This is a genomic window from Sphingomonas sp. PAMC 26621 (genome assembly GCF_000251145.1).
GTDB lineage: Bacteria > Pseudomonadota > Alphaproteobacteria > Sphingomonadales > Sphingomonadaceae > Sphingomonas.
In genome coordinates this window covers 1-56,358 of sequence record NZ_AIDW01000012.1, presented here as the reverse complement: position 1 = coordinate 56,358, position 56,358 = coordinate 1, and the positions used below count along the sequence as shown (strand labels likewise).

The window sequence follows — 56,358 nt, the reverse complement described above, 5'->3', positions numbered from 1 at the left end:
GAACGCCGGCCAGCGGATGTCGCGCTCGACGTCCATCGCCATCCCGTCGATCACCGCGAGGAAATCGTCCTTGCGCAAACCGAAACGCTCGACCGCCTCGGCCAGCAGCGCCGCCTGCCCGGGGTCACGACGGGCATAGAGCGATTCGATATCGGCGCGCCACGCATCGAGCGCGACCGCGCGGTCCTCGCGATTGCCGCCCTCGTCGTCGGCAATGTCGTCGACCTGCCGGCAGAAGGCGTAAACCGCGTACATCGCCTCGCGTTCGGCCTTGGGAAGCACGCGCATCCCGGCGTAGAAGGAGCTGCCCGAAACTTGCGCCTGAAGCTGCGCGGGGGTGGCCTTTGGATTCATGCCCGACCCTTAACCATTTGCGTCACCGCCGCCAACGCTGCGATCCCCAAGGCCTCGGGCGCACGGTGGTGGACGCGCTGCGACAAGGGATCGCGGCGTTTCAGCCGTGCGTTGAGGCTGACCGCGAGTCGGTGGATGATCGCCACCTCTGCCGCAAGCCGCCGGTCGCGGATCTGCCGCGCGAACCCCGCCGACTGCGCGAGCAACGTGTCGGTGCGAGTCGCCATGTCGACGATCACCGCGCGGAGCGCCGGGGTCGCCGCGGTGCCGCCCAGGTCCTCCACGCGGGCGCCGTGCTGCGCGAGGATGTCGCGCGGGAGATAGACGCGCTGGATCGCGCGCCAGTCCTTGCCGCAATCCTGGACGTGATTGATCACCTGCAGCGCCGCGCACAGCGCATCCGACGCTGCCCAGGTCGCGTGATCCTCGCCGTGGACGTCGAGCACGTAGCGCCCGACCGGCATCGCAGAATAGCGGCAATATTCCATCAGCGACGGCCAGTCGTCATAATGGTCGACCGTGCAATCGCGTGCAAAGGCGACGAGCAGGTCGGTCGCGTGCTGTGACGACAAATGGTGCGCGGTCATCGTCTCGCGCAGTGCCAGCGCGGTCGCCTCGGCGTCGCCGTGCCCGAGGATCGTCGCGCGCATCTGCCCGAGCAGCGCGAGCTTTTCGTTCGCCGATGCCGCCGGATTGTCCGCCACATCGTCTGCGGCGCGCGCGAAATGGTAGAACGCCATGACGGGCGCGCGGTGCGCCTTTTTGAGCAGTACCGAGGCGACGGGGAAGTTCTCGTCCTTATGCCCCTTGCCCGAAGCGAGTGCGGTGGCGGTCATGACGTCGAGCTTTCTTCGTGGCGCGCGGCCTGAACCCGGCCCTTCCACATGCCCCCGCGCCCGCGGACATGCTGCCATGCCGACAGCAACGTACAACCGGCGTAAAAGGTCGCGATCAGCGGCAAGGCCGGTCCCCAGAATGGCGAACGCCGGTAGAAGCGCAGCATGGGCTGAAATGCCAGCGCCATCACCGCCCAGGCGGCCAGCGCGGTCATCCGTACCGGCCCCTCCCCGACGATCGCAAGCAACGGGGGCGCGAGATAGGTAATTGCGAGGCCGAGCGTGGTGCCCGCGAGCAGGATCGGCGAATAGTTGAGCTGCGCGTAGGCCGAGCGCGAGATCATCGCCGCGACCGAGTCCCACGTGTCGTAGCGCCGGATGCTGACGGCTCGGTCCGTGAGCCCGAGCCAGATCGCCCCCTGCGTCTTCATCAGCGCGCCGAACGCGCAATCGTCGATCAACGCGGCGCGGACCGCCGCGATTCCGCCCGCCGCCTGCAACGCGCTGCGCTCGACCAGCATCACCCCGCCCGCCGCTGCGCCCCGCCCGCTGCCGCGCCGGTTCACCGCCGCGAACGGATACAACATCTGGAAGAACCACACGAACGCCGGGATCAACGCGCGTTCGGCGAGGCTCTCGCAGCGCAGCCGCGCCATCAGCGTAACGAGAACGCGATCCTCCTCCACCGCCCGCGCGACCAGCGTGCGGAGCGTATCGGGGGCATGCGCGATGTCGGCGTCGGTCAGCAGGAGATAATCGGGCGTGATGCCTGCGGCGGCGATGCCTTGCGAGACGGCCCACAGCTTCCCGGTCCAGCCGCTCGCCAGGGCCGCGCCGGTGATGATGTCCACCCGTTCACCCCCCGCAGCGCGCGCAATTTCGGCGGTGCCGTCGCTGCTGGAATCGTCGACGAGCAGGATGCGGAAGTCGCCCGGATAGTCCTGTGCCGCGAGGCCGCCGATCGACTGCGCGATCACCTCGGCCTCGTCGCGCGCGGGAACGATCGCGACGACCGACGGCCAGCGAGACTCGCCCGTCAGCGCGGGCATCCACCGGGAGACGTCATCGACCTCCTTCGTTTTGTCATGCTCCTGCGCAGCACCCTCGAGCGGCATCGAGTCGCGCTCGGCGGTCTGCCAGAACCCGTCGCGCGCGACGAACAGCACCAGCCAGATCAGCAGCGACGCGAGCGCAATGCCGAACGCGATCACGCCAGCATCCCCGCCTGCCGGAACCACGCGACCGCATCCTCGAGCGCTTGCCTGTAAGGCCGCGCGCGATACCCCAGTTCCGCCTCGGCGCGCGCGCTCGAATAATACATGTCGTGCGCCGCCATCCGCAGCGCATCGAGCGTCAGGAACGGCTCCTTCCCCGTGACCCGCGCAAGCTGTTCGTTTGCCCAGGCCAGCGGAAACAGCGGCGCGCGGGGGATCTGTACCGTCGGCGGCTTGCGCCCGACGATCTGTGCCACGCACGCGAGCATCTCGCGCAGCGACACGTCCTGCCCGCCCAGCACATAGCGCTCCCCGATCACGCCGTGCGCCATCGCGGCGATATGCCCGTCCGCGACGTCGTCGACATGCACCAGATTGAGCCCGCTCTCGACGAACGCGGGCATCCGCCCGGATGCCGCCTCGACGATGATCCGCCCGGTCGGCGTGGGGCGCGCATCGCGCGGGCCGATCGGGGTCGAGGGGTTGACGATCAACGCGGGCAGTCCGCGCTCGCGCACCATCGTCTCGACCAGCCGCTCGGCGACGACCTTGCTCCGCTTGTACGCGCCGACCGCCTGTTCCGGGGTCGCGGGGCGGCTCTCGTCGGATGGCTTGCCATGATCGGGCCGCAACGTCGCCACGCTGCTGGTATAGACGATCCGTGCCACCCCCGCGTCGAGCGCGGCGTCCATCACCGTCTGTGTGCTCAGCCGATTGTTGCGGACGATCTCCTCGGTATCGGGCGCCCAGATTCGATAGTCGGCGGCGACGTGATAGAGTTGCGATACCCCCGCCATCGCGCGGCGCATGGCTTGCGCGTCGCGCGCGTCGCCCTCGACGATCTCACCCGGGAAGTCGGTCAGGTTGGTCCGCGCGCTGCTCGCCCGCGCCAGCCCGCGCACGCGCACGCCCGCCGCCGCCAGCCGCCGCGCGACCGCCGAACCGACGAAACCGGATACCCCGGTCACAAGCGTAATAGGTTGATCGCTCACGCAGCCTCCATGCGGCGACGCTGTAGAACGCCACGCCGCAAGCGCAAACACTCTCGCGCAACCGAACAGCAACAAAGTCCGCATCGGCCCCGACATGACAGCTTTTTCACGCAGGCGCGCCTATACCCGTCATTCGGGCAACGCTACGGGGGTGGCATCGTGATCCATTTTCTCCACCTAATCGGGGCTGCGCTGGGCTGGCTGGCGATCGTGGTGGCGGCGTGCGGCGTCGTCTATTCGACCGCGGCGGCGCTTGTCTTCCGACGCTATTTCGCGGCGGCGACCCCGGCCCCGATCCGCCACCAGGCGGTCACCCTGGTGAAGCCGCTGTACGGCGCCGAACCACGGCTTTACGAAAACCTCGCGAGCTTCCTTGTGCTGGAGCACGCCGGTCCCGTCCAACTGCTGTGCGGCATCCAGCGCCGGGACGATCCCGCGATCGCGGTGGTCGAAGCGCTGCGGGCCGACTATCCCGACGCCCAGATCGACCTCGTGATCGACGGCACGGTCCATGGGGCAAGCGGCAAGCTCTCCAACCTCATCAACATGGAACCGCTGATCCGCCACGACGTGGTCGTGCTGAGCGACAGCGATATCGCGGTTGCGCCCGACTATCTCTCGCAGATCCTCCGCGCACTCGACCAGCCGAAAACCGGGATCGTCACCTGCGTCTATGCCGGGCGCGGCGACACCGGATTCTGGTCGCGCTTCGGTGCGGCGGGGGTGAGCTACCAGTTCATGCTCGGCCTCGTCTTCGGTGTCGCCAACAAGCTCGCGGCGCCGTGCATGGGCTCGACCATCGCGATGACGCGCGACACGCTGCACCGGATCGGCGGGTTCGCGCGCTTCGCGGACAAGCTTGCGGACGATTATGCGATGGGCGAGGCGGTCCGCGCGCTCGGCCTCGAGATCGCGCTGCCGCCGATGCTGGTCGACCATGCATTCGACGAACGGAGCCTGCCCGCACTGTGGCGGCATGAATTGCGCTGGGGGGCGACCGTCCGCGACGTCGCCTTCTGGCCCTATGTCGGGATCATCATCGGCCTGCCGCTGCCCGTCGCGATCCTATCGGCGCTGTACTGGCCGACGGTCGGGCTGATCCTGTGCGCGCTTGCGGTCGTTGCGCGGTTGGTGGTTGTGCGGAACGTGGATGCGACTGTAGGGAGGCGCATCGCTCCGTTGTGGATGGCGCTGGCGCACGATGGCATGAGTTTTGCCATCTATATCGCGAGCTTCTTCGTCCGATCGGTTGATTGGCGCGGCGCGACCCTTACAATGAAGACTGAAGGCCGCATTGTTGCGGCGCACAAGATTCAGAATGCGGAGCAACGGGCATGATGCGGGCGCTTTTCCTCCAGGCGCCGTCTTTTGACGGTTATGACGGCGGCGCGGGTGCGCGCTACCAGATGAAGCGGGAGGTCAAATCCTTCTGGTATCCGACCTGGCTCGCGCAGCCGGCGGCGATGGTCGAGGGCTCCAAGCTGATCGATGCGCCCGCGCACGACCAGTCGTGGGACGACATCAAGCATGAGTTCGACGATCGCGACCTGGTGATCCTCCACACCTCGACGCCGTCGTTCAACCAGGACATCCGCACCGCCGCACTGATCAAGCAGCGCAACCCGCGGATCATGATCGGCTTCGTCGGTGCGAAGGTCGCGGTCGAGCCCGACAAGAGCCTTGCCGCCACCCCCGACGTCGATTTCGTCGCGCGCGAGGAATATGACTTCACGATCCTCGAGATCGCGCAGGGCAAGCCCTTGCGCGAAGTCGACGGCATCACCTGGCGCGATTCGGACGGTGCGTTCATCCGCAACCGCGACCGCGCGATGATCGAGGACATGGACTCGCTGCCGATGGTCTCGCCGGTCTACAAGCGCGACCTGCAGATCGACAAATATTTCGGCGGCTATCTGCTGCACCCGTATGTCAGCTTCTATACCGGACGCGGCTGCAAGAGCCGTTGCACCTTCTGCCTTTGGCCGCAGACGATCGGCGGGCACACCTACCGCTTCCGCTCCGTCGCCAAGGTGATCGAGGAAGTCGAGTACATCATCCGCGAGATCCCCGAGACCAAGGAGATCTTCTTCGACGACGACACGCTGACCGACAACCATGCGCGCGTCGAGGAACTGGCGATCGCGCTCGGCAAGCTCGGCTTCGGCAAGCCCGGCTTCAAGATGTCGTGGAGCTGCAACGCCAAGGCGAACGTGCCGCGCAAGACGCTCGAAGTGCTGAAAGCCAACGGCCTGCGCCTGCTGCTCGTCGGCTATGAGAGCGGCAACCAGCAGATCCTGCACAACATCAAGAAGGGCCTGCGCACCGACGTCGCACGGCAGTTCACCAAGGACTGCCACGAGCTTGGCGTCGTGATCCACGGCACCTTCATCCTGGGTCTCCCGGGTGAGACGCTCGAGACGATCGAGGAGACGATCAACTACGCCAAGGAGATCGATCCGCACACGATCCAGGTGTCTCTCGCAGCCCCCTATCCGGGCACGTTCCTGTACAAGCAGGCGACCGAGAACGGCTGGTTCGACAATTCGCACGAATTGCTGACCGACGGCGGCAACCAGATCGCGCAGCTCAGCTACCCGCATCTGCATTCGACGGTGATCTTCGACAAGGTCGAGGAGTTCTACAAGCGCTTCTACTTCCGCCCGTCGAAGATCTGGGAAATCGTCCGCGAGATGCTGACCGACTGGAACATGATGAAGCGCCGCCTGCGCGAAGGCGTCGAGTTCTTCGACTTCCTGCGGCGTCGCAAAGAGGCCGTGTAAAGCAGCGCGTGTAAGGCTGGGGCAATGACGACGCTCGCGCGGATGACGGTCAATGAGCGGCTGGAAGCGATGGGCCGGCTCGAGGAATGGAACAGGGCGGTCGAGGCGCGCGACCTCGACGCCATGGTCCTGCTGTTGCGCCGCGTCGCCGCGCCCGACCCGCGCCGGGTCGCGCAGGGCGTCCTTGCCGACCCCGCGTTTTACGGATTTGCACCGAAATGAAGACCGCGATCATCACTGCCGACGATTTCGGCGTCTCGCTCGAGGTCAACGCGGCGGTCGAGCAGGCGCACCGCGAGGGGATCCTGACCGTCACCAGCCTGATGGTTACGGGTGCCGCCGCAGAGGACGCCGTAATGCGCGCACGGCGGACCCCGACGCTGGGCGTTGGCCTGCACATCGCGCTGGCGGAAACGCCACCGGTCCTGCCACCCGAGACGATCCCCGATCTGGTTGACGACGCCGGCCAGTTCCGTATCGAATCGTTGCCGATCGCGCTCGCACTAGTCGCCAAGGCCTCGGTCCGTCGTCAGCTCGAAGCGGAGATCTTCGCGCAGTTCGCGTTTTTCGAGGCGACCGGCCTGCCGCTCGATCACGTCAATTCGCACAAGCACATGCACCTCCACCCCGTGATCGCCGCGACGCTGCTCAAGGTCGGCAAGCGTTTCGGGATGACGACCGTCCGCGCGCCGGTCGAGCCGCGCGCGGTTCTGGCGCAATTCGAGCCGGCGACCGGGCTGCACATCGCCAAGCCCTTCGCCCGCAGCGTCCAGCGTCGGATGCGCAACGCCGGCATGAAGGTGCCCGACCATACGTTCGGCCTTGCCTGGTCGGGCGCGATGCATACCGAGCGGCTGCGCGGCGTGCTGCAGCATCTTCCCGATGGCGTCAGCGAAGTGTATCTTCACCCGGCGACCGGCCCCTACCCGCTGTCCGCGCCGAGCTATCAATATGAGGCAGAGTTGGCGGCGTTACTGGACCCCGTCGCCCGCAGCATCGTTACCGACAATCACATCAGACTGGCGCGTTTCGCCGACTTGTAAACCGGGAGAGCCCCGATGAACTTCACTCCCAAATCGATCGCCCCCGCAGGCCCCGGCCCGGGCGTCCGCATCAAGCTCGGCAGCCCCGAACACAAGACGCTGTTCTGCCGCACGATGCTCGACACGCACGATCCCTACCGCCCCGCACTGATCGACTGGCCGGTGCTTGAACCCGAGACGCGCAACAGGATCGTCTCGCTGCCGATCTGGGACATTGCCGTGGCGACCGAAGGTCGCGCGGGGATGAACGTCAAGACATATGGCGAGCAGATCCACGACCCGCTGCTGCGCGACGCGATCGACATGAACGCGTATGAGGAAAGCCGCCACAAGATCGTGCTCGCGGACATGGTGACCTTCTACGGCATCGTCCTCCAGCCGGAGGAGGAATACAAACGGCCGCGCGACCCCGAATTCGCCTTCATGCGGACGGGCTTTTCGGAATGCATCGACAGCTTCTTCGGCTTCGGCCTGTTCAAGGTCGCGGCCGACACCGGCTTCTTCCCCGAGGAACTGATCGACACGTTCGAGCCGGTCATGCGCGAGGAAGGCCGCCACATCCTGTTCTTCGTCAACTGGGTCGCCTGGCACAGGCGCACTATGCCGCTGTGGCGTCGCCCGTGGTTCGAAATGAAGGTCTGGGCGGTGTGGATCGCGCTGATCTGGGAGCGGATCGACATGGCCAAGGGCATGGGCGAGGACAACACCAAGGCCCAGGAGAACAATTTCACGCTCAATGGCTCGAAGGAGTTGGGCGTAGAAATCGAGTTTCCCGAGCTGGCGGCGATCTGCCTGGCGGAGAACGACCGGCGGCTGGCGGTGTACGACCCCAGGTTGATACGGCCGAAGTTCGTCCCGGGGATGATCCGTCTGGTGCTGCGCTTCATGCGGAAGACGCCGGCAACCGCGTAATTTGGTTCAGCGGAAGGGTCCGGCGCGACGGCGATCTTGGGCGCGCGGCGACATTCTGGCCCCAAACAGAAAAGCCGCCGACCTTTCGGTCGGCGGCTTCCTGCGCTCGTAAACGAAGCGAGTTAGGCGAACGTTACGTTCGCGCTCCGACGGCGGTAGCGGAAAGAAGCGCCCATCAGGCCGAAGCCCAGGATCATCATGCTCCACGTTGCGATCTCCGGCACCGACGTGACGGGAGCAGGCGGGCTGGCAAACGTAAAGCTGCCCGAAACCGGCTTACCGCTCCCGGTCTGGGTAAAGCTGAACGTCGCCGAGGCCGCGCCTGCTTCGTAGCCACCAAGGCTGCCAAGCGGGCTGAAGAGACCGAGAACGTAAGCGCTGACGGTGCGGTTATCCGTGGTGCCGGTCACAGTGACTTTTGAAACGCTGCCCAAAAAGTCGCCAAACAACGACGTGAAGGAGAACGCCGTGCCGGATGTCGCCGTCAGATCCGACATCTTGACCAAGTTGCCTTCCGTACCGACCAGATCGCCGCTGGCGCTACCGACGGCCGAGAAGAAGGTGTTGCTGAAAACGGTGCCAACGTCGATCGACGTCGTGCTGCTGGAAACGCCGGTGATCGCAACCGCGATACCACCGCTGATCGTCACTGCTGCAGTTGCCGGTACGGCAGTCAGCGCTGTTGCAGCAATCGCCACCAAAAGCCCAAAAACCTTCATTCTATATCTCCAAAACTTTGTAAAACGGGGCACAGGTAAGCTTCGGAGCAATCGATGCATGATTGATGCCATTTACAAATTTGTCTTGTTTTCAGCGGAATACCCAATCTGACAAATCAAGGTCGTAACAACTTCTTACGATCCCCAGAATTTGTGCCCGAACCGCAAATAATGTTGACAGGATAAACGGGCCGGCGATCCCGGTTTCAATAACATATGTTGATTCGTCTAAGCTGGATTGCTCCTTTGCCACCGCTACTGACAATTTTGACTACGGCTCCACGCACCGGACGACCGTGCAGAAGCAGACAGCGGGTTTCGCCTCCAACCTCGGTACCACGGCCTGTTCTGGCGTCGGGTGAGCGACGATATCCAGGTCTGTCAGGCTGTTAGGCGCTGCGAGCGCTCGAGGCTCTAGTGCCATCCCGAGGCAATTCGGCTGCTTGATGACACCCGGTCTTGCATCGCGCCATCGCCCTGCCCGCCGATCCACGGTTGATTGATTCCCTCAAAGCTCCAAAGACGCGACGATGATGCGTGATTTGCAAATGTTCCCCCATCGGCCGAACACCGTCCGGTCCGTCTTCCGCGAGGCAGGCGGCTGCTCGAGACGGTGCCAGCACGCATGAACCGTTCGGCACGGATTGGCCTCCTCCTCGCCACGATCGTCGGCCTGGCGGTCGCGCTCGGAACGGTCGGCGCGGTCGGGCTGCATCAGGTCCTGGCCGCAATGGCGTCGATCGGGTGGATCGGGATGGCGAGCTTCACGCTGTGGTCGGTCGGTGTGCTTGCCCTGCTCGGCATGGCGTGGCTCGCGGTCGCCCCCGGACAGGCTACGGAACGGCTCGGCTGGTTCGTCTGGGCCCGCACCACGCGCGAGGCGGCGACCGACATCCTGCCGTTCTCGCAACTGGGCGGGCTTGTGGTCGGCGCGCGAACCCTGGCGGCGTTCGGCGTACCGCAACCCGTGATCTACGCATCGATGATCGCGGACATGACGACCGAGATGGCGGCACAGCTGATCTTTACGCTGTGCGGCGTCGGCATGCTATTGCTGGTGCTGTCGGACGCGCCGGTGCAGCAGGGGATCGTCCCGCTTGCGCTCGGCGGGCTTGGCGCGATGGTTGCGCTGATGCTGCTCTTCGTGTTCGCGCAGAAGCCGATGCTCAGGCTCGCGGGGTCGCTCGGCGCGCGGATGCTGCCGGGCTCGGTCGCGGCGATGGCGGCGGTGCGCGTGGAACTCGACGCGATCTACCGCGCCCCGCGCCGGGTGATCGCGGCGTTCCTGTTCAACCTCGCCGCCTGGCTGGCGAGTGCCGCCGGCGCGTGGATCGCGCTGCGCTTCATGGGGTCGGCGATGCCGCTCTGGGCGGTGCTGACGATCGAGGCCCTGATCTTCACGCTGCGCAGCGTCGCCTTCGCGATCCCCGGCGCGGTCGGGGTGCAGGAGGCAGCTTATGTGCTGATCGGCCCGCTGTTCGGCCTGCCGCCCGCGCATGCGCTCGCGCTGTCGCTGCTCAAGCGGGCGCGCGACGTGATCATCGCGGTGCCCGCACTGCTGGCGTGGCAGGTCGGCGAGGCGCGTCGAGTGGTTTCCTGAGAGCGTCGCCGGATAGACGACACACTGGAGGCCAGTACGCCCGAAACGAACGCGCGAGACGGTGTTACCCGTCCTCGCGCACCGGCGGCAGCGGCTGGTCCCGTAGCACCGCCTCCAGCGCCGCCACCAGCCCTTGCTGCGATGCCTCCGCCAGCCCGGCCTCCAGCGCACGATACGCCGCCAGCACGTCGCGTCCCAGCGCGGTCAGCGACGCACCGCGCCCCTGCCCGCCGCCCGCGACCGTCTCGACCAGTTTGCCCGTCCAGCAGCGGTTCATGCTGTCGACCAGCAGCCAGCTGCGCCGGTAGCTCATCCCCATCGCGCGGCCCGCGCCCGAGATCGATCCCGCGCGCGCAATCGCTTCCAGCAGGTCGGCCTTGCCCGGTCCCATGGCAAGCTCGTCGCCGCAGTAGAGCTGGGCTTTGATCTTGAGCGCGCCGACGCGCATTACTTCCCGATCAGGACGTCGCTCGCCTTGACGATGACCGTCACGCTGTCGCCGACCGCGAGTTCGAGATCCGCGATCGCTTCGTTGGTGATGTTGGAGGTGACGATCGTGCCGTTGCCGATATCGACATGGACCGACCCGTTGACCGCACCGGCATGGACCGCGGTGACGGTGCCCGAGATCTGGTTGCGCGCGCTGATCTTCATCAAAACATCTCCCTGGCGCGCGCTCTACCACCGCGCAGGTGGCGGGGGCAACGCGGTCCCGGTGGCATCGGCCCACAAACCCCGCTAAGCGCCGGATATGGCGAAGACGAAGGCGCATCCGTTCCATTCGATCCACACGCATGGCCTGATCCGGGTCGGGGCCTGCACCCCGCACGCCAGCGTCGGTGATGCCGCGGCAAATGCCGCCGAGACGATCGCGCTCGCGCGGCAGGGCGACGCGCAGCACGCCGACCTGCTCGTCTTTCCCGAACTCAACATCACCTCCTACGCGATCGACGACCTTCACCTGCAGACCGCGCAACAGCTGGCGACCGAGGCGGCGCTTGCCGAGGTCGCGGCGGCGAGCGCGACGCTGCGCCCGGTGCTCGTCGTCGGTGCGGCGCTGCCGCGCAACGGGCGGCTCTACAATTGCGCGGTGGTAATCGCGCGCGGGCTGATCCTCGGCGTGGTGCCCAAGATCTTCCTCCCCAATTACCGCGAATATTACGAGAAGCGCTGGTTCGCGAGCGGTGCCGGGCTGACCGGGCTCGACATCACGCTCGCCGGGCAGACCGTCCCGTTCGGCACCGATTTGATCTTCGCCGCGAACGATCTCGCGCCGTTCGTCTTCCATGCGGAGATCTGCGAGGACTACTGGGCCCCTACCCCCCCTTCCACGATGGGCGCGCTCGCGGGCGCCCTCATCTGCTGCAATCTGTCGGCGTCGAACATCGTTGTCGGCAAGGCCCGCGAGCGCGCGTTGCTGTGCGCGTCGCAAAGCGCGCGCGCGATCTGCGGCTATGTGTTCGCCGCCTCGGGTCCGGGCGAGAGCACGACCGATCTCGCCTGGGACGGCCAGGCGATGATCCACGAGCTGGGCGAGTTGCTCGCCGAGTCGACCCGCTTCGGACGGACGCGCGAACTGGTGCTGGCGGATGTCGATGCGGGTCGAATCGCGCAGGAACGGATGCGGGTGGGCACGTTCAATGATTCGGCGCGGCTGGCGGGCGACCCCGAACGGCGCTTCCGCCGGATCGGCTTCGACCACCAGCCCGATTTCGCCGACGCCGGCCTGCTGCGCGAGATACGCCGCTTCCCGTTCGTCCCCAACACCCCCGAACTACTCGACGAGGATTGCTACGAGGCGTTCAACATCCAGGTCGAGGGGCTGCTCAAGCGGTTCGTCGCGTCGCGGTCCGAACGGCTCGTCATCGGCGTCTCGGGCGGGCTCGATTCGACGCATGCGCTGATCGTCGCGGCGAAGGTGATGGATCGCCTCGAGCGACCGCGCAGCCACATCCTCGGGTTCACGATGCCCGGCTTCGCGACCAGCGACTGCACCAAGAGCAACGCCTGGGCGCTGATGCGCGCGCTGGGGGTCGACGGTGCCGAAATCGACATCCGCCCCGCTGCGCGGCAGATGCTCTCCGACATGGGCCATCCGTTCGCGGACGGCGAACCCGCCTATGACGTGACGTTCGAAAACGTCCAGGCGGGCCTGCGTACCGATTATCTGTTCCGTCTCGCCAACCAGCGTGGCGGGATCGTCGTCGGCACGGGCGACCTGTCGGAACTGGCGCTGGGGTGGTGTACCTATGGCGTCGGCGACCAGATGAGCCATTATGGCGTCAATGCCGGTGTCCCCAAGACGCTGATCCAGTTCCTGATTCGCTGGTGCATCCGGACCAGCCAATATGATGGCGAGACCGATTCGATCCTCGAATCGATCCTTGCGACCGAGATTTCGCCCGAACTGGTGCCAGCAGGCGCGGATGGCGCGATCCAGAGCACCGAGGCGCGAATCGGGCCGTATGCGCTCAACGACTTCTTCCTGCATTATGTGGTGCGGCACGGGATGGCGCCGTCGAAGATCGCCTTCCTCGCGCTGCAGGCGTGGCGCGATGCGGACGCGGGGCGCTGGCCGCGCGATTTTCCGTCGGCTGGTCGCGTGGCGTATGACCTGCCAGTGATTCGCGAATGGCTGGAGAAGTTTCTGGTGCGGTTCTTCGCGACCAGCCAGTTCAAGCGGTCTGCGCTGCCGAACGGGCCAAAGGTTTCCGGCGGGGGGGCACTATCGCCGCGGGGCGACTGGCGCGCGCCGTCGGACGGGACGGCGCGGGTGTGGCTGGAGGAACTGGAGAAGGGGCTGCCGCTCTCCTAACACCTCCCCGGCGAAGGCCGGGGCCCAGTTGAGAGACAGGAGAAGGGGCGGGCTGCGCCATATTGCCACGGCCATTTCGACTGTGCCCCGGCCTACGCCGGGGAAGCCAGAAGGAAGCAGACCGCCCTTACTTGCGGCTCTTGCGCGCCGCGTAGCGGGCGTCGCGCGCCGCTTTCTTGTCGATCTCGGCCTGGATCGCGGCCTGCTTGGCCTCCTCGATCGCGCGTTCGGCGGCTTCGGCCTTGGCGATCTTCTCGAGCCGGGCTTCCTCGATCGCTGCCTTCTTCTCTTCGCGCTTCTTGGCTTCGGCAGCTTCCTTCGCCTCGCGCGCAGCGGCACGGGCGGCGACAACCGCGGGATCGACCGGCGGCTTGGACTTCAGCTTTTCCAGCGCGCGCTGTTTGGCGTCGGCGGACAGGGCTGCCCGGTCTTTGAAGGAAGGTTCTTTGTAGGATGCCATGTGGCGGGCTTTAGCCTCATCGAGGATCAAAGGAAATGGCGGAGAGGGTGGGATTCGAACCCACGGTACCCGCGAGGGCACGCCGCATTTCGAGTGCGGTACATTCGACCACTCTGCCACCTCTCCGCGAGGTCGTGTGATGCTGGTATGAAGTCCAGCACCGGTCGGTGAGCGGGGGCCTCTAACGCAGTGATCCCTACTAGGCAAGCGGTTCGATGCGGGTTTGTCACCAAGCATTCGCCAACCATTCGCTTGTGTGCCGCCCGAGAGCGCCTAAATTGTCCTCATGCACCGTACCCCGATCCAGTCTCCCCCGTTCGACACCACGATTGCCCTGCCCCCGATCAGCCATGCGCGATTCGCCATCGGCGCTGTCGTGCGGCATCGCATGTTCGATTTTCGCGGCGTGGTGTTCGATATCGACCCGATCTTCGCGAACAGCGACGAATGGTATGACGCGATCCCGGAGAACATCCGCCCGCGCAAGGACCAGCCGTTTTACCATCTGCTCGCCGAGAACACCGAATCGACCTATGTCGCCTATGTCAGCCAGCAGAACCTGATCCCCGACGATACCGACGAACCGGTCGACCATCCCGCGATTGCCGGGCTGTTCGGGAACTATGAGGACGGGAAATACCCGTTGCGGCGCGAGCACCGGCACTAGCGCTGGGTTACTTCACCCTACACCGCCTCCCTGGCGAAGGCCGGGGCCCAGGAGAGGGACAGAGGAAAGCGCGCGCTGCGCCAGCTGACCTCGGCCACTTCGACTTGGCCCCGGCCTTCACCGGGGGAGAGGACATATGGCCGCGCTCGCGCGGGCAAATGCCACCGCCCAGCAAAGCCCCCGGGACGCCGCAACACCCCGGGGACTCAACCTCAATATTTTACGCGAAGCCGGGTGTAGTAGAACCCGCCGTTGAACCCGAACGGCCCGCCGTTGCGCGCATAGACCTGCCCGTCCGACGTCCCCCCGGTCAGCGGATACAATTGCACCGTCGACGTGGCGTTCAATCGGTCCGGCTTCTCGTCGAGGAAGTTCTGCGCGCCGACCGCCAGCGTGAAGTGCTTGGCGAAGGTGTAGTTCAGCTCGATATCGGTGGTGAACTTGTCGCCAAAGGTCTGATTCGCGACACCGTTGGTTTGCCCGTAATCCTGCGCGCTGGTCCAGGAGCTGTAATAGTTCTCGCGCACCGTAAAGCCGAGGTTGCCGAGCGTTAGGCCGGTGTTGAACACCATCCGATGTTTAGGTGCCAGGTTCTCGGCGTCGATCAACTGCGCGACGCTGACCACGCGCGCATCATAGCCGGTCACCTTGGTCTTGTTGTAGTTATACGCCAGCGAGAAGTTGAGCTGCGCCTCGCTCACCCGGGTACGATAGGTCGCGACGACGTCGACCCCGCGCGTCCGTGTGCGGAAGCCGTTGGTGAAATATTGCACCTGCCCGTCGACCCCGACCGGAAGCAGCGCAGGCTGCGCCGCAAGATCCGCCGCAGTGACGATGAACGGCGAGGTCAGGCCGATGCGGTCGCGCAGGTTGATTTGATAGCCATCGACCGTGATCGTCATCGCGCGCAATGGCTCGAGGATGAACCCCAGCCCGTAATTGGTCGACTTTTCCGGGCTCAGCGTCGACGCGCCGTAATATTGCGCGACGGCGGTGTTGGTCGGATAGGTCCCGCTCTGGAAGGCGACGCCATTGTTGAACGAGGTCGTGACGATCGAGACGTTCGACTGCCCCGGGGACGGCGCATGGAAGCCCGTGCCGAAGCTGCCGCGGACCGAGAAGCCCTCTACCAGCTTGTAGAGCGCGTTGACCTTGCCGACCCATGCGTTGCCGAACGTGTTGTAATGCTCGTACCGCCCCGCCGCGCCGACCGTGAGCGCGTCGGTGATGTCGGTCTCGAGACCGATATAGGCCCCGAAGTTTTCCTGGCTGAACTTGCCCGCCGTGCCCGGACTGGTCCCGGCATAGCCGCTCGCGCCGACTCCCTGCGCGGCGGTCGTGCCGGAGAAGGCGTACACCCCCGGCGCGGTCTGGGTGTAGAGCTGTTGCGCGACCGAGTAGGGCCCGGCCCCATAGGACTGCGGGTCGCCCGCGGTCTGTTCGTAGGTTTCCTTGCGATATTCGCCACCCGCCGAAATCGTCAGCGGGCTCGCGAGGCCGAGATCGGCGGCATAGGTGAAGTCGGCGTTGACGTTCACCTCGCTCTGGATGAGATCGCCGAACTCGAAGCTCGTCTGCGTCTGCGGGCCGTAGGAGAAGTTCGCCGAATTATACATCGACAGCGACAGCGTGTTGCGCGCGAGCGTGCCCGACACGTCGTAGCTGAACTTGCCCGCCGTCCCCTTGTAGCCAAGCACGCCGTACAGCTCCTCGGTCTTGCCGACGAAGCGCGGGGTGAAGCCCGCCGGATACAGCTGGCCGAAGCGGAAGGTGTTCCCGTCGCGAACGAACCCGCCCGCCGGGCAGGTGGCATTGCCGGTCGGGCATGCCGTCAGGAAGAAGGTGTTGTTGAATGCGCCGTTCGCCCCCTGATTGCGCACCACCCCGGTCGAGTCGACCGCGGTGCTGGACACGGGTGCGCGGTAGTTGAAGCTCTGGTTGCCTTCGCTGTGCGCATAATTGCCGAAGAAGTAGATCTTGCTCGAGTCGGTGACGTTGAGCGCGGCGTTCACCACCGCCTTGTAGCCATGCGACGGCGAGTTGCCCCAGATCTGCACGGGCAACGGATAGTTGGGCAACTGATTGGCGAGCGCGGGAAAATTGTTCGCGAAATTGGCGGCCGAAGGGCGGGTCACACCGCGGCTCGTCTGCCCTTCGTCGGTATATTCGCCGGTCACGTTGATGAAGCCGAAGGCGCGCTTGAACCCGACGTTGCCCGCGATCTGGTAACTTTCGCCATCCCCCGCATAATATTGGCCGGTGCGGCCGACGAGTTCGATTCCCTGGTCCTCGCGCAGCCCATAATTGAGCACGCCGGCAATCGCGTCCGAGCCATATTGCGCGGTCGCGCCTTCGCGCAGCACCTGCAGGCTGCCGATCGCGAGCGCCGGGATCGCGGAGATATCCGGCCCCTGCGCGCCGCGCCCGAGACCGGTATCGCTGCCGCCATAGACCTGCACCAACGCCGAGCGGTTGTAGCGCTTGCCGTTGAGCATCACGAGCACCTGATCGCCCGACAGACCCCGCAGCGAGGGCGAGCGGACGAAGGTCGAGGCGTCGGAGATCGAGTTCTGGCCGACATAGAAGGACGGCACAATGTTCTTGAGCGCATCGATCATGTTCGCCGACGGCTGCGACGTCAGTTCGGCCGAGCTGATGACATCGACCGGCGATGGAGAGTTGGTGAGCGTACGGTCGGTCCGCCTGGTGCCGATGACGACGATGTCGTTCGGCGGCGCATCGCCGGGAGCGGCCTGTTCGGCGGGTTCGGCCTGCGTGGACGCGAGCGTCGCCGCCGCCGGGACTGCGGCGTTCGCCTGAGCCTCCGTCACGGCCAGCGCGGGCGACGCCGCCAGACCGGCGGAGAGCGCGAACATCGAAATGGAATGTCTGTAGAGCAAGGCAAATCCCCCAAAGGTTCGATAGCTGTCAGGTCTTCATTCACTAAAGCCACGCTGCACAGATGGCTGGCAGACGCAGTTCCTCCTGCCGCGGGACACGGCATTTCAGTAATCCTGTCGAACACTTGACGCGCACACCTTTACCGGACGCGTTACACCGCGCCTCGCAACCTGCCGCCTGGAAACCCTGCGTCGCTTAACACTATCTAGCGCAACTTTGTTGCGCCGTATGTGCTTGCCACATCTGTTCCAACCCGATGACGCCACAGCTTCTTTCGCATTGCAACAAAAAGTTCACCATTTGCCGTAGTTATGCCTCGAAAGGTGCAGATTGCCGGGCCGCTATTGCGTTTCGGCAACGTTTTGACGGGTGTCGGGAGTGCTCTACGGTTGACAGCGCGCCGCGCTTGGCATAGCTGGCGCTTCTTTCCCGCGCTCGGCTTGCCGTGTCGTGGGGCACAGGTATTTTGAAGGTGATAAGGGCCATGTTCGCAATCGTGCGCACAGGCGGCAAGCAGTATCGCGTTGCCGCCGGAGACAAGATCGTCGTTGAGAAGCTCGACGGCGAAGCCGGCGCGTCGATCACGCTCGGCGACATTCTGCTCGCGGGCGAAGGCTCGGAGCTGCATTCGGTCGAGGGCCTGACGGTCTCGGCGGAAATCATCGCGCAGGCGAAGGCGGACAAGGTCATCGTCTTCAAGAAGCGTCGCCGTCACAACTATCGCCGCAAGAACGGTCATCGCCAGCGTCACACGATCTGCGCATCACCGCGATCGGCAACAATGATAAGCAGGCAGCACCGGCCAAGGCCGATGCCCCGGCCGCTCAGGCGTAAGGAGTAGTTCGAGATGGCACATAAGAAAGCAGGCGGCTCTTCGCGCAACGGTCGCGATTCGGCAGGCCGTCGCCTTGGCGTCAAGAAGTTCGGTGGCGAGATCGCCATTCCGGGCAACATTCTCGTCCGTCAGCGCGGCACGAAGTTCTACCCGGGCACCAACGTCGGCATCGGCAAGGACCACACCTTGTTCGCGCTCGTCGAAGGCCGCGTGACCTTCCACCAGGGCAAGCTCGGCCGCAAATTCTGCTCGGTCGAGACGCTGGCACTGGCCGCAGAATAACGGGCAACCGGACGGGTTGCCCACCAGGGCGACCCGCGTATCCGCAAGGATACCGAAACAAGGGAGACGGGTCCGCCCCGGCTCCCTTTTTTCATGGCTCCCTCCCCACTGTCGTGTCCATGTCATCCCGGCATGCGAACGACGGCGTACGAGGAGAGTTTGTGATGTTCGCTCGGACTCCGAGATTGACGCTGCGCCCGGGCTGGCCCGAAGATGCGCCTGCACTTGCCGCCGCCATTGCGCATGAGCCGGTTGTCGCGATGCTCGCACGCGCGCCCTGGCCCTATACGGTGGACGACGCAACGGCGTTCCTGACCCTGCCCCCCGACCACCACAGCCCGCGTTTGCTGATCCTCGCACGCGAGGAGGCACGTTCGCGGATCATCGGCGGAATCGGGCTGACGCGCGACGACTCGGGGTATGAACTCGGCTATTGGCTGACCCCGGACGCGTGGGGCCGGGGCTATGCCACCGAGGCGGGGCGAGCACTGCTCGACACAGCACGCCACGCGCTGGGGCTGCGGCACCTTCACGCTCTGCATTTCGAGGACAATCCGGCGTCGGGCCGCGTGCTGCGCAAGCTCGGATTTTTCGAGACAGGGGCCGAGACGCGGGCATGCCGGGCGCGCGGCAAGGACGTTGCAGGGCTGCGCTACAGCCTGGATCTCGCGCCGGCGCAGGCTTTGCCGCTGGCGGCGTGAGGCTCGCATCCCCACACCCCGCGTCATGCTGACCTTGTTTCGACATCCACCGCGCAACGGGCCCGGACAGTCAACGTACCGCGGTCGACCCTGTAACGCGTTCAGGGTGACGGCGGCAAGAGCGGTGGCAGCCCCTATTCCTCGGTCCGGATCAGCACGGCCTCGCCGATCATCAGGAACAGCAGGAACGGCGCCCACGCCGCGAGGATCGGCGGATAAGCACCGATATTCCCCATCGCGAGCGCGAAATTGTCCGCGACGAAGTACAGGAAGCCGAGCATCATCCCGATCACCGCACGGACGAAAAGCTTGCCCGACCGCGCAAGCCCGAACGCCGCCACGGCGCCGAGCAGCGGCATCAGCACCGAGGACAGCGGCGCGGAAAGCTTGTGCCACATAGCGCCTTCCAGCGCCTTGGTCGGACGCCCGCCCGCGCCAAGATCGCCGATCGCCGAACGCAGCGCGCCGAACGACAGACCACCCGCATCGATCGTCGACAGCGTGAACTGATCAGGCCGGACGCCCTGCCCGATCACGATGCTCGGGAGCTTGGTGAGATTGCCACGCGCCACGTCGAACCGTGTTGCAGGCGAAATTCTCCAGCCCGCCCCGTCGCGAACGCCGGTCTGGCCGGTAATGATCTGGACCAACGACCCGTTGGTCCGGTCGAACAACGTGACCCCGGTCAGCTTGGCCCGGTCGCCGGTTCCGCTCACCCGCTCGACCTGGATCAGGTCGTCGCCGTCGCGAACCCAGATGTTGGTGCGGTCCCCGCGATCGACCGGGATGGGGCCATAATCGACCTTCTGCCACGCATCGAGCGTCGCCGTCGCGCGGCTTACGACCCGGTCATTGAAGGTGAAGGAGATGACCGCGACGCCGAGGCTCGCGATCAGCAACGGCGCGAGTACCTGGTGCGCGGACAGCCCCGACGCCTTGAGCGCGATGATCTCGCTATTCTGGTTGAGCGTCGACAGCGTGATGATCGTGCCGAGCAACACCGAGAACGGCAGGAATTGTGCGATGATTTCGGGGATTCGCAGCGTGAGGTAATGCCATACCTGCGGCTCGCCATTGCCGGGATGCGCCAGGATGTGCCCCGATTCGCTGAGCAGATCGAGCGCCTGCAGGATCAGCACGAGCATCGCCAGCACGGCGAACGTCCGTACCAGGAACATCCGCCCCATATAGAGCGCGACGGTGCGCGACGGGAACAGGTCGAGGGTCATGCGGCTTTCTCGCGCCGGCCGGGAAGGAGCTTGACGATCGCCTTGCCAAGCTTGGCGAACACGCGTTCGAGCGCGCCGATCGGTTGCCCGCCGGGCACGAACGCGATCGTGTAGAACATCCAGAGCGTCAGGCTCGCGAACACCGCGAACGGCACCCAGATCGCCACCAGCGGATCGATCTTGCCCAGTCCGCCAACCGCTTGGGCGTATTCGTTCACCTTGTGGTAGGCGACGATCATGATGATCGAGAGGAACACGCCAAGCGCCGAGGTCGAGCGCTTGGGCGGCACGCCAAGCGAGATCGCGAGCAACGGCAGCAACAGGATCGTCAGCACCTCGGCAGTGCGGAAGTGGAAGGCGGCACGGCTGGTGTCGCGCAGCTCGCGGGGCGCGCCCCGGTCGCTGCCAATCCGCGCCAGCTCGGGGAGCGTCCGCTCGAGGTTCTCCGCACCGCGCACCCGGAAGTTCTCGGTCTTGGGCAGCGGGATCGGCAAGTCGAACACGGTGAAACGCAGCACGCGCGGCGTCGGCACCTTCGCCTCGGTGCGGACCAAGGTGCCCTGATCGAGCCGGAAGATGATCTCGTCGGGATTGTCGGTCGCGAAAAATTGGCCGTTAGCGGCAGTGATCGCGATCGAGCCGCCCTTCTTGTCGTCACGCCGCAGGAAGATCCCCGAAAGCCGTCGACCCGATTCGTGGCTCTGTTCGATCCGCAGTGTCATGTCGTTGCCGAAGTGCGTAAACTCGCCGACCTTGATCGACGCGCCGAGCGCACCGGTGCGCAGTTCGTAGCGGAGCTTTTCATAAGCATAGCGCGCATCGGGCTGGACGAAGCCGACGATCGCAAGATTGATCGCGCCGAGCGCGATCGCGTACATGTACGGCACGCGCAGTAACCGCGGATAGCTCATCCCGACCGCGCGCATCACGTCGAGCTCGGACGAGGTCGCAAGCTTGCGGAACGCAAGCAAGATACCGAGCATCAGCCCGATCGGAATCCCGAGGCCGAGATATTCCGGCAGCAGGTTGGCAAGCATTCGCCACACCACGCTGACGGGCCCGCCCTCGGTTGCGACGAAGTCGAACAGCCGCAGCATCCGGTCGAGCACAAGCAGCATCGCCGAGATGATGAGCGTCGAGAACAGCGGCACCGCGATAAGCCGGGCCATGTAGCGATCGATGGACTTCATGATGGCAGGAAAAGCGCCTCTTGCCCGAGGGAATGGCGGGCGTGTCCCCGGCTATATCGCGGGCTTGGCGGCTGAGCTACCCAATCCTTTGCGCCAGCCCGTTCGATCGGCGCGAATACGGACTTACTCGGCGGCGATGCTGTCGACCGGGTGCGGCGGGCGATCCTGCACCGCTGCGTCGATCGCGCGCGCGAGCCCGGCAAGGGTGAAGGGCTTGCGCAGGACATGCCGCCCGCCAAACTCCGCCTCGCCGCCCGCTTCCCCGGCGTAACCGGTGACGAACAACACCGCCATGTCGGGGCGCAGCGGCGTGACGGTGTCGATCAGCTCCGGGCCGGTACGCCCCGGCATCAGCACGTCCGAAATGATCAGATCGACATGGCCAAGCCGGTCGAGCATCCCGGGCGCCACAATCGGGTCGTCGCAGGCGACCGCGCGATGGCCCAGTTCCTCGAGCGCCCCCATCGTCGCGTTCAGGACGCGGGGATCGTCTTCGACCACGAAAATGTCGAGCCCGCTCTGCTGCGCCGCCGCCGTGGCGAGCGTCGGCTTGACCGACGCGGAAGCGGTTTCCGCCCGGTGGCGAGGGAGATAGAGGGTTATCGTCGTCCCCACCCCGACGGTCGACTCGAGCTGAACCTGCCCCTCCGCGTGGCGCGCGAACGCGAAGACCTGGCTGAGCCCCAGCCCCGTGCCCTTGCCCGAAGGCTTGGTCGTGAAGAAGGGTTCGAACACGCGCTCCAAAAGTTCGGGCGGCATCCCGCAGCCGGTGTCGGACACCGTCAGCGCAACATACTCCCCGGCCCGACACGTCCCGACCGCGCCTTCCGACAAGGAAACCTGCGCGACGCCGATCGTCAACCGCCCGCGGCCGTCCATTGCGTCGCGCGCGTTGACCGCGAGGTTGAGCAACGCATTCTCGAGCTGGATTCGGTCCGACCGTACCATCCAGCCGGGCTCCGACGGCGGCGCGACGTCGACAGTGATCCCATCCCCCAGCGTCCGGTCGAATAGATCGGACATGCCGCTGATCAGGCCCGCCGGATCGAGCGTTTCGGAGCGCAGCGATTCCTCACGCGAGAAGGCGAGCAACCGCCGGGTGAGCGCGGCCGCGCGCTCGGCGCCTTCGGAGGCGTTGGCGATATGGCGCTGCGCTGCGACCGGATCGTCCCCGACATGGCGTCGCGCGAGTTCGAGCCCTCCGATGACCACCGCCAGCATGTTGTTGAAATCGTGGGCGATGCCTCCGGTCAACTGCCCGACCGCCTCGAGCTTCTGGACCTGCCGGAGCTTCGCCTCCTGCGCGAGCAATTCGGCGGATGCCTTTGCGACCGCCGCTTCGAGCTCGATCGAGCGATCGCGTTCGGTCTCCGCCTCGGCGCGCGCGGCGGCGCGTTCACCGAGCGCGGTAACGGTCAGCCAGCCCATTCCCACCGCCCCCAGCAGAATCAGGATGCCGAACACCCCGAGCGCGCTGGCGATCGCACTCGACCGCGCGACCGAAGCCAGCGCCACCCCGGTGCGCTGGTCGAGCACCTGGCGTTCCTGCACGCCGATTCGGTCGAGCAGCACGTCGATGGCCGCGCGCGACGGGGCACGGCCCGCCTTGTAATATAAGGCAAGCGCCTGGTTGTTGCGTTTGTAAAAGGTGCTCAGCGCGACATCGCCGAGTTCGTCGGTCCTGCCGCGGAATGCCTCGCGCAAGGCCGCGATCGCGCGCTGTTGCTCGGGATTGTCGTGGGTGATTCGTTTGAGCCGCGTGATCTGCTGCGACGCAAGCAGCCAGTCCGCGGAATAGGCCTGCCCGAGTCGATCGTCGACGCTGATGACGTACCGACCAAGCGAGGCCTCGGCACGCGCGATCGTGCCGGACAGGTTGGCCGTCAGGATCATTACTTCGTAACTGTGCTTCTGCAGCGCAAGCGCTCGGTCGCGCTGACGATTGACTTCCCGCAAGGTCAGTCCGAGCGCGACGAGCACCAGCACGCCGAGCACGGCCATCGCCACCAGCGTAAAGGAACGCCACGTCGTGCCCGACGCCGCGCCCCCCGCCGTCTCGCCCAATTCCCCGGTCATGCCTCCAGCTTAGCGGATGGCGCGACCCGTTGATAGGGTCGGCCGTATCCGTAACGACGTCAGGCGATCGCACCGGTCGCGCGGCCCGCCGCCTCGAACATCTCGAGCACGGTGGCGATCTGCGCGGGCGTATGCTCGGCGCAGAGCGAGCAGCGCAGCAGATACGTGCCCGCCGGAGTCGCGGGCGGGCGCGCCATGTTGACGTACAGTCCGCCCTCGAGCAGCAACTGCCACATCGCGACGGCCTGCGTCTGGTCCTCAAGGATGATCGCGAGGATCGCCGACTGCGGCGTCTCGGTCCCGAGTCGGAACCCCATCGCCTTTAGCCCGCCATGCAGCGCGCGCGCATTCTCCCAGAGCTGGCGGCGCTTGTCGTGCGCATGCATCAGCTTGCGAATCGACGTCGCGGCGGTCGCAACGACCGACGGCGGGAGCGATGCGGTGAAGATGTACGGGCGACACGCCATGCGGATCGCCTCGAACTTCGGGTGATTCGACACGCAGAAGCCGCCGACCGTGCCGACCGACTTGGAGAAGGTGCCGATGATGAAATCGACGTCCGCCGCGCAACCCTGGTCCTCGTACACGCCGCGCCCGTTCGGCCCGAAGAAGCCCATCGAATGCGCTTCGTCCGACAGCACCATCGCGCCGTGCTTCTTGGCGATCGCGACCATTTCCTTGAGCGGTGCGATGTCGCCGAGCATCGAATAGACGCCCTCGAGGATGACGAGCTTGCCCGCTTCCTTGGGCAGCCGACCGAGCCGCTTGTCGAGGTCGGTCACGTCATTGTGGCGGAACCGGACGATCTCCGCATTGCCCTGCTTGCAACCGTCGTAGATCGACGCATGGCTGTCCGCGTCGAGGATGATGTATTCGCCCTTGCCGACCAGCGTCGAGATCATGCCCAGATTAGCCATGTACCCGGTCGAAAAGACGATCGCCCCGCTGACGTCATAGAAATCGCGCAGTGCCTGCTCGACTTCCATATGGTCGTGGAAGGTGCCGTTGAGCATCCGGCTGCCGTTGGTGCCCGAGCCGAACTTGTCGAGCGCTTCCTTGCCCGCCGCGAGCACGTCGGGGTCGAACGTCATCCCCATGTAATTGTACGTGCCGAGCAGGATCGTGTCGCGGCCCTTGATGACCGCTTCGGTCGGCGACTTGACCTCGTCCATCACGATCGCGAACGGATCGCGCACGCCCGTGTCCATCAGCGCCTGGCGTTCGGCGATCAGGCCGTCGAACTTGCTCATCAGGTCGCGCCCCAGAGCAGGGGTGGCTGGCGCGACGGTCTCGGGCTCGGCGAGGGCGTGGGCGGTGGCAGCGGCTTCGGTCATCGTAGGTTTAGCCCTTAAGCTTGGCGACGGCATCGACCAGCTGGCCGACGGTTTCGATTTCGGCCTGCATGTTCATCGTGATGATGATGTCGAACTCGTCTTCGATCGCGGCGACGAAATCCATCACGGTCAGGCTGTCCCATTCGAGATCGCCCTGGAAGGTGGTCGCGTCGCTCAGCGTCACGCCCTTCTTGTTGAACGGCTCGATATGCGCGGTGACGGTGTCGTAGATGGATTGGCGGTCGCTCATGCTCGGTCCTTGAAACTAGGTACGCTGTGCCGCCAAAATGCGGCGGCTTTATGCACAGCCTATAGCAAGCCGTTCGCGCGATACCATGCCGCGGTGTGGGCTAGGCCTTGCGGGGTCGGCACCTGCGGGGTCCACAGGCTGGCGGGCGGACGCTTTTCGGGCGCTGCGGTCCAGTCGGGGTGGCAGAGATAGCCGACGCGGTCGCGGGTAAGCTTGGCTTTGCTACCTCGCATCAGCATGTCGCCGCGCGCGACCAGGTCGAGCACTGCGCGTGGGAGCGCGATGACCGACACGCGCTTCGCCCCCACCGCGACGCCCATCGCGCGCAACATCTCGGCATGGCTCCAGCCGCCGTCGCGCCCGTCGTCCGGCTCGAGGATCAGCTTGCCGGGATCGCTCACCGCCAGCTTCAGCAGCAGCGCAGCGACATCGCCCACCTCGATCAGCGACACACGCCCGCCGGGCGGCACCAGCGCGACCCCCATCTTTGCCATCCGGAACAGGTCGCGCATCTCCATGTCGCCCGGGCCGTAGATCGCGGGCGGGCGCACCATCGTCCAGTCGAGCGACGACGCGGCGACGACCAGCTCGGCCTCATGCTTCGACCAGCCATAGGTCGACACCCCCGGCTCGCGCGCGGCAAGTGATGAGACGTGGACGAACCGCCGCACCCCAGTGCGGGTCGTCGCATCGACCATCGCCTGTGTGCCGGTAACATTGCCCGCAACGAACCCGGCGCGGTCGGGCGCATTCACGACGCCCGCGACGTGCAACACCGCGTCCGCGCCCGCGACCAGCGTGTCGAGCGCCTCCGTCTTATCGAGCGCACCTGCGATCCACGTCACGCCGGGCCGCGGCGGTTGCGGGCGGCGGGTGAGCGCACGCACGCCGTGCCCGGCGGCGAGCGCGAGTTCGATCACCCGCCCCCCGACGAAGCCGGTGCCGCCGGTGATGGCGAGAATCGTCTGGGTCATAACAGCGCCATATGATTGCGGTGGATCAACGCGGCGCGCGGCGCATAGCCGAGCACCTGCGCCTGCGCCTCGCTGCGCAGGCCCGCAATCGCGGTCGCTTCGGACACAGGATATTCGCTCAATCCGCGCGCAAGGGTTCGCCCGTCTGGCCCGACCACGGTCACCAGATCACCCCGCGCGAAACTACCCGAGACGCGCGTCGCGCCTGCCGCGAGCAGGCTCTTGCCGCCCAACAGCGCCGCGACCGCGCCTGCGTCGATTGCAATCTCTCCCATGGCGGTCAGCCCGCCTGCGAGCCACGCCTTGCGCGCGGTTGCGCTCTTTTCGGGCAGGAACAGCGTGTGCCGCGCCGCGGTGGAGAGTGGTCGCGCGATCCCGCCGCTGACGATGGCGAGCGTCGCTCCGGCAGCATTGGCGATTCGCGCGGCGGCGATCTTCGAGACCATCCCGCCGCTGCCCATCCCGGAAGCCGACCCGCGATCCGCCATCGCCTCGACGCCTGCGTCGATCCGCTCGACCCGCGCGATATGCGTCGCGCCGGGCAGCGCCGGATTGCGATCGTACAGGCCATCGATGTCGCTGAGCAGCACGACGCCCTGCGCCCCAGCCGCCTGTGCGACCCGCGCCGCGAGCCGGTCATTGTCGCCGAACCGAATTTCCTCTGTGGCGACGCTGTCATTCTCATTGATGATTGGCACTACGCCCAGCGACAGCAACCGCCCGAGCGTGGCGGCTGCATTGAGATAGCGGCGGCGGTCTTCCAGATCCGCGAGCGTTACCAGCATCTGAGCAGCGGTCAGGCTCTCCGCGGCGAGCATTTCGGCCCACACCTGGCTCAAAGCGATCTGGCCGGTCGCGGCAGCGGCCTGCGCATCCTCGAGACTTGCGCGCCCACCCTTGGCGAGGCCCAGCCGCCGCGCACCCAAGGCAATCGCCCCGGAGGAGACGACCGCCACCTGTTGCCCGGCACGCACCCGCTCCGCGATATCGGCGACCAGCCCCTCGAGCCACGCGCGCCGCACCGTCCCCTCGGGCGCGACGAGCAGCGCGGAGCCGACCTTGACGATCAGGCGCGGGCAGGCGGAAGGCGGGAAGACGGGCATGTGCGTGTCGGCGTTAGCGTGGCCCGCCCGCCACGCCAATGCCCTTGGGCGGGATCAGTCGCGCGCGAAGATCTCGTCGTGCGGGATGGTGATGCCGAGCGTGGGGATCACGATCCCCGTTTGCGCGGAGAACATCTGGTCGTACCACCCCGTCGCGGTTCGCTCGCGCGTGCGAAGCATCTCGTTGATCGGATCCACGAACACGATAGTCCGAATGCTCTTCAGCGTTTCGTAAAGATCGAGCTTGGTCCCCTGATCGAGCGTCGTCGTGCTAGGCGACAGGACTTCGATCACCACCGTCGGGTCCGACAAAGCCCGCACCTCGGTCAACTCATCGCGCGGGCGCTGGTCGCAAAAGATACTGACGTCGGGGTAGCGCACGTCGGTCTCGGTGATCCGGACCGCCATGTCGGGCCCATAGGGGCGGCAGCGCGTGCCCTTCAGCTTCGTCCGCAGCCAGACGAAGATATTGCCTTGGACCCAAGCGTGCGGCTCGGTGCCGCCCGCCATCATCACGATCACGCCATCGGCAAGCTCGAACTTGCGGTCCGTGCCGAATTCCATCGCGAGGAATTCGTCTGCCGTGATCTTGCGATAGGCGGGGTCGGGTCGCATGCCCTTACCATAACATGTGAGGCACCCGATCGCCTAGCCAACCGTCACCCCGGCGCAAGCCCGGGCCGTCACGTTGAACGCGCAACCAAGGCCCCGAGCCACAACCGCGCGGCCTTTGCGAAAGACTCGGATGCGGCGATACGCACCCGCACGTAACTCAACCGGCGTCATGCTGAACTCGTTTCAGCATCCACCGTGCAGCAGGCACGGACCGGGCTTGTTCCGCGGTGGACCCTGAAACAAGTTCAGGGTGACGCTAAATAAGGGTTTCGCAGCGGCCTCCGCCGGGGTGACGGCCGCAGCTCGAACCCCCAGCCCCCCTCAAACCGGCGACCACTCCGCCGGTTCGTCGCTGCCGTCGTCGCGCTTCGCCACCGTCTCCGCCGGGCCGATCGCCTCGATCAGCCGGTCGAGCACCGCATCGATCCCGGCGCCGCTCGCGCCCGATAGCGGGAGCACCTCGGCCTTGCTCGCGCGCTTGAGCTTGGTGATCAGCTTCTTGACGTCCGCCGGGTCGAGAGCATCGACCTTGTTGAGGCCGATCACCTGCGGCTTATCCACAAGCCCCGCGCCATACGCCTCGAGTTCTCCACGGACGATCCTGTAGTTATCCACAGGGTTATCCTCGGTCGCATCGACCAGATGAAGCAGCACCTTGCACCGCTCGATATGCCCGAGGAATCGGTCGCCGATGCCCGCACCTTCCGCCGCCCCCTCGATCAGGCCGGGGATATCCGCGACGACGAATTCGCGATTGTAGCGGCTGACCACGCCCAATTGCGGGCGCACGGTCGTGAACGGATACGCGCCGACCTTCGCCTGCGCGTTGGTCACCGCATTGATGAAGGTGGATTTGCCCGCGTTCGGCAGCCCGACGAGCCCGGCGTCCGCCAGCAGCTTCAACCGCAGCCAGACATACATCTCCTGCGACGGCCAGCCGGTGCCGTGCTGGCGCGGGGCACGGTTGGTCGAGGTCTTGTAGGTCGCATTGCCGCGTCCGCCATCGCCGCCGCGCAGGAACACGACTCGCTCGCCCGGCACGGTGAAGTCGGCGAGCACCTCTTCCTGATCCTCGGACAGCACCTGAGTCCCGATCGGCACGCGGATGATGAGATCATCGCCGCCCCCGCCGGTCCGATTCGATCCCGACCCGCCGGCACCGCGCGGTGCGCGGAAATGCTGGGTGTAGCGGAAATCGATCAGCGTATTGAGGCCGGGAATCGCCTCGAAAATGATGTCGCCACCCTTGCCGCCGTTGCCGCCGTCGGGGCCGCCATATTCGATGAACTTCTCACGCCGGAAACTGACGGCCCCGGGGCCGCCCGCGCCCGATCGGACGAAGATTTTTGCTTGGTCAAGGAAATGCATGGCCGCTCCTTAGCGGATTATGCGATTTTAGCCAGACTAGCCGTATCAGCCGGTGATTCGCCAGTCCGCGATGCGATCAGCGCGCGAGTCGCGATCGTCCGCGCGGCTTCGGGCGGCAGCCCGAGCGCATTCGCCATCGCGCGCCCGAGCAGTGCATCGCCCATCGCCATCAGCACCAGTTGCAGTGTTTCCTCGTAGATCGCCTTGCCCGATGCATCACCCTCGGCCAGCTCGTCGACCAGCCGGTGGATCGCGGTCAGCACCGGATCGAGCGCATCGTGGTTGCCCGAGAGAATCATCCACGACGCCATCGCCCCCGCGCCGTTGGCGAACGCATCGAACGTAAGGTCGACGATCTCGCGCGGGTCCGCCTCGCCCGCGCGCGCGCGCTTCGCGGCGGCGCCGATTTCAGCCGTGATCGTATCGGCAAGGTGCGAGATCAGCGCGCGTTGCAGGTCCGCCGCCGACCCGAAATGATGCAGCAGATTGGCATGCGTCCGACCGATCCGCGCCGCGACCGCCTTGAGAGTGACCGCTTGCGGCCCCTGTTCGATCAGCAGCGCACGCGCGGCTTCGATTGCGGCATCACGCGATTCTTCGGGGCTGAGACGTTTGCGGATTATTGACACGGATGTAAGTACGACCTATTGACAGAGCTGTCAGCAGTGCATGCCGCTACGGAGCGCTGCAGTCCACCAACACTTGGAGGATTTCGTGGCGAAAGCAACCACTCCCGCCGACCTGACGATCACGCCGCGCGACCTGCGCTTTGGCCGGGGAACGACGATGCGCCGCTGGTGGCTCAACAACGATCCGTTCGCGACCGCTTTTTATAACGCGCTGTCGGTCACCTTCCCCAAGGGCGAAGGCTTTTTCGTCGATAGCGTCCGCAATTTTCGCGAGGGCACGCCGCCCCGGCTGCGCGGCGAGATCCAGGCGTTCATCAAGCAGGAAGTGATCCACACCCGCGAGCATGTCGCGTTCAACCGCCATGTCACCGACCAGGGTTATGACACCCGCTTGCTCGAACAGCATATCGACCAGGCGCTTGCGCTCACCAAGGGCAAGCCGCCGATCGGCGCGCTCGCCGCGACGATGGCGCTGGAGCATTTCACCGCGATGCTCGCGCACGAACTGATCGCGAACCCGCGCCATTTAGCGGGCGGGGACGAGCAGGCCGCCGCGCTGTGGCGCTGGCATGCCGCCGAAGAAATCGAGCACAAGGGTGTCGCCTACGACACGTGGCTTCACGCGACCCGCGACTGGCCGCGCCGGCGGCGCTGGATCGTCAAGGCGATCGTCATGCTCGCGACGACGCAGAAGTTCTTCGTCGGGCGGTATAAGGGCATGCTCGAACTGTTGCGCCAAGACGGCATCACCGGCTTTCGCGCGCATCGCGGCATCCTGTGGTACGCGCTCGGTCGCCCGGGGATGGCGCGCAAGATCCTGGGCGCCTGGCTGGCGTTCTTCCTGCCCGGCTTCCACCCGTGGAAGCACGACGACCGCGCGCTGATCGCGCTGGCGGAGAGCGACTATGCCGATGCGGTTCTACCGCGCGCCACAGTGGCAGCGGCCTGAGGAAACAAGGGAGCGTCCTTCAGCGCTTCCCGTTCAAGGGCATTAATCACCACGTTCGCTTCGAGCGAAGTCGAGAAGCCTGCGTTGTACCGGGTTTCTCGACTACGCTCGAAACGAACGGTTGGGAGAATCCAAAGTGTTCGGCCGGGTCTAGCTCCGCCGCCCCATCGTACTGCGCACCAGCCGCGCCACCAGCCCCGGCAGCCCCGCGTAATTCGACTTGTGATACGGCGAATCCGGCGCCAGCGTCGTCACCAGCCGGCGATGCGCCTCGTTGAGCGCGTGATATGGCACACTCGGCAGCAGGTGATGCAGCGCATGATAGCGCAGCCCCACCGGCGCCCACAGCACCGGCAACAGCGCGGGCGGCGGAACGTTGACCGTATCGAGATATTGCGCCGTGACGCTCATCGTCTCGCCGTCATTGTCCCAGAGATGCGCCACCAGCGTACGGACCTGGTTGAGCACATAGACCCCCGAGGCAACGCCAAGCGCGATCGCGAACATGTGAACCGGGAACACCCCCGTGGCGACGAGCGCGATCAGCGTGATCGACCACAGGCTGCAGGCGCCCTCGAGCCAGCGCCACTGCGCCGCGACGTCGCCATCGGGCATCCGGCGGCGGAACTGCGGATTGATCGACAGCGACGAATAGCGCGCAACCAGCTTCGCATGCATGCCCGGGATCACAAGCGACAGCGGAGTCAGCACCGCATAGCGGAACAGAAGCGCGACTGGCGCCAGGATCGAGGAGAGGAGGAACAGCGGCAGCGTCCACGGCTTCATGTGCGCGAGCGGCAGATATTCCGGATCTTCCGACGTGCCGTAGCGGGTCTTGGCATGGTGGAGGTTATGGACACCTTCGTACATGAAGGACGGCACGAGCAAAGGGATACCAACGACGAGATTGAACCCGGTCCGGAACCCCGGAAGCGCGCTGTGCTTCATGTGCGACACTTCGTGAATGAACATGCCCGCGCGATAGAGGCCGAGGATCGCGACGACCGCCGCGACCAGCGCCCAGCCCACCGACCCGACCGTCATCGCAACCGCGAGCCCGGCATACCCCGTCGTCGCCGACAGCAGCAGATCGGTCCAGTAGATCATGGGATTGGGCGTATTGAGGTCGCGCGTAAGCTCGACCACCGCGCGCAGCATCGCCTTGTCGTCCGTGATCGCGGACAAAGGCACGCGAACGGGCGGAGTCGGGCGCGCATCGGCGCGGCGGTCAAAGGTCAGCGACGTCGTCATGGGCGTAGGCATTGACCCAAGATAGTGGCTAGAACTGGGCAAAAACAGGGGGCAACCTGGCATCGCATGCGCAACGACTTGACTTGGCGGGCAGCGCACGGGAGGGCTGCCTCATTCTATAAGGTGATCTCCCAGTGGCCAACAGCGCGCTCGTCATCCGTCCGATCATCTCCAAGGCCGACCGGAAGCGATTTGTCGACCTCCCCTTCCGCCTGTACAAGGGTGATCCGAACTGGATCCCACCGCTGAAAGGCGAGGCGCTCGGGTTGATCACGCCCGCGAAGAATGGCTGGTTCAGCCATGCGGAGGCGCAGTTGTTCCTCGCCGAACGCGACGGAAAAGTCGTCGGGCGGATTTCCGCGCATATCGACACGCTCGCGTTGACGATGAGTCCTGCGCAGGGCTTCGGCCCCGGCTGCGGCCAGTTCGGACTGCTCGATTCGGAAGACGGGATCGTCGCGCGCGCGTTAATCGAGGCTGCCGAGGGCTGGCTCCGGCACAAGGGGATGACTCGCGTGCTCGGGCCGATCAGCATGTCGGTGTGGGAAGAACCCGGATTGCTGGTCGACGGCTATGACCATCCCCCGACGATCATGATGGGCCACGCCAAACCCGAATATCGCGACTGGATCGAGAATGCCGGGTACAAGCGCGTCAAGGAGTTGCTCACCTACGAGCTCGACATCACTTTGCCCTTCCCGCCCCTGCTCCAGCGGATCATCGCGTCTGGCGAGAATAACCCGCGGATCCGCATCCGCGAGGTGGACAAGACCAGGTTCGACGAGGAAGCCGCGATCATCCTCGCGATCCTCAACGATGCATGGTCGGACAATTGGGGGTTCGTCCCGCTCACCCCGCCCGAAATCAAGGACGTCGGGGTCAAGCTCAAGCCGATCGTGTTCAACGACCTGATCCGCATCGCCGAAGTCGACGGGCGTCCGGTCGCATTCATGATCACGCTACCCGACCTCAACGAGGCGATCGCGCCGCTCAAGGGCAACCTGCTCCCGTTCGGCTGGGCCAAGCTGCTGCTGTGGCTCCGCAAGCCCAAGGTCAAGACGATGCGGGTGCCCCTGATGGGCGTGCTCAAGGAACTGCAATCGTCGCGGATGGCAAGCCAGCTTGCCTTCATGATGATCGAGTACATCAAGCGCGCGTCGGTCGCCAATTATGGCGCGACCCGTGGCGAGATCGGCTGGATCCTCGAGGACAATCAGGGAATGCGCTCGATCGCGGACGCGATCGGATGCGACGTCAACAAGCGCTACTGGATCTACGAGAAGACGCTCTAGCCGCCCGGCAGCGGGCTTGCGGCCGGGTCGCCGCAAGCCCTTGGCGGATCATTTCTTGGCGATCGGATCGAAGCCTTCGTCGAGCCATTCGGGCCGGGTCTTGCAGACCTTGTTGCGGATGTGGGAGCCGGTCGGTGTATCGATGACGCAATAGCGCTGACGATCGGATACGGACGCCAGATCGACCCCGGACGCCGCAACGGCGGTCGACAGGGCCGGCGCCTTGAGGCGATCCCGGGCAACCGCCGGGGATGTGCCAACCAGGGCGACAGTGGCGAGCGTGAAAGCGAGCTTAAACATGGGTTCCTCCGCATTTCGACGCTGGGAGCAGCGACGATATGTGTAGCAGTGCATTATACATGCCATACAGTCGGAGGACGTAGTTTCAGTTACTTAGCTGCATATTCTCTAAAATCACCTGGCGTGTTATCCCAAATGTCGGCGCTTGTTACCGTATCTCGGTATCGCGTCAAAACTGTCGCAACAGGTCACATCAAGGGACAAACCGCTTGGGATTGGGCGAGGTAACGGAGGCCGCACCACCGTCGATCGTCCGGGGGCCACCGCCGTCCGCCTCCGCCTACCGGAGCGACACCCAGGTCGGCGCATGGTCGCTCGCCTTTTCGCGAGCGCGATAGGCCTTGTCGACGCCCGCATCGATCAGCCGGTCAGCGGCGATCGGACTCAGCAGGAGGTGATCGATCCGGAAACCGGCGTCGCGCTGCCACGCGCCCGCCTGATAGTCCCAGAACGTCCACACCCCGCCCCCGGGGTGCCGCGTCCGCAGCGCGTCGGTCCACCCTTGCGCGATCAACGCGCGAAGCCCGCCACGGCTCTCGGGCTGCATCAGTGCATCCTCCTGCATCGCACGGACCGAATAGGTGTCGTCGTCATTGAGAATTACGTTGTAGTCGCCCGCCAGCACGACCGCGCGCTCCTCCGACAGCAGCGTGCGCGCGCGCGCCGCGAGGCGGTCGATCCAACGCAACTTGTAGTCGAACTTGGGCCCGGGGCGCGGGTTGCCGTTGGGAAGATAGATCGATGCGACGATCAGGTCGCCGATCTCGACCTCGAGATAGCGGCTGTGCTCGTCCTCGGGTTCCCCGTCGAGGCCGCGCTGGCGCTCGACCGGCTCGGCATCGCGCGCGAGGACCGCGACACCGTTCCAGCTTTTCTGACCATGCCACACGACGCCATAGCCCGCTGCGCGGATATCCGCCTCGGGAAAGGTCTCGTCGCTGGTCTTGAGTTCCTGCAGGCACACCACATCGGGTCGTTGCTCGGCGAGATATTCCAGCAAGCGCGGAAGCCGCGCCTTGATGCCGTTGATATTGTAAGTGACGATCTTCACGCACGCAGCCCCTGTTGGTCGGGGCGGACGTTACACCGAGAAGCTGGAACCGCAACCGCAACCCGAAGCGGCATTGGGGTTGGTCACGCGGAACGCCGCGCCGCCGAGTTCCTCGACATAATCCACCGCCGCGCCGCGGACGAGATCGAGGCTGACCGAATCGACCACCAGCATGACGCCGTCCAGTTCCGCGACGGTGTCGTCGGATTCGATCGCATCGGCAAAGCCAAACCGATACTGGAACCCCGAACACCCGCCCCCATCGACCGCAAGCCGCAGGATGGCGGGCTTGCCCTGTTTCGCCGCGATCGTGGCGACGCGGGCGGCTGCCGAGGGAGTCAGCGCGATTTCGGGTGCGAGTACTGTGGCCATTCGCAGAAGATAAGCCTTCGCGGTCGCATCGGCAACCGCGGCTCGACTCAGTCTGCCGCGTCGGCTGCGGCCGGGCCACCAACCGAGACCGGGATCGCATGGATCGACTTGTCCTGCGCGGCAACGAGATAATCGGCAGTCTGGAGGAACGGCACCGGGTTCACCGCATGGCCGTCGATCCGGACTTCATAATGGAGATGTGGCCCGGTCGAACGCCCGGTCGACCCGAGCAAGGCGATCAGCTGACCACGATGAACGTGAGTGCCCGCCTCTACGAGAATCTTCGACAGATGCCCGTAGCGCGTCTGGATGCCCTTGCCATGATCGAGCTCGACCAGATTGCCGTAACCGCCCGCGCACTCGGCACGATCGACGACGCCGTCGGCGGTGGCGTAGACGGGGGTGCCCATCGGACCGGGAATGTCGACCCCGGCATGCATCGCGGCGGTCCCGCGGAACGGGTCGGAGCGGATCCCGTAGTTGCTGGTGTAGGCAAGATGCTCGACCGGCTGCGCCGAGGGAATCGCGATCACGCCCTGCTGGAGCGTATCGAGCTTTTTCCACGTCATGAACAACGACCGGAATTGCGTGTCGGCGCGCAGGTCGGCTTCTGCCGCTGAGCTGCTCGCGGCTTCGAACGGACCGCCCATTGCAACGCGCTGGCGCTTGACCAGCCGCTCGGGCGAAAGGCCGAGGCTGCGGACATGCGCGACGGTACGGTCGAGACGACGGTCGACGAGGCGGCGCACGTCACTTGCGGCGGCAAGCTGCTGCGCTTCGATCTTCTTGAGCGGCGCTACGACATCGGCAGCGACCGCGTCGGCTTTTGCGTCGACGATCGGGGTCGGCTGCGACAGCAGCGCGACGTCGGCCTTGCCGCCGACCGCAGCGACCAGAAGCGCCTGACGCTGATCGACGCGGACCGCATGCGCTTCGGCGGCAGCACGGATCGTCGCGATATCGCGCTGAAGCCGGGCGACGCTGAGCCGCATCTGCGCGACCTTGATTTCGGGGGACTGCGGGGCGGCGACGATCCCGGTCATCGTCGCGGCGCCGACGGCAGCCTGCGCGACGCCATACGCCGAGAAGCACATCGTGACGCCGGCGACAGAGGCGGCAACCGCCTGCGCCTTTGCGCCGATCCGGAACCGCTTGAGGTTGCGGCCATCGTGCAGGATGAAGTCGCGGGTCTTGAAATAGGTCCCGACGCGGGTTGCGAACCGCGCGGCAGACGCAATCGAAAATACGTTCGTTTTCATTGGACCCCGACGACCATATGCGGTTGTCGGACAACCCGACGCGCGCTTGTATTCGACCAGTCTCAGCCCCCGAAACTGGCCGATGCTGTTTTGAGGGAACTTTTCGTCGTACGGCAAGTCACGTACGCCCCGGCCGCGTCGAACCGGACCGTCGCTACGGCGAGTCGTTGAATTGGGTGCCGAGGGGCGCGTTAACCACGCGAATCGGCTCTAGAGCGCGCGTGCGGCCTCAAGCACCTGATCGACATGGCCGGGCACGCGGACCTTGCGCCACGCCCGCACCAGCACGCCCGCGGAATCGAACAGGAAGGTCGATCGGTCGATCCCCAAATAGGCCTTTCCGTAGAGCTTTTTCTCGATCCACACGCCCGCGGCTTCGAGGGTTTCGTCACTGTCGGCGGACGCCAGCGGCACGGTAAGATCGTATTTCGCGGTGAACTTGCGATGTTTCTCGGGCGTGTCGCGCGATACCCCAAGTACCGCTACGCCAAGCCGCTCGAATTCGGGATAGGCCGCGCTGAACCCCTGCGCCTCGCGGGTGCACCCCGAGGTGTCGTCCTTGGGGTAAAAGTACAGCACGAACGGCTTGCCGAGATAGCGTTGCAGATCGATCCGTTCGCCGTCCGGCCCGGTCAGATCGATCTTCGGGAGTTTCGCGCCTTCCACCAATGCCGTCATGCCCCGTCCCCTTCCGCCTGCGCCAGCCCCTCTGCCTGCGCCAACCAATCCGCCACGTCCTGCCGCGTGGTTTCGAGCGATGCAACCACCTCCCCCCAATCCGCCATGTGCAACGCCCCCGCGATCAGCGCCTGTGTTGCCGGCCCGGGCGGCTCGGCGGTCGGCGCGACGAGCCGGAGCGTGACCAGCAACCGCCCGAGCAGGCGATACGCCGCCGCCATCCCGGCCGGCGCGAGGTTCGCCGCGATCAACGCATCGATCGCGCGGTTGAGACTGGGGTCGAGCCCGACGCCGCTCCCGAGCTGGACGATGTGGACCGCGAATTCCAGGTCGACCAGACCACCCGGCAACAGCTTGGCATCGAGCGGCCCGAGCGGCGGCTTGTGGCGCGCCATCTCGCCCCGCATCGCGCGCGCGTCCGCCGGCACGTCGCGCTCCGGGCGATCCCCTCGCAACACCCCCCGAATGATCGCGTCGACTGCCGCGCGCGCCGCGGGGGCGCCGAACACCGGGCGGGCGCGGGTCAGCGCCATATGTTCCCACGTCCACGCCTGCTCGCGCTGATATTTGGCGAACCCCTCGACCGAGACGGTCAGCGGCCCCTGCGTCCCCGACGGGCGCAGCCGCGTGTCGATCTCGTACAGCGGCCCCGACGCGGTCGGGACCGACAGCGCCGCGCTCACCCGTTGCGCGAGCCGGTTGTAATAGAGCACCGCGCCGAGCGGCTTGCGCCCGTCGGATTCAGCCAGATAATCGCCGGTAAAAAGATAGATGAGGTCAAGGTCCGAGGCATGCGTCAACGCGCCGCCGCCCAGTCGCCCGAGCGCGAGGATCACCAGCTCACTCCCCGGGACCACACCGTGCGCGACCGCGAACTCGGCGATCGTCGCCGCCGCCAGCACGCCGATCGCCGCCTCGGCGACCCGCGCATAGCCAGCCGACACGTCGAGCGGATCCGCCACCGCCGCGACGATCTGCGTCCCCAGCGCAAAACGCTTCTCGCCGACCACGCGGCGAACGTGATCGAGCTGCGCCTGGTAATCCTCGCCACCCGCCATCTCGCGCATCAGCGCAGGGACATCGCCGACTGGATCGAGCGCGCTCGCGTCGATCAGCCCGTCTAACAGCTCGGGCCGCCCCGCGAGATCTTCCGCCAGCGTCACCGCGTGGCTGAGGATCAGCGCAAGCAACCGTGCCAGCGCCGGCCGCGCCTCGAGCAATCGGAAGAAATTGACCGCGCTGGTCAGCCGCGCCAGCATCCGGTCGAGCCGTACGATCGCACCAAGCGGATCGGGCGCGGTCCCCAGCGCCGCGATCAACGGCGGCAGCACCGCCTCCAGCGCCGCGCGCGCGGCGGGGCTGCGCAGCGCCGGATAACTTCCGCCGCGCCATTGTTCGATCCGTTGAACGGCGACGGTCGGGTCGCCGAACCCCGCCGCGCCAAGTTGCTCCGCCAGCGTCTCGCGGTCGAACGACAGCGTATCCCCCGAGTCGGGATCAAGCCCGTCATAGGTCCGCGCGGTGGTCGCAACCGGCGGAGCCAGCAACGCAAGCAAGGCATCCCCGTCGGCCACGCCGTGCAGCCGGGCAACGCCATCAAGCAATGCGCCGCTCGGCAATTGATGCGTCTGGCGATCCTCGATCATCTGCACGCGGTGTTCGATCGTGCGGAACAGCGTGTAGGCAGCGGACAATCGCTCGGCTTCGTCCGAATCGACCCACCCCGCCGCCGCGAGCGCTGCAAGCGCATCCCGGGTTGCAGGCACGCGGAGCGCCGGGTCGCGTCCGCCGTGGATCAACTGGTGGATCTGCGCGAAGAACTCGACCTCGCGGATGCCGCCACGGCCGCGCTTGAGATCGAACCCCGGGCCGAACACCTGCCCCTGCGCGTAATGGTCGCGAATGCGCCGGGAAATGCCGCGGATTTCACCGATTGCGCCGAAATCGAGCGCGCGCCGCCATACGAACGGCGCCACGGCGGCAAGAAACCGCTCGCCCAGCGCACGATCCCCCGCAGCCGCGCGGGCGCGGATGAACGCTGCGCGCTCCCACGGCAGCGCAAGCGATTCGTAATAGGAAATCGCCGCATCGACCGACAGCGCGATCGGCGTGACTTCGGGAGAGGGACGCAGCCGCAGATCGACGCGGAGGACATACCCGTCGCCGTCGCGGGCCTGCAGCAGTTCGACGACGCGCCGCGCGATCCGTACCGCAGCGGCTTCGGGTGCCTCGCCCTTGCGGCACGGCAGGGTGTGCGGGTCGAAGATCAGGATCGGATCGATGTCCGACGAATAATTGAGCTCGTGACTTCCCTGTTTGCCCAGCGCGATCGCCGCGAAGCCGACCGGAGCCGCGTCCGGCGTCCGCTCGGCAATGGCGGTGATGATCGCGGTATGCAGTGCGAAGTCGGCAAAGTCCGAAAGCGCCCGCGTGACGGTGGTCAGATCTTCGACCCCGGCCAGATCGCCGATCGCGATCCGGAGTGCGAGGCGGCGTCTCATGAGGCGCAACCGCTGCGCCGTCGGGAGAGGCTCGAGATCGATCGTGAGATCACGCAGCGACGGAAGTTGCCCCTGGGCCAATGCCGCCGCGAGTCGGGGTTCCCGGTCGAGCAAGTGCGCAAGGAACGGCGCATTGCCGCGCGCACGATGCACCGCAGAAATAACCCTCTGTTCGAAAGCCATACACCAATTGCCTCGCAACTAATACGGCCGATCAAAACCTAAATCGGGCAACGATCCGGCGAGTCGAACGTTGTCTCTATATGCCGATGCATTTTGTCATAAAAACGGATCCTCCGTCACACGCACAGTTCGTCGTCGGTGCGCCGCATCGAACTGATGCGCTGAGCGCTACGCTGAAGACGGCGTATCTCCCCGAACCTGACTACCCAACGGAAATCGAGCGACTTTTATCTGCGCTTGAAACCGTCCCTGGGGTTCCGGAGAAACCGGTAATCAGGATCTACGGTCGCGACTGAGGTCGTCGACCTCTCCCATGATCGTATCGAGCGCGCTCATGCCCGGCTCGTTGGAATGAGTCCTGCGCGATGGCAGCAAGTTGTTGCCCATCACTGCCTCTAGCGCAACACGACCGCGCGCCACACGACTCTTGATCGTTCCTACCGCGACACCACAGATCTCAGCGGCTTCCTCATAGGCAAAACCACCCGCACCGACCAGAATCAGCGCTTCGCGCTGCGGCTGCGGGAGGTGCAACAACGCGCGCTGCATATCGCCGAGCTCGACGTGCTTGTCCTGGCTTGCCGGTGCCGCGAGGATCCGATCCGCGACCAGATCATCCCACTCGCCCTTGAAGCGCGCACGTCGCATCTGCGAAAGATACAGGTTGCGGAGAATGATGAAGGTCCACGCGCGCATGTTCGTGCCGGCCTGGAACCGTTGGCGAGCAGCCCATGCCTTCATCAAGGTTTCCTGGACGAGATCATCTGCAAGATCGCGATTACCCGAAAGCGAGCGACCGAACGCGCGCAGATGCGGAATGACCTGCGCGAGTTCCTTCTTGAATTCGGGGTCGGACAGCGCGACGTGTTCGACGACGGGTGCGTCGTCCTGAGATTCGTCCTGGTCGATCGCGTCGGTCATGAAATCCTGTCTCGCAGCGGCACACGCCACACATGGGTATGAGTCAACGCAAAGTCCATCAAGGGCCGTGCGAATGAACCTGTCGTCAGATCGTTAGCGATTGAAAACCAGCAAAATGATGGCGAACAGGACGATCACGAGAACGAGCGAGATGCCAAGGACATAACGCGTGACGTGGGGCGTCGCCCCGGCTCTCGCATCGTCCCGATCAATCCTGATCTTTTCCCTGTCGGCCACCAAAGCCCCCAATCTCGTTCTGTTTCCGTATCGTATGGAACCCACAACCGACGGACCCGGCAATGGGTTCCCGACGTGGTCGGCGAACCCATTGCAGCCTGGCGGCTCAGATCGCGGGAACGGTCGTCTGGTCGAAGAACAGCGCCTGGGCGATCGCGGCCTTCACGGTCGAACGCTGGAACGGCTTGGTGATGAGGAAGGTCGGCTCGGGACGCTCGCCCGTGAGAAGGCGTTCCGGGAAGGCGGTGATGAAGATGACCGGGACTTCGAACTGGGCAAGGATGTCCTTGACCGCGTCGATCCCCGAGCTGTCGTCCGCCAACTGGATATCGGCGAGCACCAGACCCGGGCGATCCTCCATCGCCAGCGCAACCGCCTCGTCCCGCGTGACCGCGACACCCGTGACGTCATGCCCGAGATCGCGCACGATCGTTTCGATGTCCATTGCGATGATCGGCTCGTCCTCGATGATAAGGACTCGCGCACGAGTCTGCTTTTCGATTTCGGTCAACGCCTCTGCAACCAATGAGTCCACTTCCTCGGGCTCCACCTCAATGAGATAGGCCGCATCCTCTGGCGTGAAGCCTTCCATCGCGGTCAGCAACAACGCCTGCCGCGACAGCGGCGTCATCCGCGCGAGACGGGCCCGCGCAATCGCCTCCTGCCCGTCGCCATCGCCGGCGCTCATGTTTTCGGGGGTCTCGTCGTAGTTGGTCGAGGTCCAGATCGCATGGAACATGCGATACAGGCCGAGCCGGGGGTCGACGTCCTTCGGAAATTCCTCGGGTGCCGCGACGATTGCTTCCAGCGTCGCACGCACATAGCGGTCGCCATGCGTCTGGCTGCCGGTCAACGCCCGGCCGTAACGACGCAGGAAGGGTAGATGGGGGGCGAGTTGCTGTCCAAGCGACATGGCTGTCGGGATCTCCATGATGGGTCGGTCGGGTGGGCTTGTGGAAGCGCCCCCCGGCATATGCAACGCGTTTTCTGGTCTCGAGACAGTCGAAACTTAAAATCGCATCGAACGCGGAACAATCAAACCGCTATTTGGTTTCATCCCCCAATCGGGGTCGGTGCATTCTTTGTGCCCCAACCGTCGAAGCCGGATTGTTACGGCAGCATTTTGACTCTATCCGGTAGGCGGATCTCAGGGGGATGGCATTGCGTTCGGGCGACGACTCTTCGAAAAAACCGGAAATGGCGACTGCGCCAAAGTCCGGAAGGCCCGGTGCCGCTGCTTCGGTTCAGAACAAGGACCGGGACATGGGTGCCGCGCTGCGCACCGTGTATCAACGCACGGTCGAAGAAGCGATTCCGTCCGAGATGCTCGATCTCCTCGGCAAGCTAGACTGAGCCTGCGGTGACCGACATCGCGGGCGACCTCTCCCCCGCGCGGACAGGCCGAAAGATCGACCGTGTTCCGACCGGCGCGAAGGTCTTTTTCATTCTCAGCGCAGCGTTGCTGCCGCTGGCGATAATTGCCTTTTTCGCGACGCTTCGTACCGCCGAACTTGCCGACGAGGCCACGCGCGCCCAGATGCGGCTGACGACGACGGAAAGCGCCCGCAAGCTCGCAATCGAGCTGATCGGCGACATGACCGCGCTGCGTGTGTCGCTCAACGCGCTCGAACTCGATTCTGGCGATGCGCCGAGTTGCGCGCGCGCACAGGGCGTCTTTGCGCCGCAGTTGAGCGCGGGGACGCGTTTCGCGATCACGGACCAGCAAGGTCGGATCATTTGCGGAGCCCCGCTGCCAGTGTCTTCCCCGGCCGCGCCACCCAGCATGGACGGCCCAGTGACGGGACGGCTCTACCCAGGCCGCGGGCTAACGCTCGCGACGACGAGCAGTTCGGGCCGCACCCGGGCTGCCGCCTACTTCCCCGCAGCCGTTCTGAACGCGGTCGCCGCACCCAGCGCTTATGCGCAGGCCTATGAGGCCGAACTGGTCCTCGACCGCAAGACGCTGACGTTGCAATCGCTCCCCCGCCAGACTCCGCTCGAGCGGCGCACCTCGCTCTCGATGCCAATCGGGGTCGACGACATCGCGCTGGTCACCCGCACACCGGCCGCGCCGATCACGTCGCCGGTGCTGATCGCGTTGATCCTGCCTATCGTGATGTGGGCAGCCGCTGCCGGGATCGGCTGGTTCGTGGTCGACCGTCTCCTGATCCGATCGCTCCGCCAGTTGCGCTCGCGTGTCGCATTGTTCGTGCCGGGCGAGGAGATCGATCCCGGCGTGATGCACGCATTGCCGGCGCAGGAAATCCGGGAACTGGGCGAAACCTTCCGCGCGATCAGCCGGACCGTCGCGGAGCATGAGGCGGGGCTTGCAGAGGGGCTCGTGCGCCAGACGCGGTTGACGCGCGAAGTGCACCACCGCGTGAAGAACAACCTCCAGGTCATTTCCAGCCTCATCAACTTCCACGCGCGCGCGGCGCGGAGCCGGGAGGCGGCGGATGCCTACGCCTCGATCCAGCGCCGGGTCGATGCGCTGGCAGTGGTGCATCGCAATCATTTCGCCGAGATCGAAGAGAATCGTGGGCTGCAGTTGCGCTCGGTCATCGGAGAGCTCGCCGCAAACATCCGCGCCACCGCGCCGGAAGAGGCGCAGCTAAGCGTGATCTTGGAAATCGCGCCATTCCTGGCCAATCAGGATATCGCGATTGCGATCGCCTTTCTGATCACCGAGATCGTCGAGCTCGCCATCAACGTCAATCCGACGACGCAGGTTCGGATATCGGTCTCGCCGGATCCGTCCGACCAACGCGCGCTGCTGCGGATCAATTCGCCGTCGCTGATCGATGATGACCGGATGCGCACGCTGGTTGCGGAACGATATGGTCGCGTGATCGAGGGGCTTTCACGGCAGCTCCGGTCCAAGCTGCATTACGATCCGCTGGTCGGTGCCTATGAAATTTCGGTGGCTATCACCGGTCGCGACTAATTCTTCCCCAGCGACAAAAAAATACGGGGCCGTTGCGTTTCTCTGGAACCAGATTGGCGGGAAGCCGTTTTCATCTTCGGATAGCGAATTTATGCCCCCCCCGCTCTCGCTATCCGCAACATGGGCCCGGTCGCGCTTACCCCTCCCCCCCCGGTGGCGCGTCCGGGCCCAATTCCCCCCTTCACACCGTTGATCGCAACTTCCACCGATTCTGTTCGGGAGGCGGAACGAACATCCATGCCGATCATTCCGTTCCCAGGCATCCGGCCATGGGTCGGGAGCTTGTGATCAAAGGAGGTTCCAATGCGTAAGGTTCTCAGTCTCGCCCTCATCGCCAGCGCAGTTCTGGTCAGCGCCTGCAACACCGTCGAAGGCGTCGGCAAAGACGTGAAGTCGGCCGGCAGCACGGTCGCCAAGACGGCAGACAGCGCCAAGTAAGCGCTGCCACCGGAAACGGCGAAGGCCGCCCCCGCAGTTGCAGGGGCGGCCTTTCTTATGTCCCGGTCTTAGGGGTTGAGCAAACCGACCAGCGCCCCATCCATCCGTGTCGAGCGATGGTATGGCTGGATGCTCAAATACCGCCGCCGCGCGATCAGCTCTCGACGAGTTCCGTCGCGGCCGCCTTCTTCCGGCCGCGCTCCGAGAACCAGATTGCGATCAGCGCGAGTTCGTACAGCAGCACCAACGGCACCGCGAGCATGATCATCGACCCGGCGTCTGGCGGCGCGAGCACGAGCGCCAGCGCAAAGCACCCGACCACTGCGTAGCGGCGTCCGGCAACAAGCTGCTTCCGCGTCACCAGGCCGGCGCGCTCGACGATCATCAGCAGCACCGGCATCAGGAAGGCGATGCCGAACCCAAACAGGAACTGCATGATGAAATCGAGATAGCTCGCGACCGACGTCAGCGCCTCCTGATGCACACCACCCAGATTGCCCTGGAAACTCAACAGGAAGTGCAACGCCGCCGGTACTGCGACGAAATACGCCATCGACGCGCCCATCGCGAACAGGATCGGCGTCGCGATCAGGAACGGCAACAGCGCCCGCTTCTCCTGCCGGTACAGGCCCGGTGCGACGAACTGCCACAATTGGTTGGCGATGACCGGAAACGAGATCATCAGCGCCGAGAACAACGCGATCTTGAGCTGCACGAAAAAGCCGTCGAACACGCCGATCGTCACGATCTTGGTCTGGCCGGCCTTGAGCAGCGGCTGGACCAGCAACGTGAAAATATCTCGCGAAAAGGTGTAGGTCAGCAGGATCGCGACGAACACGGTGGCGAGGCAGAAGAACAGCCGACGTCGCAACTCGATCAAGTGATCGAGCAACGGGGCACGGCTGGCTTCGAGATCGTCGATCGGGGCGTTCATGGCCGATCCGCCTGATGCCGTGGCTCAGGCGCGACGGCAGTATGCGGGCTTGTCGGCTCCGGGGCGGGACTCGGCGCCTGCGGACCGACGGCATCGGCATCGCTATCGTGCCCCGCGGGCGGCGGCGTGATCGCCGGTTGCGCGACGGTCTCGGGCGCAGCCTGATCGTCGGGGTGTGTAGCCGACACCGTATCGACCGCGGGCAGCATCTGCACCGGGGTCGGCGGATGCTCGCGCATGATCCGCTCGTTCTCCGCCGCCCACTTCTTCTCCATCTCGTGGAGCTCCGCCTCGCGCAGCATCGAATCAAAGCCGGATCGGAATTGCGTGGCAACCCCGCGCACCCGGCCGATCCAATAGCCTGCGCTCCGCATCGCCTTGGGCAGGTCCTTGGGCGGGATGACGAGCAACGCTACGACCCCCAATATGATCACCTCGGACGATGCGACGTCGAACATGCGGCTACCGGTCCGAAATCAGGCTTCGCGGTCGCGCACGCGATTGCCGTCGCGGTCGAACACGGGGTCCGCCGCCGCCTTGGCTTCGATCCGGCTCGGCTCACGGCCGGGCTCGTCTTCTTCGGCCATGCCCTTCTTGAACTGCTTGATGCCCTTGGCGACGTCACCCATCATGCTGGAGAAGCGACCGCCGCCCAGTACGAGGATGGCGATGACGCCGAAAATGAGCCAGTGCACAAGGCTGAAACCACCCATGGTCAATCTCCTAGGAATTCATTCTATCTAGTCTTCATCATACGCGTTTGCCACCTCCATAGTTTCAAACGCGAGATCGACCGGGTCGAGCAGCCCCGCCGCACGGAGATCGTCGATCCCCGGCAGGTCGCGGCGGCTGGCCAGCCCGAAGTGCGCGAGAAACGCGGCGGTGGTGGCGTAAAGCAACGGCCGGCCAGGCACTTCGCTCCGACCGGCGGGGCGGATCCAGCCTGCTTCCATCAGCACGTCGAGCGTCCCCTTGGAGATCTGCACCCCGCGAATCGCCTCGATTTCCGCGCGCGTCGCGGGTTCGTGATAGGCGATGATCGCAAGCGTCTCGATCCCTGCGCGGCTGAGCTTGCGCGGTTCCTCATGCGTCCGGCGGAGCAGATGCGCCATGTCGGCGGCGGTCTGGAAATGCCAGCGGTCGCCACGCCGGACGAGTTCGATCCCGCGATCCGCGTAATCCGCCTGCAAGGTAGCCAGCGCCGGACGCACGTCGACGCCGCCGAGATGCGTGCGGATCGCGTCGGCGGTCATCGGCTCGGTCGCGGCGAACAGGATCGCCTCGACTGCACGGACGGTTGCATCGGGCGGTGTCATGCCGCCCCCGCCTGGATCGCGCGGATATAGAGTGGTGCGAAGGGCGATTGCTGCCGCAGTTCGACCTTCCCCTGCTTTGCGAGTTCGAGCGCCGCGAGGAAGGAGGACGCGAGTGCGGATTTGCGGAACAGGCCGCTCGCATTCGGCGGCAGGAAAGTCTCGATCACGCTCCAGTCGATCTGCGTGCCGACCAGTCGCGACACGCGTGCGAGCGCTGCCTCCAGCGTCATGACCGGGCGATGCGCGACGATATGCATAACAGGCCGGGTCCGCGCAGTAATGACACCATAAGCCGAGATCAGGTCGTAGATTTCCGCCTGCCACAAGGCCTTGCGCTGCGTGCGCAGGCCCTCGGGCGCGCCGCGCGGGAACACGTCGCGGCCGATCCGATCGCGCGCGACCAGTCGCGCACCCGCCTCGCGCATCGCACTCAGCCGTTCGAGCCGGAGCTGCAACCGCAGCGCGAGTTCCTCGGGAGACGGTTCGACCTCGGGGTCACGCGGCAGTAGCAACGCCGATTTGAGATAGGCGAGCCACGCCGCCATCACGAGATAATCCGCCGCGAGCTCGAGCGCGGCATCGGCTTCCTCGATGAACCGCAGATACTGGTCAACCAAAGCGAGGATCGAAATCTGTTTGAGATCGACCTTCTGGTTCCGCGCGAGCGCGAGCAGCAGGTCGAGCGGACCTTCCCAGCCTTCGATGTCGAGCGTCAGGATTTCGGGCGTGTCGGTCATGCGTCGGCGGCACGCTACCAAATTCGCGCGTGGAGGGGGAGCGGCTTGTCGTGTGGTCGGCGAAGGACGAGGTGATGGGTTCCCGTAACCCCGGCGAAGGCCGGAGCCTTTGCGAAACCTTTACCCAGCGTCATCCTGAACTCGTTTCAGGGTCCACCGCGGACCAAGTCCGGTCCGTGCCAGCTGCACGGTGGATGCTGAAACGAGTTCAGCATTACGGCGGTTGAGGTCGGCGTGAGTGAGCCCCCTCACACCAGCGCCAGCAACGCATCCCGCTTGGCGATCAGCGCGGCCATGTCCCCCTCAGGCTCCACCCCCGCAATCGTCGCCATCGCGCGGTCGAGCCGGTGGCGCGAGACCGCCGCCATTTCGCCCAGCCGTCCGGCGATTTCGACCATCTCGTCCATCCGCGCCCAGCAATCGAGCACGACGTCGCACCCTGCCGCAATCGCCCCTGCGGCCTTGTCGCCGGCGCTGCCCGACAGCGCCTTCATGTCGATATCGTCGGTCATCAACAGCCCGTCGAACCCGATCCGCTGACGGATGACCTGCTCGATGATCACCGGCGACAGCGTCGCGGGCCGGTCCCGGTCCCACGCCTCGAACACGATGTGCGAGGTCATCCCCATCGGCGCGCCGTTGAGACGGCGGAACGGCTGGAGATCGACCTCGAGGTCCGCGTCCGACGCGGTGACGGTCGGCAGGTGATAATGCGTGTCGAGCCGTGCCCGCCCGTGCCCCGGCATGTGCTTGACCACACCGACCACGCCCGCCGCGCGCAACCCGTCGAGGATCGCGCGCCCCATCGCCGCGACGCGCAGCGGCTCGGACCCGAGCGCGCGCGAGGTGATTGCCTCGGTCGTATCGGGTTGCGCGACATCGAGCAGCGGCAGGCAGTCGACCGTGATGCCGACCTCCGCCAGCATCAGCCCGATCGCCTGCGCATTCGCCTTGGCCGCCTCGATCGCCGAAATCGGCGCGATATCGTACAAGGCGTCGAACACCGGGCCTGCCGGAAATTCTGGCCATTCGGGCGCCCGCATGCGCGCGACGCGCCCCCCCTCCTGGTCGATCAGGATCGGAAGATCGCTTCGCCCGGACAGGTTGCGCAAACTGTCGGTCAGCGCGCGGAGCTGCGCGCGGTCGGCGATGTTGCGCTTGAACAGAATGTAGCCGACCGGGTCCGCCTCGGCGAAAAACGCGCGCTCGTCGGGGGTAAGGGCGAGGCCGGACAGGCCGAAGATAACGGGCTTCATCCCCGCTCCCTATCGTCCCCCGCGCCCCGCGTCACCCCGACGGGTTCAGATCCGCGGAACGAAGCACGCCTGCCCCGCGGCTGCGAGCTTCGCGCACAGGCTCGTCGCCTGCGCAGTGCTCCCGGCGTTCACGCGCAACCGATAGACGGTTCGCCCGCCGACCTGCGCCATCTGCACCGACTTGCCGAGCGGCGCGACGAAGGCGTTGCGCTTGACGACCGTCGCCCATCCCGCATTGGCTTCGGCCTCGCTATCGAACGACCCGAGCTGAACGACCGACCCGCCGGACGTTCGAGTAGCCCCCGTCGCCTGCGGCAGCGCCGAAATCGCCTTGCTCGACCCGGCATCGATCTTGGGCGGCGCAACCTTCTTCCCCGCAATCGGGGTCTCGGGGGCGGCGGCCATGTCGATCGAGGCGTTGCCGGTCCCCGCGCCATTGCTGGTCGCGATCGCGGTATCGCCCTCGCCCTCGACGATCATCCCGCCGGGCTCGGTCGGGCGGACCTTATAGGGCCCGGCCGGCGCTGCGATCAGCGCGCCGTTGCCATTGATCCCGCGATGCGTGTCCCAGTAGCGATAGCCGAGGATCGCGATCGCGACGACCAGCAGCACGATCACGATCAGCAGCACGATGCGAACGACCGGCGTACCGCCCTCATTCTCCTCCTCGACCGTTTCGAGCCAGGGAAGCCGTTCGCTGTCGCGCAAGTCCCGATCGCCAATCGCCATCAATTCATCTCCTGGACCGCCTGCACCCCCATGATGCCTAGCCCGTTGCGGATAATCTGCCCGATCCCTTCCGCCAAGAACAGCCGGGCGCACGTCACGCCCGGATTGTCCGCAAGCAGGAAACGCCGGTCCGGGCGATCATTACCGACATTCCATAGCGCATGGAGCGATGCAGCCAAGTCATAGAGATAAAACGCAATTCTATGTGGCTCGCGCGCGGCTGCAGCCGTGTCGACGATGCGCGGGAACTGTGCCGCAAGCTTCACCAGCGCAAGGTCCTCCGTATCAAGCCGGGACAGGTCGACCGTATCGCACGCGATCCCCGCCTCGGTCGCGCGGCGATGCAGCGACGCGATCCGCGCGTGGGCGTAATTGACGTAGAAGACGGGGTTGTCCTTCGACGCCTCGACCACCTTGGCGAAGTCGAAGTCCATCTGCGCGTCGGCCTTGCGGGTCAGCATGGTGAAGCGGACGACGTCCTTGCCGACCTCGTTCACGACATCCGCAAGCGTGACGAAATTGCCCGCGCGCTTGGACATCTTGATCGGCTCGCCGTTGCGCATCAGCCGCACCATCTGGACGAGCTTGACGTCGAACCGCGTCTTGCCCCCGGTCAGCGCCTGCACCGCCGCGACGATCCGCTTGACCGTCCCCGCATGGTCGGCACCCCAGATGTCGATCAGCGCGTCGGCGGTCTGCGCCTTCTGGTAATGATAAGCGAGATCCGCGCCGAAATAGGTCCACTGCCCGTTCGACTTCTTGATCGGGCGATCCTGATCGTCGCCGAACTGGGTCGAGCGGAACAGCGGCAGCATGACCGGCTCCCAATCCTCGAGCTCCTGCCCCTTGGGCGCTTCGAGCATCCCGTCATAGATGAGGCCCCGCGCGCGCAGGTCGTGCTCGGCCGCCTCGGGCTTGCCCGCCGCCTGCAATTCCGCCTCGGACGAGAAAAGGTCGTGATGGATGCCGAGCTGCGCGAGATCCGTCTTGATCAGCACGAGCATCGCCGCGACCGCGCGGGTGCGGAACAGCACGAGCCAGTCGCCCTCGGGCTTGCCGACATAAGCATCGCCGATTTCGGTCGCGAGCATCTGCCCGACGGGGACGAGATAGTCACCCGGATACAGTCCCTCGGGGATCTCGACCGTCTCGCCGAGCGCCTCGCGGTAGCGCAGGTGGACCGAGCGCGCGAGCACGTCGACCTGCCCGCCCGCGTCATTGACGTAATATTCGCGGATGACCTTGTGGCCAGCGAACTCGAGCAACGCGGCGAGCGCATCGCCCACGACCGCGCCGCGGCAATGCCCCATGTGCATCGGCCCCGTCGGGTTGGCCGAGACGTACTCGATGTTGACCGTCGTCCCCGCGCCCCGGGTCGACCGGCCGTAATCGCCGCCCGCATCGTGGATCGCGGACAATTCGGTCCGCCACGTGTCGTCGGTCAGCGTCATGTTGATGAAGCCCGGCCCCGCGACCGACACGCTCGAGACCTCGTCGAGCGCCTCGAGATGCGCGGCGATCTTCTCGGCCAGCGCGCGCGGGTTGGTCTTGGCGGGCTTGGCCAGCACCATCGCGGCGTTGGTCGCCAGATCGCCATGCGTGATGTCGCGCGGCGGCTCCACCGTCACGTTCGCGCGCGACAGGTCGCCGGGCAGATCGCCCGCGGCGACGAGAGCATCGAGCGCCGCATCGATGTGCGCGGCGAAACGGGTGTAGAGGGTCATTGGGGTCGTCCGGTGGTGTCTGCGAGCGCGTCCCCTAGCGGATGTGCAAGGCGGCTTCAAATCACCTTCGTTCCTCCCCGTCACGGGGAGGATCAAGCGGCGCCATATCAATGGTTGCGTCTGCTGCGACACCTTGCCTACCATCGCGCCAACATCCTGACGAAAGGTCGCCCATGCATTCCAAGTCGCTCCTGCTCGCCGCCACTGCGGCGCTGATCGCGATCACCCCCGCGGTAGCACAGGACAAGATGGCGGCGCCCGCCGGTGGCGACATTCCCAAGAGCTTTACCCCGCCCGAAACCGGCCGCGACTATGTGAAGCGCGAAGCGATGATCCCGATGCGCGACGGGACCAAGCTCTACACCGTGATCGTCTACGCCAAGGGCCTGACCAACGCGCCGATCGTGCTGACGCGCACGCCGTACAACGCCAAGGGCCGCGCCAACCGGACCGACAGCACGAGCGAACTGTCGACGCTGCCGCTCGCCGACGAGATGTTCGTGCGAGGCGGCTACATTCGCGTCTATCAGGACATTCGCGGCAAATACGGGTCGGAGGGCGACTATGTCGTGACGCGCCCGGTGATCGGCCCGCTCAACAGCACCAAGGTCGATCACACCACCGACGCCTATGACACGATCACTGGCTGGTGAACAAGGCGAACCTGCCGCAGTCCAATGGACGCGTCGGGATGATCGGCTCGTCCTACGAGGGCTTTACCGTCGCGATGGCGCTGCTCCACCCGCATCCCGCGCTCAAGGTCGCGGCACCGCAGAGCCCGATGGTCGACGGCTGGATGGGCGACGACTGGTTCCATTATGGCGCATTCCGCTTGCCCAACATTGGCTGGCTCGGGTCGCAGACGGGCTACAAGGGCGCGGGCACGGCCCCCCCTTCGGGCGGCTATGACGATTACGACAACTTCCGCACCATTTCGGCGGGGGATTGGGCAAAGCGGTCCGGCTACGACCAGCTTCCCTATTGGAACCGCATGGTCCAGCATCCGGCGTATGACGGCTTCTGGTCGGGCCAGGCGCTCGACACGCTGCTCGCCGCCAGCCCTTCGAACGTGCCCACCTTGTGGGAGCAGGGCCTGTGGGATCACGAGGACATGTGGGGCGGGATCCACGCCTATGAGGCGCTGGTCAAGGCGGGCCACCAGTCGAACAACTATCTGGTGATGGGCCCGTGGCGGCACAGCCAGGTCAACCGCGAAGGCAGATCGCTCGGCCCGCTGACCTGGAACGGCGACACCGCGCAGCAATATCGCGAGAACATGGTCCTGCCCTTCTTCAACCAGTATCTGAAGGACGGCCCCGCGGTCACCCTGCCCGCCGCGGCGATCTACAATACCGGCGCAAACCATTGGGACAATTTCCCGAAATGGCCGCTGTCCTGCGACAAGGGCTGCGACACCGCGCTGACGCCGCTGTATCTCCAGGCCGACAAGGGCCTCGGCTTCCAGCGTGCGGCGAACGGCGGGGACAGCTATGTCTCCGATCCCGCCAACCCCGTCCCGTACCTGCCGCGCCCAATCAATTTCGAGGATGGCCGCTGGGGCGAATGGCTCGTGTCCGACCAGCGCTCGGTCGACGGCCGCACCGACGTGATGAGCTATTCGACCCCGGTTCTTACCAAGACCGTCAAGGTCTCCGGCGTACCGTGGGCGGACATCTTCGCCAAGACGACCGGGTCCGACGGCGACGTCGTGGTCAAGCTGATCGACGTCTATCCCGACGAGGTCGCGAGCAACCCCAAGATGGGCGGCTATCAGCTCGCGATCAGCCTCGACATCTTCCGCGGCCGCTACCGCGACAGCTTCGCGAAGCCGACCGCGATCCCGGCGAACAAGACGCAGGAATATCGCTTCCGCCTGCCCGCGGTGAACCACGAATTCCTGCCGGGCCACAAGATCATGGTGCAGGTGCAGTCGTCGCTGTTCCCGGTCTATGATCGCAACCCGCAGACCTTCGTCCCCAACATCTTCCTGGCGAAGCCCGGCGATTACAAGAAGGCGACCGTCACGATCCAGCACGGCAGCGTCGGCGCGAGCGCGGTGCTGCTGCCGGTGGTGGCACAGTAGGCGCCCGTGGTGCTTTTTCCCGGGGACAGGCGCCAGTCCCACCACTCGCCGTCACCCTGAACTCGTTTCAGGGTCCACCGCGCCACAACGGCTGGCTGCCCGAGCGGAGAGGTGGATGCTGAAACAAGTTCAGCATGACGGCATGCTTGCGGAGCCGTATTGCGCCACCGCTACACCAGCCCTGCCACCGCCGCCGTCCCCTTGGACGACGGAAACAGCGCCGCCATCGCCTTCGCCGGTTCCACCCCGAAATGCCCCGCGACCGCACCGCCGATGAACGCATCGAGTTGCAGCGTCGGCCGCAGATCCCGCCCCTCGAACAGCGCAGTAGGCGCAAGCCCCGGCCAGTCCGCCAGCACCCGCCCGCCGCGCACCGCGCCGCCGAGCAGCATCGCGGAACTTCCGGTCCCGTGATCGGTCCCGCCCGTCCCGTTGACCGCGACGGTCCGCCCGAACTCGGTCGCGACCAGCACCAGCGTATCGCTCCACAACGGCCCGAGCCCGGTCTGGAGCGCGCCGATCATCGCATCGAGCCCCTTCAACTGCGCACTCAACCGCCCGCGCTGCCCGGTGTGCGTATCCCAGCCACCGGTTTCGATCATCGCGATCCGCGCGCCGTTCGCGGGCGCCATCAGCCGTGCGGCGAGCGCGCCGGTCGCGGCAGCATTCGCCCCGCCCCCCGCCGCCAGGTCGCCCGTCAACGCGCGGGTGCCCATCGCCTCGTTCCACAAGGCATGAAGCTGGCTGTCCCCCTCGTACAGCATCGACACGCGCTGCATCAGGTCATCCGACGCCTGTGGCAGGCTCGACGGCGCGTAGGAGGACACGTCTTGCGCCCCGCGCAGCGCAAGCGGGACGGTAGCGGATACCGCAATCGCCTTCGCCTGGGTCGGCGGCAACACGCCGAGCAGCCGGTTCATCCAGCCGTCCTTGAGCTGATACGCCCCGGTCCCACCGCTCTCGAGCACGTTCTGCCCGTCAAAATGCGACCGGTCGCGATACGGCGAGGCGACCGCATGCGCGACCAGCGCCTGTTTCTGGCCATACAGCGCCTTCACGCTCGTCATCGCGGGATGCAGCGCGAACATCGAATCCAACTTCGGCGCGCTGGCGAAATCGGTCGCCAGATCGCCACGTGCGCCCACGAAGGCCGGGTCGCCGACGGGTGCGACGATCCCCAGCCCATCCGCCGCGCCGCGCTGGATGATGAAGACGAACCGCTTGTCGGTCTCCGCCTTGGCGAAGGCCATGCGCGGGCTGAGCGCGGCGAACACGGCACCGGCGACACCGGCACCAAGAAACGAACGACGATCGTACATGGCGATTACCTCCGCAGGAATTCGGGTGTGACGAGCAGCAAGGCGAGCGCCTGCGCCGGGCTCTCGCAATTGGCGAGTGCGGCCTGCGTCGCGGGGCTGACCGCACCGGGCAGCACCTTGGGCGCCAGCGCGCGCGCATCGACATTCGCCGCACGCGACGCGAACCGTTCCGCCGCCTCGACGCGGCGCAGCACCGCGTCGGGCCCGGCCCAGCTCGCGGCGATGTCGTCATAGCCGATCGGCTGCCCCGGCTTCCACGTCGGCTGCCCGAGCTGGTTGAGCAGCCCGACCATCGCCTGCGGGTCCGCGGTCTTGACGTTCAGTGCGCGCATCGCGGAAATCGTCCACTCCCACGGCGTCTTGAACTTGAGCGGCCGCTCGACCCACGCTTCGGGGGAGGCAATTAACGCGCGATAGACCGTCGGCAAATCCCCGCCCGACTCCAGGAACGCCGCCTGCAACCGAGCGACCAGCGCGGGTGGCGGCGTGTCGCCTGCGAAATGCCGCGCAAGCTTGGTCATCACATGCGTCGCGGTCGCGGGGGCGATCGACACGTCCTGCAACACCGCGCGCGCCTGCTCGACCCCGCCTGCGGGATAGCGCTTGCCCATGATCATGCGGTCGCCGGGTTCGTGGATCGGCGCGGCGAAGACGAAGTCGCCGGGCAAGCCATCCGTCCCGGCCGCAGCGGCCCCCGGTCCGCGCCCGATCCCGGCGACGGTCCAGCCGGTCATCGCGCGCGCGAACTCGGTGACGTCGGCCTGGCTATAGCCGGTCCGTACCCCCAGCGTATGCAGCTCGAGGATTTCGCGCGCGAGATTCTCGTTGAGCCCGACCTTGCGATTGCCGCGCGCGGCGATCTGGAGACCGCGCGGCGAATTGGGGCCGACTGACACCGCCTGATCGAGATACAGCAGCATCGCGGGATGCTGCTCGACCGCGACGAGCATGTCGCGAAACGTGCCGAGCACATGCGGCCGAATCGCCTCGGTCTCGAGCGTCCCCGACAGCCCGATCAGCTCAAGCTTGTCCGCCGACACCGCAAAATGGTTCGCCCAGAAATACACCAGCCGCTCGACGAACGGCGTCTCGGTGACGAGCGCATTGGTCGCGCGCGCGCCGACCGCCCCCGCATAATCGCCGCGCCCCGCGCGCTGCGCGAACTGGCGCGCCTGCTTCATCGCGTCGTCCTGCCCTGGCTTTACGGGCATGGGCGGCGCCAGTCCGGGCGCACCCGGTGCCTGCATCGGGCTGGCCGCGACCCTTGCGGGCATCTCCGGCCGATTGCCCTGCATCACCCGCATCGCGCGTTGCTGGCGGTAATAATCGGCAAGCCCGGCGGCGACCGTCGCGCTGGTCGGCGCCGCTGCGATCGGATCGGGATGCGGATCGTAGCTGGTAAGCTGCCGGGTCAGCCAGCCGAGTGGGTCCGCCGGGGTCGGCTGATCGCCGCGTGCGCCCAGACCGAACCGATTGAGCGCAATACTTGCCTTGGTCACAAACGCTGTCCCGATACGCGAGTCGATGCAGGCGTTCTGCGCGCGGATTGTCGCAAGATTATGCCCGCGCCGACGCGGAGCGTTCGCTTTGTGCAATCGCGGCGGCACGCTTTGCGCTTGGACATATGCTGCAGCGCAATAAGATGGTGAACAGCAAGCTAATACCAAGTCCCTCGGAGCCTGACTCAGCGCCGGGGATTCCCAAGTCGGTCATGATCTGATTCAACATCGCAAACGGTGGGAGGTTGGCGGTGGCATCAGCGGTTGGGCTAAGGGACGATTTCGACGGGTCTGGTCTTCGAAGGTTGGCGCGTTTGAGCGGTGACGCCAATCAGGTCCGGCGGCTGCTGGCGCTGGCGGTGATTTACGATGGTGGTGCGCGGCACGCGGCGGCACAGGTCGGCGGCGTTGGTTTGCAGACGGTTCGAGACTGGGTGCTGCGCTTCAATACCAGCGGGCCCGACGGCTTGCTCGACGGCAAAGCCCCCGGTCCCCGTCCAGTGCTT

At 65.7% G+C, this 56,358-nt stretch carries 55 protein-coding genes, 1 tRNA gene and 2 pseudogenes (1 of these 58 only partly in view); 18 read left to right on the top strand and 40 right to left on the bottom strand.

Annotation, left to right across the window (positions count from 1 at the left end; all coding sequences use genetic code 11):
- The 4 genes in view from hpnD to hpnA are tightly spaced (each overlapping or abutting the next) and all read right to left on the bottom strand, a layout consistent with a single transcriptional unit that may run on beyond the window.
- Positions 1-354, bottom strand: the 5' end (the start) of a protein-coding gene (gene hpnD, locus RI03_RS05425; protein ID WP_010215759.1) for a presqualene diphosphate synthase HpnD. It extends 486 nt beyond the left edge of the window; the window shows 354 of its 840 coding nt (coding positions 1-354); its start codon is at positions 352-354; its stop codon lies off the left edge, out of view.
- Positions 351-1,190 (bottom strand): squalene synthase HpnC, encoded by an 840-nt coding sequence (gene hpnC / locus RI03_RS05420; protein ID WP_010162770.1) that lies wholly within the window; start codon positions 1,188-1,190, stop codon positions 351-353. The genes hpnD and hpnC overlap by 4 nt, the downstream gene beginning before the upstream one ends.
- Positions 1,187-2,428, bottom strand: a complete 1,242-nt coding sequence (locus RI03_RS05415) for a glycosyltransferase (protein ID WP_010215758.1) — start codon at positions 2,426-2,428, stop codon at positions 1,187-1,189. Before RI03_RS05415 ends, hpnC begins: the two co-directional genes overlap by 4 nt.
- On the bottom strand, positions 2,398-3,396 hold the full coding sequence (gene hpnA / locus RI03_RS05410; protein ID WP_026046473.1) for a hopanoid-associated sugar epimerase: 999 nt from the start codon (positions 3,394-3,396) through the stop codon (positions 2,398-2,400). The genes RI03_RS05415 and hpnA overlap by 31 nt, the downstream gene beginning before the upstream one ends.
- 159 nt (positions 3,397-3,555) lie before the next feature.
- Between hpnA and hpnI the strand changes: the two genes are divergently transcribed.
- From hpnI to RI03_RS05385, 5 genes are read left to right on the top strand one after another with little or no spacing between them, the layout of a single operon-like run.
- Positions 3,556-4,734 carry a bacteriohopanetetrol glucosamine biosynthesis glycosyltransferase HpnI gene (hpnI, locus tag RI03_RS05405; protein ID WP_010215755.1) on the top strand — a complete coding sequence of 393 codons (1,179 nt, stop codon included), beginning with the start codon at positions 3,556-3,558 and terminating at the stop codon, positions 4,732-4,734.
- The gene (gene hpnJ / locus RI03_RS05400; protein ID WP_010215754.1) at positions 4,731-6,176 is read left to right on the top strand and encodes a hopanoid biosynthesis associated radical SAM protein HpnJ; all 1,446 of its coding nucleotides are present in this window, start codon (positions 4,731-4,733) and stop codon (positions 6,174-6,176) included. The genes hpnI and hpnJ overlap by 4 nt, the downstream gene beginning before the upstream one ends.
- A gap of 24 nt (positions 6,177-6,200) precedes the next feature.
- Positions 6,201-6,398, top strand: a complete 198-nt coding sequence (locus RI03_RS05395) for a hypothetical protein (protein ID WP_010162765.1) — start codon at positions 6,201-6,203, stop codon at positions 6,396-6,398.
- Entirely contained in the window at positions 6,395-7,219 is an 825-nt protein-coding gene (gene hpnK / locus RI03_RS05390; protein ID WP_010215751.1) for a hopanoid biosynthesis-associated protein HpnK, read from the top strand. The genes RI03_RS05395 and hpnK overlap by 4 nt, the downstream gene beginning before the upstream one ends.
- A 15-nt stretch (positions 7,220-7,234) precedes the next feature.
- On the top strand, positions 7,235-8,131 hold the full coding sequence (locus RI03_RS05385) for a hypothetical protein (protein ID WP_010215749.1): 897 nt from the start codon (positions 7,235-7,237) through the stop codon (positions 8,129-8,131).
- 122 nt (positions 8,132-8,253) lie between these two features.
- Here the strand turns inward: RI03_RS05385 and RI03_RS05380 are convergent, their stop codons facing one another.
- On the bottom strand, positions 8,254-8,850 hold the full coding sequence (locus RI03_RS05380; RefSeq protein ID WP_010215747.1) for a PEPxxWA-CTERM sorting domain-containing protein: 597 nt from the start codon (positions 8,848-8,850) through the stop codon (positions 8,254-8,256).
- 625 nt (positions 8,851-9,475) lie between these two features.
- Between RI03_RS05380 and RI03_RS05375 the strand changes: the two genes are divergently transcribed.
- Positions 9,476-10,450, top strand: coding sequence for a lysylphosphatidylglycerol synthase domain-containing protein (locus tag RI03_RS05375; protein ID WP_010215746.1), 975 nt, complete (start codon positions 9,476-9,478; stop codon positions 10,448-10,450).
- Between the two features lie 64 nt (positions 10,451-10,514).
- Here the strand turns inward: RI03_RS05375 and RI03_RS05370 are convergent, their stop codons facing one another.
- Both RI03_RS05370 and RI03_RS05365 read right to left on the bottom strand, forming a co-directional pair.
- Entirely contained in the window at positions 10,515-10,898 is a 384-nt protein-coding gene (locus RI03_RS05370) for a winged helix-turn-helix domain-containing protein (protein ID WP_010162760.1), read from the bottom strand.
- Positions 10,898-11,104 carry a TOBE domain-containing protein gene (locus tag RI03_RS05365; RefSeq protein ID WP_010215745.1) on the bottom strand — a complete coding sequence of 69 codons (207 nt, stop codon included), beginning with the start codon at positions 11,102-11,104 and terminating at the stop codon, positions 10,898-10,900. Before RI03_RS05365 ends, RI03_RS05370 begins: the two co-directional genes overlap by 1 nt.
- A 97-nt stretch (positions 11,105-11,201) precedes the next feature.
- Between RI03_RS05365 and RI03_RS05360 the strand changes: the two genes are divergently transcribed.
- Positions 11,202-13,265, top strand: coding sequence for an NAD(+) synthase (locus tag RI03_RS05360; RefSeq protein ID WP_010215744.1), 2,064 nt, complete (start codon positions 11,202-11,204; stop codon positions 13,263-13,265).
- Between the two features lie 127 nt (positions 13,266-13,392).
- Here the strand turns inward: RI03_RS05360 and RI03_RS05355 are convergent, their stop codons facing one another.
- Both RI03_RS05355 and RI03_RS05350 read right to left on the bottom strand, forming a co-directional pair.
- A complete protein-coding gene (locus RI03_RS05355; RefSeq protein WP_010162756.1) occupies positions 13,393-13,725 on the bottom strand; it encodes a DUF6481 family protein in 333 nt (110 codons plus the stop codon).
- Positions 13,726-13,761: 36 nt separating this feature from the next.
- Positions 13,762-13,851 (bottom strand) — tRNA-Ser (locus RI03_RS05350).
- A gap of 160 nt (positions 13,852-14,011) precedes the next feature.
- On the opposite strand from RI03_RS05350, the gene hspQ reads away from it, so the two are divergent.
- The gene (gene hspQ, locus RI03_RS05345; RefSeq protein ID WP_010215742.1) at positions 14,012-14,392 is read left to right on the top strand and encodes a heat shock protein HspQ; all 381 of its coding nucleotides are present in this window, start codon (positions 14,012-14,014) and stop codon (positions 14,390-14,392) included.
- A 212-nt stretch (positions 14,393-14,604) separates the two neighbouring features.
- On the opposite strand, the gene RI03_RS05340 is transcribed toward hspQ, so the two are convergent.
- Positions 14,605-17,268, bottom strand: coding sequence for a TonB-dependent receptor domain-containing protein (locus RI03_RS05340; protein ID WP_010215741.1), 2,664 nt, complete (start codon positions 17,266-17,268; stop codon positions 14,605-14,607).
- Positions 17,269-17,777: 509 nt separating this feature from the next.
- On the opposite strand from RI03_RS05340, the pseudogene rplU reads away from it, so the two are divergent.
- The 3 genes and pseudogenes from rplU to RI03_RS05325 all read left to right on the top strand — a co-directional run bounded on the left by rplU (position 17,778) and on the right by RI03_RS05325 (position 19,111).
- Positions 17,778-18,127: pseudogene (gene rplU, locus RI03_RS05335) on the top strand (50S ribosomal protein L21).
- 13 nt (positions 18,128-18,140) lie between these two features.
- Positions 18,141-18,410, top strand: coding sequence for a 50S ribosomal protein L27 (rpmA, locus tag RI03_RS05330; RefSeq protein WP_010162752.1), 270 nt, complete (start codon positions 18,141-18,143; stop codon positions 18,408-18,410).
- 164 nt (positions 18,411-18,574) lie between these two features.
- Entirely contained in the window at positions 18,575-19,111 is a 537-nt protein-coding gene (locus RI03_RS05325) for a GNAT family N-acetyltransferase (RefSeq protein ID WP_238542282.1), read from the top strand.
- Positions 19,112-19,245: 134 nt separating this feature from the next.
- Here the strand turns inward: RI03_RS05325 and lptG are convergent, their stop codons facing one another.
- From lptG to RI03_RS05275, 10 genes are all read right to left on the bottom strand, one after another.
- Complete coding sequence (lptG, locus tag RI03_RS05320) at positions 19,246-20,340, bottom strand: LPS export ABC transporter permease LptG (RefSeq protein ID WP_010162750.1); 1,095 nt, start codon at positions 20,338-20,340, stop codon at positions 19,246-19,248.
- A complete protein-coding gene (locus RI03_RS05315) occupies positions 20,337-21,509 on the bottom strand; it encodes an LptF/LptG family permease (RefSeq protein ID WP_010162749.1) in 1,173 nt (390 codons plus the stop codon). Before RI03_RS05315 ends, lptG begins: the two co-directional genes overlap by 4 nt.
- A gap of 144 nt (positions 21,510-21,653) precedes the next feature.
- Positions 21,654-23,606, bottom strand: a complete 1,953-nt coding sequence (locus RI03_RS05310; RefSeq protein ID WP_010215738.1) for an ATP-binding protein — start codon at positions 23,604-23,606, stop codon at positions 21,654-21,656.
- A 59-nt stretch (positions 23,607-23,665) separates the two neighbouring features.
- Positions 23,666-24,940, bottom strand: a complete 1,275-nt coding sequence (gene spt / locus RI03_RS05305; protein ID WP_010215737.1) for a serine palmitoyltransferase — start codon at positions 24,938-24,940, stop codon at positions 23,666-23,668.
- Positions 24,941-24,947: 7 nt separating this feature from the next.
- A complete protein-coding gene (locus tag RI03_RS05300) occupies positions 24,948-25,190 on the bottom strand; it encodes an acyl carrier protein (protein ID WP_010215736.1) in 243 nt (80 codons plus the stop codon).
- 59 nt (positions 25,191-25,249) lie between these two features.
- Positions 25,250-26,164 (bottom strand): NAD-dependent epimerase/dehydratase family protein, encoded by a 915-nt coding sequence (locus tag RI03_RS05295; RefSeq protein WP_010215734.1) that lies wholly within the window; start codon positions 26,162-26,164, stop codon positions 25,250-25,252.
- Positions 26,161-27,267, bottom strand: a complete 1,107-nt coding sequence (gene proB / locus RI03_RS05290; RefSeq protein ID WP_010215733.1) for a glutamate 5-kinase — start codon at positions 27,265-27,267, stop codon at positions 26,161-26,163. The genes RI03_RS05295 and proB overlap by 4 nt, the downstream gene beginning before the upstream one ends.
- 54 nt (positions 27,268-27,321) lie before the next feature.
- Positions 27,322-27,882: a Uma2 family endonuclease gene (locus RI03_RS05285; RefSeq protein ID WP_010215731.1), complete on the bottom strand. Its 561-nt coding sequence runs from the start codon at positions 27,880-27,882 to the stop codon at positions 27,322-27,324.
- Positions 27,883-28,203: 321 nt separating this feature from the next.
- Positions 28,204-29,250, bottom strand: coding sequence for a GTPase ObgE (gene obgE, locus RI03_RS05280; RefSeq protein ID WP_010162742.1), 1,047 nt, complete (start codon positions 29,248-29,250; stop codon positions 28,204-28,206).
- 17 nt (positions 29,251-29,267) lie between these two features.
- Entirely contained in the window at positions 29,268-29,879 is a 612-nt protein-coding gene (locus tag RI03_RS05275; protein WP_010162741.1) for a TetR/AcrR family transcriptional regulator, read from the bottom strand.
- Between the two features lie 40 nt (positions 29,880-29,919).
- Here RI03_RS05275 and RI03_RS05270 point away from each other — a divergent pair, with 40 nt between their 5' ends.
- On the top strand, positions 29,920-30,828 hold the full coding sequence (locus tag RI03_RS05270; protein ID WP_170318345.1) for a metal-dependent hydrolase: 909 nt from the start codon (positions 29,920-29,922) through the stop codon (positions 30,826-30,828).
- Positions 30,829-30,978: 150 nt separating this feature from the next.
- Here the strand turns inward: RI03_RS05270 and RI03_RS05265 are convergent, their stop codons facing one another.
- Positions 30,979-32,079: a fatty acid desaturase family protein gene (locus tag RI03_RS05265; RefSeq protein WP_010215727.1), complete on the bottom strand. Its 1,101-nt coding sequence runs from the start codon at positions 32,077-32,079 to the stop codon at positions 30,979-30,981.
- A 134-nt stretch (positions 32,080-32,213) separates the two neighbouring features.
- On the opposite strand from RI03_RS05265, the gene RI03_RS05260 reads away from it, so the two are divergent.
- A complete protein-coding gene (locus tag RI03_RS05260) occupies positions 32,214-33,371 on the top strand; it encodes a GNAT family N-acetyltransferase (RefSeq protein WP_010215724.1) in 1,158 nt (385 codons plus the stop codon).
- Positions 33,372-33,419: 48 nt separating this feature from the next.
- Here RI03_RS05260 and RI03_RS05255 read toward each other — a convergent pair whose 3' ends face one another.
- The 9 genes from RI03_RS05255 to RI03_RS05215 form a co-directional block, all read right to left on the bottom strand.
- A complete protein-coding gene (locus RI03_RS05255; RefSeq protein WP_010215722.1) occupies positions 33,420-33,671 on the bottom strand; it encodes a hypothetical protein in 252 nt (83 codons plus the stop codon).
- A 280-nt stretch (positions 33,672-33,951) separates the two neighbouring features.
- Positions 33,952-34,722 carry an exodeoxyribonuclease III gene (gene xth / locus RI03_RS05250; RefSeq protein ID WP_010215721.1) on the bottom strand — a complete coding sequence of 257 codons (771 nt, stop codon included), beginning with the start codon at positions 34,720-34,722 and terminating at the stop codon, positions 33,952-33,954.
- 30 nt (positions 34,723-34,752) lie between these two features.
- The gene (gene erpA / locus RI03_RS05245; protein WP_010215719.1) at positions 34,753-35,094 is read right to left on the bottom strand and encodes an iron-sulfur cluster insertion protein ErpA; all 342 of its coding nucleotides are present in this window, start codon (positions 35,092-35,094) and stop codon (positions 34,753-34,755) included.
- Positions 35,095-35,141: 47 nt separating this feature from the next.
- On the bottom strand, positions 35,142-36,353 hold the full coding sequence (locus tag RI03_RS05240) for a M23 family metallopeptidase (RefSeq protein ID WP_010215717.1): 1,212 nt from the start codon (positions 36,351-36,353) through the stop codon (positions 35,142-35,144).
- A gap of 210 nt (positions 36,354-36,563) precedes the next feature.
- On the bottom strand, positions 36,564-37,031 hold the full coding sequence (locus tag RI03_RS05235; protein ID WP_010215715.1) for a peroxiredoxin: 468 nt from the start codon (positions 37,029-37,031) through the stop codon (positions 36,564-36,566).
- Positions 37,028-39,715, bottom strand: a complete 2,688-nt coding sequence (locus RI03_RS05230; protein ID WP_026046470.1) for a DUF294 nucleotidyltransferase-like domain-containing protein — start codon at positions 39,713-39,715, stop codon at positions 37,028-37,030. Before RI03_RS05230 ends, RI03_RS05235 begins: the two co-directional genes overlap by 4 nt.
- A gap of 273 nt (positions 39,716-39,988) precedes the next feature.
- A complete protein-coding gene (locus tag RI03_RS05225; protein ID WP_010215711.1) occupies positions 39,989-40,636 on the bottom strand; it encodes a sigma-70 family RNA polymerase sigma factor in 648 nt (215 codons plus the stop codon).
- 93 nt (positions 40,637-40,729) lie between these two features.
- Complete coding sequence (locus RI03_RS24000; RefSeq protein WP_170318344.1) at positions 40,730-40,873, bottom strand: hypothetical protein; 144 nt, start codon at positions 40,871-40,873, stop codon at positions 40,730-40,732.
- A 106-nt stretch (positions 40,874-40,979) separates the two neighbouring features.
- Positions 40,980-41,786: a response regulator gene (locus tag RI03_RS05215; RefSeq protein WP_010162727.1), complete on the bottom strand. Its 807-nt coding sequence runs from the start codon at positions 41,784-41,786 to the stop codon at positions 40,980-40,982.
- A 242-nt stretch (positions 41,787-42,028) separates the two neighbouring features.
- Between RI03_RS05215 and RI03_RS23455 the strand changes: the two genes are divergently transcribed.
- From RI03_RS23455 to RI03_RS05200, 3 genes are all read left to right on the top strand, one after another.
- Positions 42,029-42,226 (top strand): NepR family anti-sigma factor, encoded by a 198-nt coding sequence (locus RI03_RS23455; protein ID WP_026046469.1) that lies wholly within the window; start codon positions 42,029-42,031, stop codon positions 42,224-42,226.
- A gap of 7 nt (positions 42,227-42,233) precedes the next feature.
- Positions 42,234-43,817, top strand: a complete 1,584-nt coding sequence (locus RI03_RS05205; RefSeq protein WP_010215709.1) for a sensor histidine kinase — start codon at positions 42,234-42,236, stop codon at positions 43,815-43,817.
- A 303-nt stretch (positions 43,818-44,120) separates the two neighbouring features.
- Positions 44,121-44,255, top strand: coding sequence for an entericidin A/B family lipoprotein (locus RI03_RS05200; RefSeq protein WP_010162724.1), 135 nt, complete (start codon positions 44,121-44,123; stop codon positions 44,253-44,255).
- Between the two features lie 154 nt (positions 44,256-44,409).
- Here the strand turns inward: RI03_RS05200 and tatC are convergent, their stop codons facing one another.
- From tatC to argS, 8 genes are all read right to left on the bottom strand, one after another.
- Positions 44,410-45,189, bottom strand: coding sequence for a twin-arginine translocase subunit TatC (gene tatC, locus RI03_RS05195; RefSeq protein WP_010162723.1), 780 nt, complete (start codon positions 45,187-45,189; stop codon positions 44,410-44,412).
- Complete coding sequence (locus RI03_RS05190; protein WP_010215708.1) at positions 45,186-45,647, bottom strand: translocase; 462 nt, start codon at positions 45,645-45,647, stop codon at positions 45,186-45,188. The genes tatC and RI03_RS05190 overlap by 4 nt, the downstream gene beginning before the upstream one ends.
- Before the next feature lie 18 nt (positions 45,648-45,665).
- Positions 45,666-45,902 (bottom strand): twin-arginine translocase TatA/TatE family subunit, encoded by a 237-nt coding sequence (locus RI03_RS05185; RefSeq protein ID WP_010162721.1) that lies wholly within the window; start codon positions 45,900-45,902, stop codon positions 45,666-45,668.
- Between the two features lie 27 nt (positions 45,903-45,929).
- Positions 45,930-46,505 (bottom strand): SMC-Scp complex subunit ScpB, encoded by a 576-nt coding sequence (gene scpB / locus RI03_RS05180; RefSeq protein ID WP_010215707.1) that lies wholly within the window; start codon positions 46,503-46,505, stop codon positions 45,930-45,932.
- Positions 46,502-47,242 (bottom strand): segregation and condensation protein A, encoded by a 741-nt coding sequence (locus tag RI03_RS05175; RefSeq protein WP_010215706.1) that lies wholly within the window; start codon positions 47,240-47,242, stop codon positions 46,502-46,504. Before RI03_RS05175 ends, scpB begins: the two co-directional genes overlap by 4 nt.
- Positions 47,243-47,490: 248 nt before the next feature.
- Positions 47,491-48,498, bottom strand: coding sequence for a glycoside hydrolase family 3 N-terminal domain-containing protein (locus RI03_RS05170; RefSeq protein WP_010215704.1), 1,008 nt, complete (start codon positions 48,496-48,498; stop codon positions 47,491-47,493).
- 45 nt (positions 48,499-48,543) lie between these two features.
- On the bottom strand, positions 48,544-49,227 hold the full coding sequence (locus RI03_RS05165; protein WP_010215703.1) for an SPOR domain-containing protein: 684 nt from the start codon (positions 49,225-49,227) through the stop codon (positions 48,544-48,546).
- Positions 49,227-50,951: an arginine--tRNA ligase gene (argS, locus tag RI03_RS05160; protein WP_010215701.1), complete on the bottom strand. Its 1,725-nt coding sequence runs from the start codon at positions 50,949-50,951 to the stop codon at positions 49,227-49,229. The genes RI03_RS05165 and argS overlap by 1 nt, the downstream gene beginning before the upstream one ends.
- 173 nt (positions 50,952-51,124) lie before the next feature.
- Between argS and RI03_RS05155 the strand changes: the two are divergent.
- Positions 51,125-53,034 (top strand): annotated as a pseudogene (locus tag RI03_RS05155) (CocE/NonD family hydrolase).
- 170 nt (positions 53,035-53,204) lie between these two features.
- On the opposite strand, the gene RI03_RS05150 reads toward RI03_RS05155, so the two are convergent.
- Together RI03_RS05150 and RI03_RS05145 are read right to left on the bottom strand one after the other, a co-directional pair.
- A complete protein-coding gene (locus tag RI03_RS05150; RefSeq protein ID WP_010215700.1) occupies positions 53,205-54,353 on the bottom strand; it encodes a DUF1501 domain-containing protein in 1,149 nt (382 codons plus the stop codon).
- A gap of 5 nt (positions 54,354-54,358) precedes the next feature.
- Positions 54,359-55,852: a DUF1800 domain-containing protein gene (locus RI03_RS05145; RefSeq protein WP_026046468.1), complete on the bottom strand. Its 1,494-nt coding sequence runs from the start codon at positions 55,850-55,852 to the stop codon at positions 54,359-54,361.
- Between the two features lie 227 nt (positions 55,853-56,079).
- Between RI03_RS05145 and RI03_RS05140 the strand changes: the two genes are divergently transcribed.
- Positions 56,080-56,358 (top strand): helix-turn-helix domain-containing protein (locus tag RI03_RS05140; RefSeq protein ID WP_443208547.1); only part of this gene is annotated, 279 nt, incomplete at its 3' end.

What these genes read in the sequence shown, in the direction of transcription:
- hpnC (WP_010162770.1), bottom strand. Translation starts at nt 1,190, where the DNA reads ATGACCGCCACCGCACTCGCTTCGGGCAAGGGGCATAAGGACGAGAAC.
- hpnJ (WP_010215754.1), top strand. Translation starts at nt 4,731, where the DNA reads ATGATGCGGGCGCTTTTCCTCCAGGCGCCGTCTTTTGACGGTTATGAC.
- RI03_RS05395 (WP_010162765.1), top strand. Translation starts at nt 6,201, where the DNA reads ATGACGACGCTCGCGCGGATGACGGTCAATGAGCGGCTGGAAGCGATG.
- hpnK (WP_010215751.1), top strand. Translation starts at nt 6,395, where the DNA reads ATGAAGACCGCGATCATCACTGCCGACGATTTCGGCGTCTCGCTCGAG.
- RI03_RS05385 (WP_010215749.1), top strand. Translation starts at nt 7,235, where the DNA reads ATGAACTTCACTCCCAAATCGATCGCCCCCGCAGGCCCCGGCCCGGGC.
- RI03_RS05380 (WP_010215747.1), bottom strand. Translation starts at nt 8,850, where the DNA reads ATGAAGGTTTTTGGGCTTTTGGTGGCGATTGCTGCAACAGCGCTGACT.
- RI03_RS05375 (WP_010215746.1), top strand. Translation starts at nt 9,476, where the DNA reads ATGAACCGTTCGGCACGGATTGGCCTCCTCCTCGCCACGATCGTCGGC.
- RI03_RS05370 (WP_010162760.1), bottom strand. Translation starts at nt 10,898, where the DNA reads ATGCGCGTCGGCGCGCTCAAGATCAAAGCCCAGCTCTACTGCGGCGAC.
- RI03_RS05365 (WP_010215745.1), bottom strand. Translation starts at nt 11,104, where the DNA reads ATGAAGATCAGCGCGCGCAACCAGATCTCGGGCACCGTCACCGCGGTC.
- RI03_RS05360 (WP_010215744.1), top strand. Translation starts at nt 11,202, where the DNA reads ATGGCGAAGACGAAGGCGCATCCGTTCCATTCGATCCACACGCATGGC.
- RI03_RS05355 (WP_010162756.1), bottom strand. Translation starts at nt 13,725, where the DNA reads ATGGCATCCTACAAAGAACCTTCCTTCAAAGACCGGGCAGCCCTGTCC.
- hspQ (WP_010215742.1), top strand. Translation starts at nt 14,012, where the DNA reads ATGCACCGTACCCCGATCCAGTCTCCCCCGTTCGACACCACGATTGCC.
- RI03_RS05340 (WP_010215741.1), bottom strand. Translation starts at nt 17,268, where the DNA reads ATGTTCGCGCTCTCCGCCGGTCTGGCGGCGTCGCCCGCGCTGGCCGTG.
- rpmA (WP_010162752.1), top strand. Translation starts at nt 18,141, where the DNA reads ATGGCACATAAGAAAGCAGGCGGCTCTTCGCGCAACGGTCGCGATTCG.
- RI03_RS05325 (WP_238542282.1), top strand. Translation starts at nt 18,575, where the DNA reads ATGTTCGCTCGGACTCCGAGATTGACGCTGCGCCCGGGCTGGCCCGAA.
- lptG (WP_010162750.1), bottom strand. Translation starts at nt 20,340, where the DNA reads ATGACCCTCGACCTGTTCCCGTCGCGCACCGTCGCGCTCTATATGGGG.
- RI03_RS05315 (WP_010162749.1), bottom strand. Translation starts at nt 21,509, where the DNA reads ATGGCCCGGCTTATCGCGGTGCCGCTGTTCTCGACGCTCATCATCTCG.
- RI03_RS05310 (WP_010215738.1), bottom strand. Translation starts at nt 23,606, where the DNA reads ATGACCGGGGAATTGGGCGAGACGGCGGGGGGCGCGGCGTCGGGCACG.
- spt (WP_010215737.1), bottom strand. Translation starts at nt 24,940, where the DNA reads ATGACCGAAGCCGCTGCCACCGCCCACGCCCTCGCCGAGCCCGAGACC.
- RI03_RS05300 (WP_010215736.1), bottom strand. Translation starts at nt 25,190, where the DNA reads ATGAGCGACCGCCAATCCATCTACGACACCGTCACCGCGCATATCGAG.
- RI03_RS05295 (WP_010215734.1), bottom strand. Translation starts at nt 26,164, where the DNA reads ATGACCCAGACGATTCTCGCCATCACCGGCGGCACCGGCTTCGTCGGG.
- proB (WP_010215733.1), bottom strand. Translation starts at nt 27,267, where the DNA reads ATGCCCGTCTTCCCGCCTTCCGCCTGCCCGCGCCTGATCGTCAAGGTC.
- RI03_RS05285 (WP_010215731.1), bottom strand. Translation starts at nt 27,882, where the DNA reads ATGCGACCCGACCCCGCCTATCGCAAGATCACGGCAGACGAATTCCTC.
- obgE (WP_010162742.1), bottom strand. Translation starts at nt 29,250, where the DNA reads ATGCATTTCCTTGACCAAGCAAAAATCTTCGTCCGATCGGGCGCGGGC.
- RI03_RS05270 (WP_170318345.1), top strand. Translation starts at nt 29,920, where the DNA reads ATGCCGCTACGGAGCGCTGCAGTCCACCAACACTTGGAGGATTTCGTG.
- RI03_RS05265 (WP_010215727.1), bottom strand. Translation starts at nt 32,079, where the DNA reads ATGACGACGTCGCTGACCTTTGACCGCCGCGCCGATGCGCGCCCGACT.
- RI03_RS05255 (WP_010215722.1), bottom strand. Translation starts at nt 33,671, where the DNA reads ATGTTTAAGCTCGCTTTCACGCTCGCCACTGTCGCCCTGGTTGGCACA.
- erpA (WP_010215719.1), bottom strand. Translation starts at nt 35,094, where the DNA reads ATGGCCACAGTACTCGCACCCGAAATCGCGCTGACTCCCTCGGCAGCC.
- RI03_RS05240 (WP_010215717.1), bottom strand. Translation starts at nt 36,353, where the DNA reads ATGAAAACGAACGTATTTTCGATTGCGTCTGCCGCGCGGTTCGCAACC.
- RI03_RS05235 (WP_010215715.1), bottom strand. Translation starts at nt 37,031, where the DNA reads ATGACGGCATTGGTGGAAGGCGCGAAACTCCCGAAGATCGATCTGACC.
- RI03_RS05230 (WP_026046470.1), bottom strand. Translation starts at nt 39,715, where the DNA reads ATGGCTTTCGAACAGAGGGTTATTTCTGCGGTGCATCGTGCGCGCGGC.
- RI03_RS05225 (WP_010215711.1), bottom strand. Translation starts at nt 40,636, where the DNA reads ATGACCGACGCGATCGACCAGGACGAATCTCAGGACGACGCACCCGTC.
- RI03_RS05215 (WP_010162727.1), bottom strand. Translation starts at nt 41,786, where the DNA reads ATGTCGCTTGGACAGCAACTCGCCCCCCATCTACCCTTCCTGCGTCGT.
- RI03_RS23455 (WP_026046469.1), top strand. Translation starts at nt 42,029, where the DNA reads ATGGCATTGCGTTCGGGCGACGACTCTTCGAAAAAACCGGAAATGGCG.
- RI03_RS05200 (WP_010162724.1), top strand. Translation starts at nt 44,121, where the DNA reads ATGCGTAAGGTTCTCAGTCTCGCCCTCATCGCCAGCGCAGTTCTGGTC.
- tatC (WP_010162723.1), bottom strand. Translation starts at nt 45,189, where the DNA reads ATGAACGCCCCGATCGACGATCTCGAAGCCAGCCGTGCCCCGTTGCTC.
- RI03_RS05190 (WP_010215708.1), bottom strand. Translation starts at nt 45,647, where the DNA reads ATGTTCGACGTCGCATCGTCCGAGGTGATCATATTGGGGGTCGTAGCG.
- RI03_RS05185 (WP_010162721.1), bottom strand. Translation starts at nt 45,902, where the DNA reads ATGGGTGGTTTCAGCCTTGTGCACTGGCTCATTTTCGGCGTCATCGCC.
- scpB (WP_010215707.1), bottom strand. Translation starts at nt 46,505, where the DNA reads ATGACACCGCCCGATGCAACCGTCCGTGCAGTCGAGGCGATCCTGTTC.
- RI03_RS05175 (WP_010215706.1), bottom strand. Translation starts at nt 47,242, where the DNA reads ATGACCGACACGCCCGAAATCCTGACGCTCGACATCGAAGGCTGGGAA.
- RI03_RS05170 (WP_010215704.1), bottom strand. Translation starts at nt 48,498, where the DNA reads ATGAAGCCCGTTATCTTCGGCCTGTCCGGCCTCGCCCTTACCCCCGAC.
- RI03_RS05165 (WP_010215703.1), bottom strand. Translation starts at nt 49,227, where the DNA reads ATGGCGATTGGCGATCGGGACTTGCGCGACAGCGAACGGCTTCCCTGG.
- argS (WP_010215701.1), bottom strand. Translation starts at nt 50,951, where the DNA reads ATGACCCTCTACACCCGTTTCGCCGCGCACATCGATGCGGCGCTCGAT.
- RI03_RS05150 (WP_010215700.1), bottom strand. Translation starts at nt 54,353, where the DNA reads ATGTACGATCGTCGTTCGTTTCTTGGTGCCGGTGTCGCCGGTGCCGTG.